Here is a 57,671-nt window from a genome sequence, read left to right as displayed (position 1 = left end):
TAAGTCCAGCATGAGTGCAATCCTTGATTAATACCGCACCAAAGTGCCGCTCTCGGGGTTCTTGCATATGGCATTGACCGTCGGGTCTTCGACCATGTCGAGAACGCTGTGTGCGACTGAAGGTAGTTCATGATTGTCGTAGATATTGAAGAATGCGATGTCGTTGGGCGTCATACTGGACAAGTATATCCAATCGTGACCGGGGCTTCCGACAAGCCCCATGATCTGACCGTTTCGATCCGGATAAATCAGGTCGAGCAGGATCCAATCACTTGGATCGACACTTGAGGGGCGTACAAAGCCAAGTGGCGCCGTTGATCGGATTCTCGATAGGGCGCCAGACATTGATGAAGGCGAAATGCCATCGCTCGAATCCCGCGGTTTTTGGTCCCAACAGGTCGATCAGGCACTGACGCGCGCCGTCTTCGCTATTGTCGCTGTGAACGGTGCGCGCCGGTTTGCGCATCGCTGCGGGGTCGTCCACGCGAACTGTGTGATCGAAAATGATTACCTCTTTGGCGGCCAGGTTGCTCTGCAAAGTTGTGTGAGTTCCGCGTCATGCGTGGTTCTCCCGTTATGTTCGATGCGGCCAGGTAATGTGTCGCTGTTTGCTTGTGGCGAAGATAGCTATTGTTTTTGACGCATAAATGGGCGGTTTTCTTATTCAGAAATCGTGATTTGGATATAATAAATGGATACGCAAGGCCTCCGCCTGTTCGTACTTGCCAGTGAATAGCTGAACATAAGTGCCGCTGGTCTGCAGCTTGGCATGGCACCAGCTGTCGCCAGCTCTAAGCTGACAAAGCTTGAGCATCGTATAGGCGCCGACCTCATTCACCGCTCTAAGCGCAAAGTGTCGTTGTCATCAGAGGGTGAGGACTTTCTGCCTTTCGCTCGCGAGATCATTGCGCAGGAGGACACCGCGCTTGCCGCACTGGGCAAAAGTCAGGCAAAGATCAGCGGGACAATGCGTTTTGCCGCACCCAGCGCCTTTGCGCAGCAATATATATAGTGCCCGCCTTCCTCGATGCATATCCTGAACTTACGCTGGATATGCGACTGTCCGACACTCAGTTCGACCTGATTGAAGGCAGCATTGACCTGGCGCTGCGGAACTCGGTGCCGGAAGACAGCAGCCTCAAGGGCCGCAAGCTGGCAGATGATCGTCGGATCCTATGCGCGTCGCCGACTTATCTTGAAACACACGGCACGCCGAACACACCCAACGATTTGTCAGGTCACAGGCTGATCGCGTTTCAGGACTTGCGGGCTCGGCCGCTTGAGGGTCCCGAAGGCCAAGTCGGGCAGTTTGACCCTGCCAGCGCACGTGGACAGTTAATCATCGATGATGGTCTCAGTCAGAAAATTGCGACCCTCGCGGGGCTTGGTATTTCACTGAATGCGCGCTGGAGCGTCCAATAGGAGTTGTCTGCCGGGCAACTGGTACAGGTGATGCCGGGGTTTGAAGGAACCGAAGGCACGATGCTCTAGCTGGTCTATCCCAAAACCAACGTGATTTCTCCCAAAGTCCGGGCATTCATGGATTTTTTGATCAAGACCGTTGGCCACAAACCTGCGTGGTAGTTCTATAATACTCGTCCTGGCCGAATTCCCCGACCAGCGGTCCAATCGGCAGGAATGCATACAGCAAAAATTCGTGTGTGGCAGGAGTTTCCACCCCGATGACCGCGATATCGTATGCTTCCGTCTTGGCGGTCATACCTGGTCTTTTTACTGGCTTGGATCAATGGCTCGGTCACGTTCCTGCAATGCGCGAATACGCATGCGCTGGGCTGCCTGTATGTGAGCTCGCATTTCCGCCTCGGCCGCTGCGCCGTCTCGCGCCTTCAGAGCCGCCATAACGCGCCGATGCTCGCCGACAGCCGCCTCGGCCCGATCACTGTCCAGCAATTGCGAAGGCCCCAGGATCAGCAGCGCCTTTTGCAGAGACAACATGGATTTCGCCAGAAACCGGTTCTTGGCGGCATCCAACAAAGTGGCATGGAATACCCGGTTGATCCGTATTGCGGCCGGGCCAGTGCCTGCTTCGGCCAGACGATCGTTCAGCACATCCAACTCGTCCAGCTCGACATCTGACGCGGCCCGTGCTGCCAACCGCGCCGCAGTACCTTCCAGCACCGCGCGCATTTCGTAGAGCTCCATGACTTCGGTGTAGTCGAGGCTCCGAACCGTCGCGCCCAGCCTCGGGACATGGGTGACAAGCCCGTCAGTCTCAAGTTGCCGGATTGCTTCCCGGACCGGTGTTCGACTCACGCCCAAACGTTGCGACAAGTCGATTTCTCTCAGGCGGTCCCCCGGCAGCATTTCGCCCTCGCGGATCTCTTCCAGCAACCGTTTATAAGCGGAATTTCCTTGTGGGCCGGGCTGTATTTGATCGTCTTGGATGCTCATCACGCTCACACTTGCATTTGCGTCCAAGTGTATGCAATTGGATACATGGAAAGTCAATGCAGTGGAAACCGATTCTTGTCTGTTCAAAAGATCCAGCTTTCCCCTTCGATGAAGAGGGTTTTTACATTTGCTCTCGCGCTTCTGGGTATGGTGATATTCTGGGCGCTGGACCTCCCGCTGCCATTCCTGTTTGGCCCAATGTTGGCTTGCCTTGTTGCAGCATTGGCCCATGCGCCTCTGGAAGGGTTCGGACAGGTTTCGATTGCGGCGCGAACAATTCTGGGCGTTGCTGTTGGAGCCTCAATTACGCCCAGTCTCTTCGATGAATTGCCGAAGATGGCCGCCTCAATCATGCTGATTCCCTTTTTCATCATCTTGATTGCGCTTGTCGGTGTGCCATTCTTTCGCAAGGTCTGGGGGTTCGACGACAAGACCGCGTTTTACGCAGCCATGCCCGGTGGGTTGCAGGACATGATCATATTTGGCAGCGAGGCAGGCGCCGACCCGCGGACCCTGTCACTGATCCACGGCACGCGCGTTCTGATCATTGTGACGCTGGCGCCCCTGTTTCTGACGGTGTTTTACGATGCCGAACTGACCAATCCCATCGGGCAGCCAACGAGCGAGCTTCCGGTTCACGAATTACTGCTCATGGTGCTGGCGGCCTTTGTCGGATGGAAGGGCGGAGAGAGAATAGGGTTGTTCGGCGCCTCAATCCTTGGCCCAATGATCCTGACAGCCGCGCTGTCGTTGGGTGATTTCATACATTCCCGACCGCCGCGCGAAGCCATTCTGCTGGCGCAATTCTTCCTCGGATGCGCGATTGGTGTGAAATTCGTCGGGGTAACCTGGAGCGAACTTCGCCGCGTGGTTGCGGCGGGTGTAGCTTATGTCCTGGTACTTGCCATTCTGGCTGCGGGATTCACTGTCATTGTCACGACTCTTGGGCTGGGTCGCCCGGTCGAAGCGTTCCTTGCCTTCGCTCCGGGCGGACAGGCTGAAATGACGGTGCTGGCCATCGTTTCCGGTGCTGATCTGGGTTTCGTGATCACTCATCACCTGACACGGATCGTACTGGTGATTATCGGAGCGCCTATCGCGGCCAATCTTATCCTGCGCTGGTCCAATCGTCGGGGTTGATCATGTGGATCTGTGCACCGTCGGAATAAGTATTCAGAGCTCTGTTGGAAATATCACTAAGCAGTTAGGGGTTAGCACCAGTGAGTTGGAACGAGTGAATAGAGAGAGCAGGGTTGCCCCTGCCAGGCGCCGCAATTCCACACTGTTCGCGGTGCCAATTATTTCTGTGGCAAGTCTCGCCGCCAAGGAATTTCGTTGCACGTGAAACTAAGCCGACTTAAAGTTTCGTATGCAACTAGATTCTTTCTTTCCCTACCGTCTCGCCGTCGCGTCCGAGGCGTTCTCACGAAAATTGACAGAGGTATATCAGCGCGAGTTTGGGTTATCCCGCGAGGAGTGGCGACTGCTTTTTCTTCTGGCAAACGCCAAGTGTCTGACATCACTTGAACTGACCCAACGCACGACGCTGGATAAGGTTCAGGTCAGTCGGGCCGCGCAGAAACTTGATGATAAAGGCCTGATAACGCGTGCAATCTCGGAAGAGGATCGCCGGATCAGGGTTTATCATTGTACGCCAGAGGGCCATCGGCAATTCGAAACGCTACTGCCGCAGGTCGAAGCACGTGCGCAGGGAATGCTGAATTCCATGTCCGCCGAAGACCGCGCGGCGCTGGACCGGGGCGTGACGGCATTGCTCAAGGCAGCAACGGAGACCTAGAGATACCCGATCCTGCTCACGTCGGTTCGGCGCAACTCAGTTTCTTTCAAGCGCGGGCAGCAGTTTTCCTGTGCATGCACCGAAACCCACGCGGAATCCCGCTCCGCGGGCGTGGCCACGCAACGTAAGTCGGTCGCCGTCTTCAAGGAAACTGCGGGTCTCCCCAGTCTCAAGCGTCAGCGGTTCCTTCCCACCCCAACTCAATTCCAGAAGACTGCCGCGATTGCCCTTTTCCGGCCCCGAGATTGTGCCGGAACCAAGCAGGTCGCCCACGCGCATCGGGCAGCCGCTGCTTGCATGATGCGTCAGTTGCTGGGCTGCGGAGTAATACATCTCGTTGTAGTTAGTACGTGAGATGGTCGTCTCTGCCTTGTCGTTGGGCGCCAATCCTACTTCGAGGTCTATATCGTACAGCATCGGGCCAGGCTCTTGCAGGTATGGCAGCAATTCCTTTTCACGCTCGGGGGTTGCGGTACGGAACGGCTCCAATGCGGCCTTGGTGACAATCCAGGGGCTGATCGTCGTGGCGGTTGCCTTGGCCTGAAAGGGGCCGAGAGGTTGATATTCCCATGCCTGGATGTCGCGTGCCGACCAGTCGTTCAGAAGCACATAGCCGAAGATCATGTCGTCAGCTTCCTGCACACTGATCGGGCCGTCGGAATGCTGACCGACAATGGCACCCATCTCCAGTTCCAGATCAAACCGTTTGGACGGCGCGAAAACCGGCGCATCCATCTCGGGGCCTTTGAGCTGGCCCCAGGGACGGCGGACGTCGGTACCGCTCACTACGACCGAAGATGCGCGGCCATTGTAACCAATGGGAATGTGCAGCCAGTTCGGCGGCAGGGCGTTTTCCGCGCCGCGAAACATTGTTCCGACGTTGAAGGCGTGGTGGCGGCCGGCGTAGAAATCCGTGTATTCGGAGACGCGGAAGGGCATAGCCATCTCAACCGAGCTCATTGGAACAAGATAGAATTCCAGCTCTTTCTGGCGGGGGGAACCCTCAGCCAGCGCCTTAATCAGAAGCTCTCGGAAGTCAGCCCAAACGTTTGGACCCAGATCCATGAAATCGTTCCAAACCCCGGCGGCGAAGATTGACGGTTTCGGCAAGTCCAGTTTGCCGTCTTCCTCCATCCGCGACACATTGAGGATCATGTCCCCGATTGCTACGCCACAGCGAAGCCCACCATCCGCATTGCGGAACACGCCATAGGGCAGATTGTTGAGAGGAAATTCGGTCTCGGCCGAGTTGGCGCTGTCGATCCAGGAGCGGATAAGATCAGTCATGGCGATTCCTTCAGGAGGCGTCGGGCTGGTTTTCAGGGCGGGCGGCATCGAAGGCTGGCAGGGTTAATGCGCGCTCTTCAATCTCAAGAAGCCGGGCGAATGGGGTCATGTCGACGCCCCAGCGATGAGCATTATAGAGCTGTGCGACCAGGCAGATATCGGCTAGGTCCGGCCTGTCGCCAAAGCTGAATGCGGCACCATCTGGCAAAAGCGCTTGGTAGGCGTGGAACCCTTCTGTCATCCAATGCCGGAACCACTCGATCCCGTCCTCGGCCGTAAGGCCGTAGCGGGACTTCAGATGAGTGGCGACCTTAAGATTGTTAATCGGGTGAATGTCCAACGCGATGGTTTGGGCGGCGGCCTGTACACGAGCGCGCTTCAACGGGTGATCCGGCAGTAAGGCAGGTTCGGGAATAGTGACATCAAGATAGTCGATGATTGCAAGCGATTGAGTGAGCACGCTTCCATCATCCAGGACTAAAGCCGGGACGCCCTTGCCGGGATTCAGCGCAACGTAGTCAGGCGCACGCTGCTCGCCGGTAACCAGATTGACTGGAACCGTTTCGTAGGAAACACCTTTGAGATTCAGAGCGATCCGGACCCGATAGGAGGTCGTCGAGCGCCAATAGCCGTATAGTTTCATATTTCTTTAGATTTCCGAACAACCGCATCATGACCGTTTGATGGACGGCCCCCACACCGGAATACCATCCGGTGCGGGAAAACTCATCAGCCGTTCTTGTTGAGTTCCTTGGCATGCAGCCAATCAGCATGTTTCGGAGCCTTTTTGGTCTTCGACCACTCATCCAGCATAAGCCATTTTACTTCGTCCATACGCTCCAGCATCGCTTCTTCTTCCGGATCCGGGCACGCCAGTTCTATACGATGGCCAGAAGGGTCGAAGAAATAGATGGAATGGAAAATCGAATGGTCGGTCACGCCAAGCACGTCCACGCCATTAGCTTCCAGATGGTCTTTGAACTGAAGCAGCGTTTCACGGTCCTTCACCTTGAAGGCGATGTGCTGCACCCAGATCGGGGTATTGGGGTCCCGACCCATTTCCGGCTTCGTGGGCAGCTCGAAGAAGGCGAGCACATTGCCATTCCCGGCGTCCAAAAACAGATGCATATAGGGGTCTGGCTCATGCGTCGAGGGGACATGATCCTCGGCAATGGCCAGGATGAAGTCCATATTCAGCATTTTACCATACCATTCGACCGTCTCTTTTGCGTCCTTGCAGCGGTAAGCGACGTGATGGATCTTCTCGATTTTCATCGGTTTCTCCTTTCCGAGGGTGCAGTTTATTAAGGCCGAGGCGACGAAGGCCCGCCCCGGCCGTTCACATCAGTCCCACCAGCCAGAGCGACAGGGCGGGAACAAGAATTAGAAGGGTCAGCCGCAAAACGTCTGCGATCCAGAAGGGCAGCACACCGCGGAAGATCGTACCGAGGGAAACGTCCTGCAGCACGCCCTTCAGCACAAAGACATTCATGCCCACAGGCGGGGTGATCAGACTGATTTCGGTGGCCACAACGACGACGATGGCAAACCAGATCAGCGCGTTCTCAGGGTCGAGCAGCAATTCATTGGCAAACTCCAGTTCGAACATCAGCGGGTAGAAGACCGGCACCGTCAGCAGAATCATCGACAGGCTTTCCAGCACGCAGCCGAGCACCATGTAAGTCACAATGATGAACAGGATGACGGCCCAGACCGGCAACTCGTTGTCGATGACAAAGCCTGACAGCGCATCCGGCAACCCTGCGTAATTGATGAAGTTGGTGAAAAGTTCAGCGCCTATGATGACAGCAAAGATCATCGCCGTGGCCCGGATGGAATCCAAGGTGGCAGCGTAAAAGCTTCGCCATGTCATCGTCCGGAGCGCCAGGGCAATCAGCACAGCCGCGCCCGCGCCCATTCCGGCTGCCTCGGTTGGTGTGAAGAAGCCGCCATAGATGCCGACCATGATGAAGAGGAACAGACCCAACACACAGAAGACGCCCACCACATCGGCCCGGCTCATCGGTTCGGTGTTCTCTTCCTCGGGCGCCAGAGCGGGATTCAACCGTACCGCAACCATGACCGCGCCGAGATAAAGCAGCACGCCGATAATGCCCGGCACGATCCCCGCGATGAAAAGCTTGGCAATATTGGTCTCGGTCAGCAGACCATAGATGATCAGGATCACTGAAGGAGGGATCAGGATGCCCAGCGTTCCGCCAGCGGCAATCGAGCCTGTTGCCAGCCGGTCGTCATAGCCAAAGCGGCGCATCGAAGGCATAGCCACCTTTGACATCGTGGCCGCCGTGGCCAGCGACGAGCCGCAGACCGCAGAGAAGCCGCCACAGGAAAAGACCGAGGCCATGGCAAGTCCACCGCGCAGTCTGCCGAACAGCCGATCAGCGCCAGCGAACAGTCCGTGCGCCACGCCAGAGCCAGCCAATACATTGCCCATGAAGATGAACAGGGGAATGACTGAGAGGCTGTAGGACAGCGCAGTATCAAAAGCGACCTGACCCGTCATTGCCCAGGCTGGTTCCCAGCCGCGCATGACGGCAAAGCCGAAACCGCCAACTGCCGCCATTGCAAATGCTATGGGCACGCGCAGCAGGATGAGACCCAACAGGATTGCGAAGCCGATCAGAGATTCCATCATGGCGCGCTCTCCAAATGATCTTTGTCAGTCTCGTGCTCGACGGGTGGTTGCAATCCGCGCAGGAAGGCGATGAAGGCTGAAACCATGCAGGAGGCACCGGCCAGGTAGCCAAAGGGTGCCAGCGGAATTTCCAGTGCGTTGGTCACTGCGCCGTCATGGGCTGACTTGGCCGCATGGGTGAACAGCCGCCAGGCGAAAGTGGCCAGAAGGGCCGCAGAGAACAGACCTGCGAACGCGGCCAGAAGGCGTTGTGTTTTCCGTCCAAGCGCCAGATTCAGCAGATCGACCTCGACGTGTTCGCGGCGTTCCGTCGTAAGTGGCAGGGCCAGGAATACAAGGGCAGCCAGCAGAATTTCAGTGAGTTCGAACGCGCCAGAGAGCGGCGCATTGAACAAATAGCGTCCGACCACGTCCACACAGGTGATGAGGACGAGGGCGAACAGGATCAGTGCGGCTCCGACACCCAGCGATCTGTCGAGCAGCAGCCCGATATCCAGCCCCTCTTCAGGGGGCTGGTCGGGGAACCGATGGCGAAGCCGCTCCATGGATCAGAAGTCCACGCCAGCCTGCTTGCGCAGTTCTACCAGAGCGGACACGCCGTCATAGCCGTCCGCCGAGATTGCTTCGGACCACGCCGTCTCAGCGTCTGTTGCCTGGGACTTGATCGCATCAACCACTTCGGCAGGCGCTTCGTAGATTTCGATTCCGGCTTTTTCTGCCGCTGCGTTGCCTTTCTCGTCGGCACCGATCCAGGCTTCGCCCACCAATGCGGCAAAGGCTTCACCGGAAATCGCCTCGATGGCGGCCTGATCCTCTTCAGAGATCTCGTTCCATTTCGCCTCGTTCATGACCATGAACCAGGTGGTGTTGTAGATACCGCCGGGCACTTTCATTGTGTACTTGACGTCTCCGGTCAGCTTGAAGGCGGCAAGGGCGTCAAAGGGGAAGGTCACACCGTCGATCACGCCGCGCGAAAGCTTCTCATAGACCTCACCCGAAGACATGAAGAGCGTCGTAGAGCCGAGGCCAGACATCAGGTCCGAGATATAGCCGCCGGGAACTCGAATCTTCAGACCGGCGAAATCATCCGTCGTCTCGATCTTGCGGACATTGTTGTGCAGCATTCCGGGGCCGTGTACGAAAAGTCCCAGAAGCTTGGTGCCCTCATGCTCCTTCTGTGCCTCCAACGGGCCGGAATAAACGTTCCAGAATGCCTTGGAACCAGCGACGGCGTCGTCACCGATGAAAGAGAACTGGCCAATCCGCGAGCGGGTGAACCGGTCATCAGTGGTAAATGAGTGCAGGCCGTAAGTGATGTCGGCAATTCCGTCGGCGGCCATGTCGTAATGCGCGGGGGGCGGGCCCATCGGTTTTGCCAGCACACGCACGGTCACGCGGCCATCGGTAACTTCCTCCACCTGCTTGGCCCAGGGCTTGATTGCCCCGACCACGATCGGGTGGCGCGGCGGCAGCCAGCTTGAAAGAGCCAGCTTGGTTTCGGCCACGGCGGTCGAGGCAATGGACATGGCAGCAGTCGCAATGCCAGCAAGCAGCAGGGCGTTGCCCTTCAGTTTGAGTTTCATGGTATCCTCCCAGGGATTACGTGATGTCTGCGGCCCTGAGCGCCTGGCTCAGGACGTCGCGGTCGCCGATATGGTTGGCCAGGATCAGGATCAGCCGCGCGTTGATGGCATCGCTCTCGGCCTTGTTTCGACCTTCATGGGTGGCCAGCAGATCGGCATAGAAATCGTCGGTACCGTCGATATTCGGGGTCAGGATCAGGTCACTCATTGGCATACCTCCTTGCCGGTAGCGCGGCGCAAGGCCGTGCGCATCAAGGGTTCGTTGAATTCCGCCCGGCGGGCCGCAACATGCTGATCCGGGCGAATAAGGTAGACCGCCGAACTTGCGTCGCCGAGATAGCGTTTCCTGAGTTGACCGGTCGGGTCGTCGCGGGTCGAAAGCGCCAGCCTGCGCACAGTGATCCCGTCCTCTTCCAGAACTTCGGGCGCTTCCGTGTCGATTGTCAGGAGGATGAACTCATCACCGAGTTTCGACAGCAGGAAGTCTTCGCCCAGCGGCGCATCGGGGCAGGGGGCGCCGGGTCTTGTTCTCTCGGGGCCTCCCGCCAATGCATCGGCCGAATTGAGCCCTGAGCCATCGTACACACACGGCACCGACAGCCTGCCCGAATTCACCATCGGCCTTGCGAAATCATACGTTCCGCTCAGGCTGAGCACCGCATCGCGAAAGATACGGCTGATCTCTGATTTGGGTGTGATGAAATCGGTGGAGCGTGTGGAGTTCAGGATATTCTCATCCGCGCCATGGATGCGTTCGACATCGTAGGTGTCGAGGAGGCTTTCCGGGGCTTTACCCTGAAGCACCAGCCCCAGTTTCCAGCCCAGATTGTCCACATCCTGCATCCCGGAATTGGCGCCGCGCGCCCCAAAGGGGGACACCTGGTGCGCCGCATCACCGGCAAAAAACACCCGACCGGAGCGGAAGCTGTCCATCCGCTTGCACTGGAATGTATAGATCGAGGACCAGACCATCTCATAGTCCACGTCGCCCAGCATCGCATCCAACCGGCGACGGATGTTTTCCTCTTTCAATTCTTCTTCGCGGTCCACATCCCAGCCAATCTGGAAATCTATCCGCCAGACATCGTCGGGTTGCTTGTGCAAAAGGGCCGAGGCGCCCGAGCCGTGTGTCGGCTCGAACCAGAACCAGCGTTCAGTGGGGAAATTCAGATCGCCCTTCAATTTGATATCGGCGATCAGGAAGCTGTCCTGGAAAACCCGGCCGCTGAAATCGAGGCCGAGCATCCGGCGCAGCGGCGAATTGGCCCCGTCACAACCGATCAGCCAGTCGGCTTCGAGCGTGTAAGGTCCGTCCGGCGTCATCACAGTCAGAACGACGTGATCGTCGCGCACTTCGACCGTGTCCACCCGGTTCTTGCCGCGCAATTGAATCGGAGCGCCCTCGTCCTGCAATTCGCGCAGGCGATCGATCATGTATTGCTCGAAATATGGCTGCTGGAGATTGATGAAGGCGGGATATTTGTGTCCGTTTTCCGGCAACAGGTTGAACTCGAACACCTTGTCGTCGCGATGGAATACCTTGCCGAGGTTCCACACAACACCCTTGTCGAGCATCGGCTCGCCGCAGCCATAACGGTCAGCCACTTCCAGGCAGCGTTTTGCAAAACAGATCGCCCTGCTGCCCATGCCGATGCCTTCATGGTCGTCAAGCACAACCACCGGAATACCCTGGCGACCAAGGTCCAGCGCCGTGGCTACTCCGATCGGCCCGCCGCCCATGACCACGACCGGGTGACGCACCGGCGCGTCAAGATCCTGATCGGGCGATTTCTCGTATGGATAGCTCTTGTAGGCGAGCGTGTAACGGTCATCAAACATTGGATAATCCCCTCCCTTCAGGCGTTCAGCCCTGCAATTGTTCCCACATTTCCAGATCCCGCTGAGCCGTCCAGATACGTGGCGTGTCGATACCGCGGGCCTCGTCATAGGCGCGCGCTACATTGAACGGCAGGCAGTGTTCGTAGATCGCGTAATCCGCGAATTTCGGGTCGCAGGCAGCCCGCACAGCGTCCCAGGCTTCTTTCAGAGAGCCGCCGCTAGCCGCTACCTTCGCCGCCGGGCGATACGTACTCTCGACAAAATCACGGGTGGACTCGATTGCCGCCTCGACCATGTTTTTGCCGACCAGCGCATCACCGCGTCCAGGCGCAATGGCATCAACATCGAAAGCGGCGATGTTGTTGAGCGTACCGCCCCAATCGTTGAAGTGACCATCGCCGCAATAGCAAGCCGAGTGATATTCAACGATGTCGCCGGTAAACATGACGTTCTGGTCGGGCACGTGAATGACGATATCGCCAGCCGTATGGGCGCGGCCTAGATGCATCAGATCGACCCGTCGGTTACCGAGATAGACGCTCATGCGGTCTTTGAAGGTCGTAGTGGGCCAAGTCAGGCCGGGAATACTTTCATGCCCTTCGAAGAGACGCGGGAAGCGCTGGAACTCGCTGTCCCAATCTTCCTGACCACGCTCAACAACCTGCGCCCGGGTTGTTTCGGACATGAGAATTTGATCCGCGCCATAAGCCGAAGCGCCAAGAACACGAACTGCGTGATAGTGGGTCAACGCAAGGTGTGTGATCGGTTTGTCAGTCACTTCGCGGACCTTCTCGATCACCTTGCCGGCCAGCCGCGGCGTTGCCTGCGCTTCGACGATCATTACGCAGTCATCGCCGATGATCACGCCTGAATTGGGATCTCCTTCAGCAGTGAAAGCCCAAAGTCCTTCACCCACTTCGGTGAAGCTTATTGTTTTCTCACCCAAATCCCCCTGAGATGCGAATGCCTTGGCCATTGTGTTCTCCCGAAGTCTGCTATCGGCGCGACTCATGTCGTTACAATTGCAACGACTATCGTTACATATGAAACTAATGTCAATACCGTTTCATTTGCAACAATCGAAAAGAAATTGTCCCACCACCAAATCGAACCGACTTCTTTGGGCCCAGTGCCAGTAGGGCATCTCGACAATCGTTCTTGTGGACCCAGGGGAAATCGTACCCTACCAATCAGCTTGAGGCATCGAAATGGTGCAGACCAAATTACGCCTGGTACCAGGGCAAGGAGGCTTTGATGGATTTGGACTTAGTCGAGTTAAGTCGAATTAGGCAGGATTTCCACCATGCGCCCGAGTTGGGTTTCCAAGAGATGAAAACCAAAGCGAAAGTCGCCGGTTTGCTGCGAGAGTACGGGCTCGAAGTGCATGAGGGCGTAGGGGTGGTCGGCGTCCTCAGGGCAGGGCAAGGCAACCGCGCAATAGGGCTGCGCGCCGATATGGATGCGCTGCCAATTCATGAAGCCAGCGAACATGATTACATATCGCAAAACCCCGGCGTGATGCATGCCTGTGGCCATGACGGGCATATGACCATGCTTTTGGGCGCGGCAAAGACTCTGGCCGCTGATCCCGACTTCAGCGGTACAGTGGTGTTTCTGTTCCAGCCAAATGAAGAGCTTGGCCTGGGCGCAAAGGCGATGCTGGATGAGAAGGTGCTGGAGCGCTTTCCAATCGAAGAAGTCTACGCCATTCATAATCTACCCGGCGCACCCGTGGGGCAGATATCCACGCGGACGGGGCTGATCTGTTCCTCTGAAAGCCTGTTTGAAATCACGATCAAGGGACAGGGCGGGCATGCCTCGATGCCTCAGGCAGGCCGAGATGCCATCACGATCGGATCGGAAATGGTACTGGCACTTCAAACGATTGTTGCGCGGAAGCTCGCCCCTGGTGCGGGGGCCGTTGTCTCTGTGACCGAGTTTCTGACGGATGGGCAGCGCAATGTGTTGCCCGGAACGGCGACGCTCAAAGGCGACGCGCGGGCACGCAGCCCAGAGGATCGGGATAAGATCGAAGTGTTCATGCGTCAAATCGCTCGTGGCATTGCGTCCGCTCATGGCGTGAGTGTCGAAGTGGACTTTAAGACTGAGTTCATCGAGACAATCAACGCGCCCGTTCCGACCGAGGCCGCCATCCGTGTGGCGCAGGAAGCCGGGCTCGATACGATCCCCGATAGAACTCCCATGAGTTTTTCAGAGGACTTCGCTCATTTCAGCGCGGCAGTACCGGGGTGCTTCATTCTGCTGGGAAATGGCGAGACGGGTCCGCATGGCCAGCCACTGCACGCAAACGACTATGACTTCAACGATGCGCTAATTCCGATCGGTGCCGATTTTTGGGCCAAACTGGTGCGGGACAGGTTGCCATTGCCGGATGAAGGTTAGGAATTTTTCGCAGCGGTACCACTTCTCGGTTTCCGTAAAAAGAGTGAGCTGGTTCTTATACGACATGGTCAATTTCCACCGTTAATTGTTGGCCATGCCCTCTGGATTGGCGGGATGAAAGATGGAGCGCAGACCTCGAGACTGACCGAAGTCTGGGAACATCTGGTTCGCCGCGCTTAATCGGCTGCCAGCTCAGTGATTTCCCGGTCGAACGGCAGAGCATCGCCGATATCCGGCCCATCCAGTTCACGCGCATAGGTCGCCTAGGCGATCGAGCCCGGTGCGTTTGTATCCGCTCAGAAGAGGACTTCAAACTGATCGAAGGTCAGGCCGACAAGCTGGGCGCGGCTGTTGGTGCCTCGCGCGCCGCCGTCGACTCGGGCTATGAGCCGATCGACTGGCAGGTGGGCCAGACCGGTAAGGTCGTCGCCCCGGACCTGTACGTCGCCGTCGGCATCTCGGGTGCGATCCAGCACCTCGCGGGCATGAAGGACTCGAAAGTCATCGTGGCGATCAACAAACACGAAGAAGCGCCGATCTTCCAGGTTGCGGATTTCGGTCTGGTTGCGGACTTGTTCAACGCAGTGCCGGAACTGACCGAGAAACTGGGCTGATCGTAAGATCAGGATTTTTCGACGTAAATTGAAAAGGCCCGCCATCCGGCGGGCCTTTTTCAGGTCAGATTACGAATGGCAGGAAAAAGCGCATCCGCAATCGCCGTGTGCGCCGCAGGGCCAATCATGTGCTCCGCCATCGGTTGTTGAACTGGCATCTGCAATCTTGAGCCCGGGTCAAGCCTTCATCTTAAGGCCGCATTCTGATCAATATTTCGTCGCCTAGTTGCCCGCTCCTCATAGTAGATTGGACCCCCATGAAGGAACGGGAAACAAATTGTGATTGGAAAAGAAGCAATTACGCACCAAATTTGTGGTACACTATAAGTAAGCGGCAGATCCGGATCGAAGGAGTATCTGAAACAAGAGGAATCTAGAAATGGAGATTTTCGAGCAGTTTGCAGAAGAGTATGGGCGTACCAAGCTCATCGAAATGACGTTACAAGATTATCTGCTGGGGTGTCGCGAAGACCCCACGATGAGGGCCACGGCCGCCGAGAGGATGGTTGCTGCAATTGGCGAACCAGAACTTGTCGACACCAGTCAGGACTCGCGGTTAAGTCGCATATTTCTCAACAGAACAATCAAGCGTTATAAGCCCTTCCAAGACATATACGGTGTCGAGGAAACCATTGAACGTATCGTTGGCTTCTTCCGCCACGCGAGCCAGGGGCTCGAAGAGCGAAAGCAGATTCTCTACCTCTTGGGTCCTGTCGGCGGCGGCAAGTCGACGCTTGCTGAAATCCTCAAAAACCTGATGGAGCAACAACCGATCTATGTGTTGAAGGCCGGAGACGAGATCAGTCCGATCTTTGAATCGCCGCTGGGACTGTTTGACCGGGTACAGATGGGTGACCTGCTTGAGAAGAAGTACAATATCCCCAAACGTCTGCTGAACGGATTGATCTCACCATGGGCTGTTAAGCGGCTCGAGGAGTTTGACGGCGACATCTCCAAATTCTCGGTCGTCAAGCTATATCCTTCGAAACTCCGTCAGATTTGCGTCGCCAAAACCGAACCTGGTGACGAGAACAATCAGGATATTTCCTCGCTGGTCGGTAAGCTGGACATCCGTAAGCTGGAAGAATTCAGCCAGAACGATCCCGACGCCTATGCCTATTCCGGCGCCCTGAACCGCACAACGCAGGGGTTGATGGAATTTGTTGAGATGTTCAAGGCGCCAATCAAGGTATTGCACCCCTTGTTGACGGCGACGCAGGAAGGTTCCTATGCCGGCACTGAGAATATCGGTGCGTTCCCCTTCCAGGGTGTGATTGTGGCTCATTCCAACGAAGCGGAATGGCAGCAATTCAAGAACAACAAGAACAACGAGGCATTTCTGGACCGGATCAGCCTTGTCAAGGTGCCGTACTGCCTGCGGGCGTCGGATGAAATCCGTATCTACGAGAAGCTGCTGGAGGAAAGCAGTTTGGGCGAATCCCCGTGCGCACCGGAAACTCTTTCCCTTCTGGGGCAGTTCAGCGTGCTGACGCGATTAAAGGAACATGAAAACTCGCCCATCTACTCCAAGCTTCGTGTCTATGATGGCGAGACGCTGAAGGATACTGATCCTAAGGCCCGGTCGGTTCAGGAATACCGTGATGCGGCCGGTGTGGATGAAGGGATGACGGGCACCTCGACCCGCTTCGCCTTTAAAGTACTGTCGGAAACCTTCAATCACGACACTGATGAGGTCGGCGCCGATCCGGTGCATCTGCTTTATGTTCTGGAACAGTCGGTAAAGCGCGAGCAGTTCCCCGAAGATGTCGAAAGCAGATATCTGTCGTTCATGAAGGATGATCTGGCATCACGTTACGCGGAGTTCATCGGCAACGAGATTCAGAAGGCCTATCTTGAATCATATTCTGACTACGGCCAGAACCTTTTCGATCGATACATCGCCTTCGCGGACGCCTGGATCGAGGATCAGGATTTCAAGGACCCTGATACCGGCCAGATCCTTAACCGCAGCGTTCTAGAACAGGAACTGGAAAAGATCGAGAAACCAGCCGGGATTTCCAACCCCAAGGACTTTAGAAACGAGGTCGTCAAGTTTGTGCTCCGCGCAAGGGCCAACAATCAGGGCCACAACCCCGATTGGCGCAAATACGAAAAACTGAGAAGGGTTATCGAAAAGCGCATGTTCGGCCAAATCCAGGACCTCCTGCCTGTTATCAGTTTCGGTGCCAAACGTGACAAGGAAACCGAAGCCAAGCACAACGAGTTTATCGATCGGATGATTGAACGTGGGTACACGCGCCGACAGGTCAGGCGCCTCGTAGAGTGGTACATGCGGGTCAACAAGGCAGGGTGAGGAGTCCATCACAGATGGCCCATTTCATCGACCGAAGGCTGAACCCTAAAGACAAAAGTCTCGGAAATCGCAGGCGGTTTATACGCCGTGTCCGCAACGCTGTAAAAAAGGCGGTGGATGAAAGCGTTCGCCGCCGAAAAATTGCCGATGTCGACCAGCAGGAAAACATATCCGTGCCGGCAGACGGGATTGGAGAGCCGCATTTCCAGCACGCCTCTCAAGGCGGCTACAGACGCAATGTCTTGACTGGCAACAAGAAATTCCGCGTGGGCGACCAGATCAAGAAACCGCCGTCCGGCCAGAGTGGTCAGGCCGGTAAGGAGGGGGCAGCCGACGGGGAAGGAGAGGATGAGTTTCTGTTCGTTCTGTCACGGGACGAGTTTCTCACCCTGTTTTTCGAAGATCTCGAACTGCCTGATATGATCAAACGCAGCCTGAAGGAGATTACGGTCACCAAGCCGCAGCGCATGGGTTACACCGCCTCTGGCACACCCGCAAATCTCAGTGTTTCGCGCACGATGCGTAACGCTTTCGGCCGCCGGCTTGCGATGCGGCGGCCATCACCTGCCGAAATCCAAAAGCTCGAACAAAAGGTGGAAGAGCTCAAAGATTTAAAAAAGCCCAATGCAGCTCAGAAGGCAGAGTTGCGTACGCTGCGCGCTGAGCTCGACAAAGTCCTGCGCCGTCGCCTGCACATTCCGTATATCGACCCGCTGGATGTGAGGTACAAGTTTTTCGAGATGCGTCCCGAGCCCGCCGCCAATGCGGTGATGTTCTGTCTGATGGACGTCTCAGCCTCGATGGGCGTGCGAGAAAAAGATCTTGCCAAACAGTTCTTCGTGCTCCTGCATCTTTTCCTGAAACAACGCTATGACAAGATCGAGCTTGTTTTCATCCGTCACACACAGGTCGCGAAAGAGGTCGATGAAGAGACCTTTTTTCACTCGCGCCAGACAGGCGGAACGGTTGTTAGCAGCGCGCTCAAAGAGATGAAGAAGATTGTTGAGGCACGCTATCCACCTTCGCTTTGGAACATCTATGCCGCCCAAGCTTCGGACGGCGAGAATTTCAGCGGGGATTCAAGCCTGTGTGCCGAGCTTTTGACCGACGACCTGATGAAGCGCTGCCAGTATTTCGCCTATACCGAGATCGTTGACGAGAAAGAAGCCAACCTGATGAACAGCGAGGACAACGGCATGGAGTTGTGGCGCGCTTATCGGCATGTGGCTGAAGCATGGCCAAACTTCGCGATGAAGCGGATTTCGGGGCGCGCCGACATCTACCCTGTTCTGCGCGAGCTTTTCGCGCGCAAGTCAAGCGGTGTTCGCGATGGCTGATCGTGCAACAGCCGAGGCGCCGCTTTTTGAGGGTGCGGAATGGGACTTCGAGGCTGTTCAGCGCTGCTATGATGCAATTGAACGGGTTGCCATCGATGAACTGGAACTCGACGTCTACACCAATCAGATCGAGATCATATCGTATCAGCAAATGCTGGATGCCTATTCCTCGACAGGCATGCCGCTCATGTACCAGCACTGGTCATTCGGCAAGCGGTTCGTCCGCGAAGAACAGATTTACAGCAAGGGTGCACAGGGTCTCGCTTATGAGATCGTCATCAACTCCGATCCTTGCATCAGTTATTGCCTGGAAGATAACACAATGGCCCTTCAGGCGCTGGTGATTGCTCACGCGGCGTTTGGGCACAATCATTTCTTCAAGAACAATCACTTGTTCCGCCAGTGGAGCGATGCGCAGGGAATACTCGACTACCTCGACTATGCGCGCAGCTTCATTGCCCAGTGCGAAGAGCAGCATGGCGCGCAGGATGTCGAACAAGTGTTGGATGCGGCCCATGCGCTCATGCCGTCGAGCGTTTTCCGCCATCGCCGACCACCTCACACGTCGCTTGCGGACGAGCGCGCGCGCCAACGTGAACGACGCATCGAGGAAGAGCGTGCGGTGCATTACTTATGGGATGCCTTTGATCACCCTGCGCCGTCGTCGAAACCGGATGAAGAGGCGCGCAAGCGTAAGCGCGAGATGGGGCTGCCAGAGGAAAACCTGCTATATTTTGTCGAACGTCACAGCCCAATCCTGGAATCATGGCAACGCGAAGTGCTACGCATAGTGCGTAACATTGCACAGTATTTTTACCCTCAGCGTCAGACCAAGGTGATGAACGAAGGGTGCGCCTGCTTTGTTCACTATTACATCACCAACGCGCTGCACCATGCAGGTCTGCTGACAGATGGTGCCATGCTTGAGATTTTGCACAATCATACCAACGTTCTGACGCAACCGGGCTTTGACTCTCCACACGCAAGAGGGATCAATCCTTATGCGCTTGGCTTCGCGATGATGCAGGATATCAGGCGTGTTTGCACCGATCCGACGGACGAGGACCGCGAGTGGTTTCCTGACATCGCAGGCAGTCGCGTGTGGCGCGACGTGTTAAAGGATGCCTGGGCCAATTACCGCGACGAAAGCTTCGTCCAGCAGTTTCTCAGCCCCACCGTTATGCGGCAGTTCCGCATGTTCACGCTAGCCGATGACGACGGGAAGCCGTTCTACACGGTCGACGCAATTCACGACGAACGTGGGTACCACGAAGTGCGCGACACGCTGGCGCGGAGCTTCGACGTTGCGGAATTCGATCCTGACATCCAAATCGTCGATGTGGATTTATTGGGGAACCGATGCCTCAAGCTGCATCACACCGAACACAATGGCATATCGCTGGATGCGAAGACCCGAGACGAGACCTTAAAGCACTTGCGCAAGCTTTGGGGCTTTGAGGTGGAGTTCGACAATTGAATTGGTCGAAAGAAAAAACTTCCGGAATCGAAGGCGCAGGTAAATGCATCCTCCGGCCGCTAGCTCGGTATTAACCCAGGTAATCCCGCAAACTGGGAGGCGGATTGTCAAACAGTTGCGAGGTCGCCGCAGGAGGAAGCACCACCTCATCCGCCACAAGGACGGTCTGATCGGCAATACGGCGGGCGTCCTGTGGATCGTGACTGACCATCAGCAAAGTCGTCCCCGTTTCGGCCACCAAATCGGCAACGAGATCAAGCATTTCAGCCTTTAGCGCCGGCCCCAGGGCGGCAAAAGGCTCGTCCAACAGCAAAAGCTCGCGTCGTTGCACCAGTACTCTGGCCAATGCAACGCGGCTTTGTTGACCGCCCGACAGCTCCGAGGGCTTTCTGTTGCCCAGACCGCGCAGCGCAACCCGGGCCAGCGCAGTTTGTACTTGGGATAGCTCCTCTTCCGACAGGTGCCCGTTTGGGCGCAATCCCAACGCGACATTCTGCTCGGCCGTCAAATGTGGGAAAAGGTTTCCATCCTGAAAAAGCATCGCTAACGGGCGTTTGCCGGGATGAAGGTTGGAAATTCGCTTACCATTCCAGAGAATTTGCCCCTGTTTGAGGTCGCGAAACCCGGCGATTGCTTCAAGCAGGGTGGATTTTCCTGCCCCGGACGGTCCGACGATGGCAACACTGGCCCCGGGTTCAATACAGACATCGGCGCGCAGTGCAAAATTACCGTTTTCTATTACGCAGCCATCAAGCTTCAGCATGCCAGCGCCCTCCGCGATCCAAAAGCCAGAACACGCTCATCGATAGCAACAGCAACAACAGCGCACCGCCTGCGGCGGCTTGCATCTGGTACGCGCCCATCAGGCGATAAATCTGCAGTGGCAAGGTTGCTATTTGCGGATCCGCGAACAAAGCGATAACGCCAAGATCTCCCATAGATAACGCCGCTCCAAGCCCGGCAGCAAAGCAGATTTGCGGATGCATGCGGGGAAGCAGAACGCGGATAAAAAAGGTTTTCCTACCCATATCCAATGACAGCGCAAGACGTCCGTTCCGTGTAACCACATCGCGCGCTGCTGGGACAAGAATGCGCAACGCAAAGGGCAGGGCCATGACAGCGTTCACTAACGCGGTCACAGGCAGCGCCAGCGCCGTTGGGTTTGCCAGCGGGCGGATTAAAATGAACAACCCTGTGCCGATGACCAAAGGTGATGCCGCCAGTCCCAGAATTCCGCTGAGTTCCACAATCCCGTACCGCCCCGTCGCGACAGCGGTTGCCATGGGCAGCGCAAGCATCAGCAGGATCGCGGTACTGGCAGCTGCCACAATGACCGAGGTCAGAGCGGCGCGAAATACTATTGCCGGCATTTCAAAGAGCCCCGCAAAACCCGAAATCACTACCGATGCCAGGGGTAGAAGCAGGAATGTCGCCGCTGCAATGATCCAGAAAGCGTCAATTGCGGGCGCCCCGCCGTCCCAGCGGCGTAGGGCTCGGTCCAGACCCGCCCCAAATCCGTCGCCGCGCGAAAACCTCAGGGCCGCCAGCGCGGCGACTGCGGTCAGGGTCAGTTGCAGCGCGGACAGCAATGCGGCGCGGCCGAGGTCAAAGTCGTAGGTGAAGGCCTGATAGATCGCCAGTTCTATCGTTGTTGCACGTGGCCCCCCGCCCAAGGTCAGGGCAACTGCAAAGCTTGTCAGGCAAATAGCGAAGATCACGGCCAGGACGCCCGGCAGTATTCGCTTCAACATGGGCAGTTCGATCAAGCGGAACATTGCAATGCCATTACAGCCCAGCTGCGCAGCCAGTCGAAATCTCTCTGCGGGTATTTCCTGCCACGCCTGCAGGATAAGGCGTGTTGCCAAGGGTAGGTTAAAGAACACGTGGGCCAGAACGACCCCATGCAACCCGTAGATGCGAATGGGGGGCAGACCAAAATAGCCCAGAATGTCTGAAATCCATCCCGCGCGGCCGAATACTTGCAAAAGCCCAAGGATCGCGACGATGACCGGAAGGATAAAGGGTGCACCTAGTAACGCAATCAGGGCGCGCCGCCCCCTGAACCGTCGCCGTGCAAGCGCCCGCGCAACCGGAACTGCTAATCCCGCGCTGAACACCGCGGACAATATGGCCTGCGTAAGCGTAAAGCGCAGGGCGGCCCAGTCGGCTGGACCGAACCCGCCTGCTGTTTCAGCGCGCAGGGCAACTGCGGCGAGTGTGCCCAGTATCAGCGCGGCGACCAGAGCAGCCGCGCCGATACCCGGCCTTGGGCTTACTGGCTGAGCGCGCCCAGCCATTCCGAAAGCGCCTGTTCCCGCACGGCGGCGGCTTCGTCGGCTCCAAAGAGCAGGGATTTCTCTGGTACGATCAGGGTGTCGAATCCTTCGGGCAGACCAGAGCTCGGAGTTACAGCGGGATACATCCAGTTCGTCGTCGGAATGATCTGCTGGAATGCGTCAGAAACCATGAATTCCAGAAACTGATCAGCCAGCTCGGGCTGATCGGTTCCGGCCAGCTTTGCCGCAACTTCGACCTGCATATAGTGACCTTCGTCAAAGGCCGCCGCTGCTTTGCTGGCGTCCTCCTCAGCGATCAGGTGGTAGGCCGGAGAGGTCGTGTAGCTGAGAACCATATCCGCTTCACCTTCAAGGAACAGCCCGTAAGCCTCGGACCAGCCTTTGGTCACGGTCACGATATTGTCGGCAAGCCCCGCCCAGATTTCTTGTGCTTCTTCTCCATAGGCCGCTTTTACCCACAAGAGCAGGCCAAGACCCGGAGTGGATGAGCGTGGGTCTTGTATGATGACCTTGGTGTCGCCGTCTGCCAGTTCACGGAAATTGGCAGGTGCCGGGGTGTCAGCGTTATGAACAAATGCGAAGTAGCCCCAGTCGTACGGCGTAAAGACGTCATCAGCCCACTCAATCGGCAGTGCGTAGTCAGCAGTAACCGAGCTGGGCGCAAACAGGCCGGTGTCCTTGGCTGCCGTGATCAGATTGGTATCCAGCCCCAGCACGACATCAGCGTCGGAACTTTCTCCTTCAAGCCGAATGCGCGATAGAAGGGCGGCGCCGTCCTCGACGCCGACCAGATTCAGGTCGCAGTTGCACACCGCTTCGAACGCCTCTTCGACCTGCGGGCCCGGGCCCCAGTCCGAGACAAAGCTGTCATAGGTGTAAACGGTCAACTGTGGCTTGTCGTCGGCGATAGCCGATGTTGCACTCAGTAATCCCGCAGCAATCATCAGATGTTTCATGTCATCCTCCATTGCGGCGAGAGGGCAAGGATGGATGAAACCGTTACCTTTCCCTCCGCCGGTTCTAGCCGGTTCAGGTTCTACGGGTTCGCCAATGGCATCTCAGCGCGGCAAGCCACGCACCCCGAGGTGAAGTCGTGACTAGGGGGGAACGAACAAAAAGACAACCAATTTTCCGCGCACTCAGGCCGTGAGGCAGGAATTTGTCGCCCGGAAGATCATGAAAACGTGCTGACCGACGATGTTTGACGCCAAACCCGAGCCACCACAGCCACGTGAAAACAACCGGGAATGGCACATGAGCCTAGCAGTTGGTTGACCGAGTAAGACCCCAGACCGCCACCGAAGGTAGCAAATAAGATGACCAGGGCATGTTTGGTGCCCCGGTCACTAGTGCTTTGTTCGGGCAGGAATTTCCTTATCCCAATATTGCAAATCCTACGGTGCGAGCCACTTGAATGGTTCCGCCGGAACAAATTGTGCGGAAACATCGCCCGCCAGGATCGGATGATCCTTCAATTCCAGCTTTTGCGGCTGGCTGCCCTCGGCAAGGTCCAGCGCGTGGATATCGACCCAGTAAACATTTGGACTGATTGCGGACTCGAAATAAAATCTGCCGCTGTCATGATCCGCCACCGAGCGCCAGACGGTTGTCGCCAGATTAGGGGCATCGGGGTCGGTAATACCTAATGGGACCGAAACATTTCGGATGATCGAAAATGCCGCTGCGGTCGCCATGCGAGGGTCTTCGAACTCGGGAACGCTTCCAAGATAGAATGAAGCCCGTGTAAACCGATCCGCCGCACGATTTGTTCCTGGCAGCATGGACAGGCCGCCGACCTGATCCCAATAGGCCGTCAGCGCGAGTTGTTCGTCATAAATCGGCGAGTTGGTCATGACGCGGTATTCTTCGCCATGATGGACGATGAGTTCACCGTCTACGTACTCGAAAATCGCCGAGTCTCCATTCTTGTCGGACAGCGACAGGTGCAGGCCGGCATCATGACCGTTGGGAAGTTTGGGGGCCACCATGTCGAATGGCTTTGCCGACAACCCCTCGACCGCCTCGGCCACCGTGGCATAGTTGTCCAGCGCATATTGCGCCCAGGCCCCAACCGAAAGTTTCGGCTTGCCGGTCATTTCGCCATAGTCGGCCTCTGCCAGATACAGCAGGTTCGCCACGAGCCCGGCTTCGTTCATGCCATCGACGGTGCCGATGTCATAGCCGGACAGGGTAATCGATCCGTATTTGGAAACCCATTCAATTGAGCCTTCACCCAAGCCACCATCTCGTTCCATCCCTTTGGGAAACGCCCAGAAATCGGACCCGATATCTTCGAACCAGTCCATACTTCTGGCTGTAAGGTACCCTTCGGTTCCGGTTTTGTAGAGAAGCCGGGTGCAGGCATCAGCGGACACCGTCATTGCCCCAACAGCAAGGATTCCACCGACCCCCGCAACGATATTTCGAATTGGTTTTTTCATTTTGAAACTCCGTGAGACTAGTTTCCAGCAATCTGGCTGTTCCGCCGCCTTTCGTGTGTCGTACTGAACGATACAACGACAGCGCGTTCCAGGTTTTGACATGAATCATCGAGCCGACGGTCGCTCTGCGCAACGGCAGGCCCGGGATGCGCTATCCGATGACCTGATGGCCACGACCCAGCATGCAGTTCACCAGGGCTTGCCGCCTGACCAGATCATCCTCGTATTGTCCTTTGACCGAGCCGAGAACGCCACCGGCGATGGCTCCGCCCATTGCATCATAGCGATCCCCAATCATGGCGCCGGTTACTGCCCCGTCGATCGCACCGAAGGCGGTCTCCATGCCTCTCTTGCCCGAATGGTAATTCACAGCCAATGCTCTGCATTCGGCCTCGTCAGACAGGAAATTTGCGTTTCTGGTACCGTCAACGGCCAGCGGCTTCTGCATGGGGTATTGAGTGCATGCACCAAGGCCAAGCAGCGCAATACACATGAGCTTTTTCATGTTCGGATTCCTCTCAATGTAAGGGCGACGATCCGGGCGTGCACGCGTTGGAAAGGTCGTTTGTTGGACAGTGCTTACATAGGAAGCCGTGGGGTCGCGAAAAATATGGGGCCCACCAGGTGACGCAGCGTAAAAGTCGAAATGCCGGGGCGAACGGTTCACTTCGTGTCCGCGACTGCGACGCCTTTCCAGTCCGAAGGTGGCGGGCTATCCCGGAAAGCCGCGGCGCGCTTTTTCATGACAACCGATGCCGGGTCAGCACCCCGCGCATTCTCGGCGGCCTCGAAAGCTGTGATCGCGTCGTCAAATTGTCTGTTTCTGTAAAGCCTGAGGCCTTCTTCATAGGCAACGATCCATTCCCGTGGCCCTTCGAAGCCTTCGCTCAGCGCAATCAGTTCGTAGATGATGAGCCCACCTGTTCGGCCGAAAACCGCGAGTGTGTCCAACTCCCTAACAACGATAGTATCGCCCGCAGCGCGTCGCGTTTCAGGGCCGATCAGGATTGAGGTGCCATATTCCTTGTTGGCTCCTTCCAGCCGGCTGGCAACATTTACCACGTCACCGATTGCCGTGTAGTTTAAGCGTTGTTCCGAGCCGATATTGCCGACCAGCGCCTCGCCACTGTTCAACCCTATCCGGATTCGCAGAGGTTGGCCGGTATCGTCCCTGATGCCCGGATCTGACACGGCAGCGACCAGATCCAACGCTGAGCGGCAGGCGTTTTCGGCGTGTCGGGGATCCAGGCGAGGCGCACCCCAGAACGCCATGACGGCGTCTCCCATAAATTTGTCGATTGTGCCATCATGACGCGCGATCGCGGACGACGCCGCAGCGAAAAAAGGCTCCATCATCTGAACGATTTTCGGCCCAAGCTTCTCGGACATGCCGGTGAAGCCCCAAACATCGCAAAACAGAACGGAAATCTGCTTAATTTCCCCACCGGGCTGCGTTTTGATACCTTCGGCAACCAGCATCCGGACAAGATCCGTGGGCACATATTTGCGAAAGGCAGAAAGGCCCGCGGCCATGTTCTCTGTCGCCGTTGAGAGGTTTTCGAGTTCCGAGAGCCTAGATGGCCGACGTGCAATCTCTTCAACATCAAATCGTTCGACTTTGCTCAGGTCTTCGACGATGCGCGACAAAGGTGTGGCGACCACCCTTCGCACCAACCAGATCGCCAACCCGGTGGCGGCAATGACGACACCAATCAGCACGTAAAGCAAGTTTGTCAGGGTTTTGTCGATCCCCGACAGGAACGCCGATTCCGGTATGACGGTGGCAACCCGCCAGCCGTAAAACCCCAACGGAGTCAGGGCCACCACATAAGGTACACCATCACTGATAATTCTGGTTGTCGCGTTCCCAGCCGAACGTGCGGAAGAACTGGCCAGCAGCTTTTCCCCGGATGCTTTTGCGACCTCATAAAGATCGCCTTCTCCCATCCGGGCGGGTGTCACCTCATCAGCGTTGGGGTCCGGTACCGCGATGACTTTGCCTTCCGCATCAAGGATAAAGGCGGCACCAAACTCGCCAGGTCGCAGGGACCCAAGAAAACGCGACAACCGATCAGTTTCGATGACGACAGATAAGACACCCTGCCGCCTGCGATTTACGTCGATGGGTCCGGCAAAGGCGTAGACCGTCTTATTGCTGCCGGGTAAATCGCGGGCTTCGATCCAATCCGGCGTGTCTCGTTCAATGAAATTCCCGTACCAAGCTTGTTCTCGTGGGTCGTAGATCGTGGGAGTAAATGTGCGCTCTTCGAACTGAATGTCGCCGGGAAGGAAAATATACCGATCCCTGCGCAGCATCCGGTCCTGGATGTTTTCGTCTATTTCTATCATCTCAAGCCCGCTGTCGCCCAGACGGTGCGCTGCAAAAAAGTTGCCGTTCGGCCAGCCAAAGGTGATCCAGGAAATATTGGGTTGCGCCTGCAATTGAGAGAGAAATACGAATTCCCGTTTGTCAGCTTGTCGCGTCGCAATGACATTCTGGATGAAAATCGTTCTGACGGCCGCCCATGCGGCCTCGGCAGATCTAAGTGTCAGCCCAACCTCGATGCGTACGGTGTTGGCAATCTGACTGTTGATCTCGGCCGCAAGCATGCGGCTGTTCTCTCGTGCTGTTGTCCACCACAGCGAATGGACAACGAATGTCGATACGCCGATCGACAGGGCTACGAGCATTGATACGACGATCCCTACGCTGACGCGCATTTTAGCTCCAATACGGCGGTAGGTGCTGGAAGCAACAGCCTAGACGGCCATTGAGCCAAATGTAACCTGTTTGTGCCAGTCTATTGATTTCACAAATTTGTTAGGCACCTGACAACGGCCATACTGGCGTGCCGTGGTGTGACAGGCCCAAGATCAACTGGAAAATACACATTTGCCTTCCGAAAGACGTTTCACGTCGTTTGGGCAAGAAACGCATTCCGGCACTAAAATAGGATGATTGCATGCCGGAATGCAGCGGTGTTGGTGGTAGAGAAAACCACGGGAGGGAACTTATTTTTTATTGTGGAAGATGAACCCGATGAAGTTCAGCAAGAGCTGCGCCGCCAGAATCTGGGTGCTTTCCGACGGGTCATACGCGGGTGCAACTTCGACCAGGTCGATACCGACCACGTCGCCACGTTTGCTCAGCCCCTGCAGGATTTCCAGCACATCATAGTACTGGAAGCCGCCATGACTGGGCGTTCCGGTCCCCGGCGCGATTGAGGGGCAGAACGCATCAATGTCGATGGTGACATAGTAGCGGCTGCCTTCAGGGATGCGGTCCAAAACACCTTGGGTGCCTAGTTTGCGAACCTGCCGCACCGACAGGATGTCGGAACCCCGTGCCCGCGCGTCGTCATACCCTTCTTTCGCGGTCGAAGAGACATTCCGGATACCCAGCTGGGTCATGCCCGAAACATAATCTTTCTCGATGGCGCGGCGCATCGGGTTGCCGTGGCCTACAGTGACGCCATGGCGCTCATCCACAAAGTCCAGATGCGCGTCGATCTGGATGACATGGATCGGGCCATTCTTTTCACAATCTTCGGCATAGGCGTTGATGCAGGGGATATTGACCGAATGATCTCCACCAATGGTGACCGGAATTGCGCCTGCATCCAGAATCTTTTTCACACCATATTCGATGTTGGCGTGGCTTTCCTCGGTCTTGGTGTGAATGATGTCGGCATCACCTAAATCGACGATACGCACATCGCTGCCCAGATAGGTGGCGTCATCCTCGTGATCATAGGCACCGGCGTGACCAAAGCTGAACAGGGTCGACGCCTCGCGCACTGACCGTGGCCCAAACCGCGCGCCCGAACGGAATTGGCAGCCGAAATCGAATGGCGCGCCGAGGATTGCGACATCCGCGTCAATCTCGTCCCAGTCCTCGACATAGGGTTTCTTGCCAAAGGTCGAGATGCCGACGAAAGGCAGATTCAGACGACCGGCTTCATATCCATGTCCCGACATTATTGTCTCCGTTTCTTGTAGTTTAGCGATAAGCCAGTTCCGGCAGGAACAGTGCGATTTGGGGGAAGGCTACCAGCAAGCCCGTCACAATCAACAGAATGATCAGGAACGGGGGCACTCCGCGTACCACCTCGACAAAGGGGCGGCGGAAGACGGCGATGGCGGTGAACAGGTTGCAGCCGAAGGGCGGCGTGGCGGCACCGATTGCGACCTGTAAAGTGATCAGAACACCAACCAGTACCGGGTCAAGCCCGCTGGCCTTGATCATAGGCGCAAAGATCGGAACCAGGATCAGGATCACCACGATCGAGTCCACGAACATGCAGCCTACAAAGAAGGCCACGTTGATCGCAAGCAGCACCATCAGCGGGCTGGCCTGTTCCAGCCCCAGCGCGGCGATGATAGTCTGAGGCACCTGTGCAAAACTGAGCGTCCAACTGAACGCCGCACCTGCCGCGATCAGGATGAACACAACCGAAGTGATGGCCCCGGTAGACAGAGCTATGTCGAACAGATCGCCTATTTTGATCGAGCGGAAAATCACAACTTCCAGCACAACAGCGTATAGCACGCAGATCGCGGCAGCCTCAGTGGGTGAAAACACCCCGCCATAGATGCCGCCGACGATGATGGCGGGGAAGCCCATCGGCCACAGCGCCTTGCGCAGGGCGGTAAATCGCTGTCCCCATCCCTCGCGCGGCAGCACGGGGATGTCATGCCGATAGGCGTAGACCATACAATATGCCGAGAACAGCACCACGATCAGCAGCCCCGGCAGGATACCCGCGATAAACAGCTGCGAGATTGAGGTGCCGGACACCACACCATAAATGATCATGCCGATTGATGGCGGGATCAGATAGGCGAGGTCAGCGGCGTTCACGATCAGGCCGATCGAAAAGCTGTCGCTGTAGCCCGATTTCAGCATACGGGGCCGCATCGCTCCACCGATGGCAACCACAGTGGCCTGAGTCGAGCCACAGACTGCGCCGAACAGCGCACAGGCGGAGGTGACGGAAATAGCCAGCCCACCCTTGATATGCCCCATGAAGCTCATCACCAGATCAATCAGCCGGTTGGCGGAATGACCGCGAGTGATGATGTCGGCGGCCAGAATGAACATCGGCACAGCGATCAGAGCGGCCGGTTTCACACCTCCGATCATCTGCTGGATCAGAATCTGCATGTTCATGTCAGGGAAATAGACCAGGAACCCCAGCACCGCTGCCGAGATCAGCGGCATTTTCATCGGGAACCCTGCCAGCAACAGGACGATCATGACGGCCAGCATCAACTCGGTCATTTGTCTGCCTCCGTGGCTTCTTCGTAGCGTTGAATTGCAGCAGCGGTTTCGGGGTCTTCATAGCTGTCGACTTCGAGGTAGGAGACGTAGACCTCTTCCTCGGCGAAGTTCAGATTGCGGATCGCTGTCAGCAGATATTGGAAAGACGCAAGGGTCAGGCCGACCACCACCCAGACATAGGTCAGGTAAAGCGGCAGTTGCAGTGCCGGGGTGATCCGCCCGCGTGAGGCAACTTTCTGAACATATTCCAGCGCGTACCAGGCCAGAACTGCCATCACCACGGCAGTGGTTGCTGCAATCACGACCATCAGGCCCTTGCGCATCTTGATCGGCAGCGCGTCATAGATTGCCGACATGCGAATGTGGATGCCTTTCCGGGTTGCGTAGCCCAGCCCCATGAAGGTGACGATGACGATCAGGAACTCGTTCAGTTCTTCGGAGAAATAGATGGACTGATTAAACACATACCGGCCGAAGACATTGGCGATCGTGTTCACGGCCATCAGAATGACCCCCCAGCCCAGGATCCAGACTTCGATCCGTCCGATGACGGCGTCGATCTTTCCCAAAAAGCCGAAGGGAGTGGCGGTACCGCTTTGCATTGTGTCCTCCCTTTGAAAACCCTCACGCGCGGGGCGCGTGAGGTAGTTTTGAGTGAGTGGCTTGAGTAAGGATCAGTTGCCCGACAGTTCCGTCTGCAGTGCGTCCAACAGTTCCTGACCACGATCACCAACCGTCTCGACGTAGGCCGACGACGTGTCGGTGCTGCGGGCGCGGAAGGCGTCACGTTCTTCTTCAGTCAGCACAACCAGACCGATGTCAGGCTTGGCTTCCTTAATGATGTCCAGACGCTGCTGGTTGAAGTCGGTGACAACGCCGTCGATGAACCCTGTCATGTCCGCCATGGTGTCGCGTACCAGTTGTTGCCGGTCCGGGCTGAGGGTTTCGAACCAGTCCGAACCAGCCACGACGGTGGTGACAAGTTCTTGCTCACCGGCCCAGATCAGGTGGCTGGTGACTTCGTAGAACTTCATCTCTTCGATGGTCGGGATCGGATTGACCTGACCGTCAACGGCACCCAGTTGCAGCGCGCCGAAAACTTCGCCGAACGGCAGCGGCGTCGGGCTGGCACCCATGTTCTTGTAGGTTTCCAACAGGATCGGTGACACCATCACGCGCATCTTGAAGTTGTCAAAATCTTCGGGCGTACGGATCTCACGGTTGGTGGTCCAGACCTGTGGACCTTCGGAGTACATAGTCAGAACTTCCAGACCACGCTTGCGAAAATCGTCGTTCAGCGGGCCGTAGATGGTATCCGAACTGCTGAGGATGTCTGAAATCGCCGCCGGATCAGAAGGCAGCAGGTAAGGCAGCAGGAAGACCTGGCTTTCTGGTACCACGGTGCCCAGGTTGCCGATCGAGACGTTGGTGAACTGAATGATGCTGTCAGCGGCCTGTTCGACGGTTTCTGTGGGTGTACCCAATGTGCCCATCGGATAGACGGTCACAGTGACTTCGCCATCTGTGGCTGCTTCGATGCGCGATTTGAACTCTTGCGCATAAGCGTCCATGATCGAGCCTGGAATCTCTTCGATAGCGAATTTCCAGTCTTCAGCCAAAGCCGTTAGCGGCGTCAGGCTGAGCAGGGCCGCAGCGGCGGCATTTCTTACATGACGAGGGGTAAATGTCATACTGGTTTCCTCCCTTGGATCTTTAGTGGTTTAGAGATCACAGGCAGGACAGCACAGAATTTTACACAAAAAAATATCATATTGATTATGTTCACATGAACAATTTTTATGTAATTAATATGGAGAATGCCAAAGGACTGATACCCGTTGAAACTGCTCAGAAATACCCTGTTAGAGACATTCGTGACCGTGGTGGAATGCGGTGGATTTACCGACGCGCAATATGCGTTGGGCATCACCCAGTCCGCGATCAGCGTTCGGATCCGTGACCTTGAGGCGGCGCTTGGCTACAGAGTCTGCGAACGCGGGCGTGGCGGTTTCAGCCTGACCGAACGCGGTGAAATCGCCTATCAGAAGGCGGGCGACATTCTGCGAAGTGTCCGCGATTTTGATGCCGAATTGCTGGAACTCCGTGGCACAACGACGGGCGATCTGAGAATTGGTATTGTCGATGCGGTAAACACGCTTGCCAACCTCAACCTGGCAGGCGCGCTCAAACGTTTTCTGGATCGCCCGAACGAAGTGAAACTGGAAGTCATCGTTGCTTCGCCAACAGAGCTGACGCAACGGCTGATCACCGGCGATCTTCACATCGGAATTGCCCCGTTCAAAAATCAGGTCGCCGATCTGGCGTACACAGAACTATGTGACGAAGAGCATCGCTTGTATTGCGGTCGCGGCCATCCGCTGTTTCGTGCACCGGATAATCAAATCGATCTGGACGTTATCTCCCACTATCAGATTTGCCAGCGCTCCTACGGCATGCTGGTGTCACCAGAGCTTCATAGCACTGAATCAAAGGCGGTTGTGGCAAATATGGAAGCCATGGCCACGATGATTGAAACCGGGCACTACTTGGGCCCATTGCCGGTTCATTTCGTGGAAAGCCGAGCACGGCGCGACAAATTTCGTGAGCTTGCACCAGAGAAGTTGCAATGGAATTCGACTTTTTTTCTCGCGACCCGGTCATCCCGGATACACAGGCGGGCGGTGGAAATTTTCGCCGAGGACGTTATTCATTCATGCAAAACCAGCAACGCCTAAAACATGAAGTTCAGGGCGTAACTGGTGATGAGAAACTGTAACATATAGCCTCGGTATTATCCGGGTTTCAGATATCCGTAAGAACTTCAAATCCTGCAAAAATCAGGGTCTTGCCGTTGATCGGCGCTTCGCTCATGTCTCCCATCTCCGGATCTTGCATGGCTTCTGCAAAGCCGGCCTCTTGTGTCGCCTGATCGGGCCATTCCTGCCAACCCAAGACAACAGTATCGTCCGGCCCCGCCTGAACGGCCAGGGGAAAGGATGTCAGCTCACCGGGGGGTACAGCCCCGCCCCAGGTTTCGACGACCCGCAATGCGCCGTGTTTGCGAAAGACCCACGCCATTTGCGCAGCATGCGCCTGATATTCCGCTTTCTTAGCCGAGGGAACTGCCCCGACATACGCCATGATCCAAGACATTGCTTCGTCCTCCAGTGAGTAAGCGTTTGATTATTTTAGCATACAGTTTTCAGCGGCCTCTACACATGAGACTTTGGCTAAGCGCGATTTCCTGGAAACCGTGAAAGCCGCAAACCGCCGGAGACATCAATAACCGGCAGTAAATGATGTGCGTGTGAAATGTGCGTTCTGCGCCTCGTCCACCAGTGCGACTGCGAAATCTTCCATAGATATTTCTGAGTTGCCATTGCCGTCAATCAATAGCGTGTCAGTGCCGATCCTGTATGAACCTCGGCGCTTTCCAGGCTGAAGCAGGGCAGAAGGGCTGGCATAGGTCCAGTTTGCATTGTCATTGCTTTGGCACAGTTCGGACTGCGCGAAAGAGGCTCTTGCTGTCGGAACAATGCTGTCGGGCAGGAAATCCGGATCTGACAGTACGGTATGAGGGCTTCCATTCGGCAGGCGCAACCGGGCAGCACCGCCGACAATAATGATCCTAATTCCTGCGCAGGCAGCACCATCCAGAACTGATTGTGTCAGCGCGACAACTTCACCTTCGCGTCCAGCCGGCGTCCGAAGAGAGCTGATTGCCAGATCATGGCCCGACATCGCTGCGGCGACTTTTGACGGGTCACTGACATCGGCGATACGGCCATGGACGGACTTGGGCAGCTTCGCGAGACTCGCCTTATCTCTCACTGCCGCCGTAACGTGATGGCCCCGTGAGAGGGCTTCTGTGACAACGCGCGAACCAACGTCACCGGTTGCGCCAAAAACGATGATTTTCATTGAGTTATCCTTTGGTTGGATGTTGGGATTACATGATCCAGAGGGGCAGGGCGGATTGGTCGGTTCGAAAGCTGTCCCAACGAAACGGCGGTTAGAACGACGCCTGCGCCCACGATCTGCCAAACAGTCAGCGCCTCGCCCAACAAGACCCACCCGATCAGAACGGCGGAAAGTGGGCTGAGAAAGCCAAGGGCTGATACGGCCGGGGGTTCAATGCGAGCAATTCCGCGGAACCACAGGATGTAAGTCAATGCCGCCCCGACAATGCACAAGTAGAAAATTCCAGTGAGGTTTCGCGCGTCCAACGTGGGCAATGGAGGCTCCAGCAGAAAAGCAAGCGGAACAAGCAGAATTCCTCCGGCCGTGAGTTGCCAGGCGGTGAACGTCAGCAATGGCACCGGTGGTTTCCACTTGCGGGTCAGCACTATGCCCGCCCCCATCGAGGCGGCGCCGCCGAGCCCGGCAGCTATTCCAACTGGGTCCAGTGCTCCATCATTGCCGAGCACCAGAAAACCGACGCCGACCAATCCCATTGTTGCCGCCAATACCGATGTGACCCCAATCTTAGCCCCCAACAGCACCGACGCGAGGAAAATCACCAAAAGCGGTTGAACTGCCCCAACCGTTGCCGCGACGCCGCCCGGAAGCCGGTAGGCCGCCACAAATAGCAACGTCCAGAACAATGTGAAGTTGAGTGCGCCAAGCACAAAGACACGAGGCCACCAGAGCCCATGAGGCAATTGGCGGGCTATGATGAGCAGCAACAGACCGGCAGGCAGGGCGCGCAACGCGGCCATCGTCACAGGATAACCTTCAGGCAGATACTCCGTCGTCACAAAGTAAGTACTTCCCCAAACCAAGGGCGCAACGGATGTCAGAGCGATGTCGATTTGATGTTTCACGGCCAACCTCGTTTTATCTTGACCTCAAGATATAAACTTAAATCTTGACGTCAAGATAAAATTTAAATACCTGTCTGCCATGGATCATGTCGACCTCATCATCTCTCAGTGGAACAACGCGCGCCCCGACCTTGACGTCGGGCCAATGGAAACCATCGGTCGCCTGTCACGCCTCGCAGTTAAGTTGCGAAGAGGAATGGAGGAGACCTGGAAGGCACATGGTCTGAACGCAGCCAGCTTTGATGTTCTGGCGACGTTGCGAAGATCGGGAAAGCCCGACGGTTTGTCCCCCGGAGAGTTGCTTGAACTGACAATGGTAACCTCCGGCACAATGACCAACCGGGTTGATCAACTGGTCAAATCCGGTTTGGTGGAACGAGTCCAAAACCCGGAAGATGGGCGCGGGTTCCTCATTCGTCTGACTGACAGCGGGTTTTCAACGATCGATGCTGCCGTAACCGATCACGTCCAAACGCAACATCGCCTGATGGGCGGGCTTTCCACCGAGCAGCGGCGTCAGCTTAACCTGCTTTTGAAAGCACTCTCCGGTTCCATAAAAACAGCTGCATAGTTGATGAGAAAAATAACGTTGAGCTGTGCCAAAGCTCGTGGTTTCGCCCGTCCCACGCAGAGACGGTTATTTCGTTCTACCTCGCTGATCTTGGCTTCGGTGTCAGTTCTTGGACTGCCGCACAATAAGGACTCCTGCCAGACAAAGTGCAAAACCGGCCGCCACACGCCAGGTAACAGGTTCCCCAAGTATCAGCCAAGCCAGAGCAATGGCCAATGGTGTGACGAGGTAGAGCAGGGTGGACACGCGGGTCGCGGCGCCCCGTTGAACAAGGGCGACATAAAGGCTGATCGAGATCAGGGAGTTGGCAACCACCAGATAGGCCAGTGACACAATCAGTTCCGGGTGCCACGTGACCTCCATTGTTTCCGTGGCAAAGGCGATGGGCAGCAATACGGCAAAACCGATCACATATTGTACTGCGCCCCCCAGCACCGGGTCGCTGCGCCGTCCGTGCAATTTCTCCAGCAGTGTTGCTGCGATCAGACCAAAAAGGCCGCTGACGGCCAGCAATCCGGCGGTAAAGGGCACAGCGTTAGTTCGGTCAAAGACACTGACCGCAACTCCGGTAAATCCCAGCGCCAGACCGACCCACATCACGGGCCTGCCACGCGCCTCACCGACCAGCGGCGAGAGGGCTGCAACCAGCGCGGGTTGCAAAGCCATAACGATGGCAGTGGTGCCTGCGGCAAGCCCCTGTTTCATCGCCTGATACGCCAGCCCAAAATAGACGCATTGAATAAGGAACCCGCCGCCATTGCGGCCCAGTGAACCGGATCGCGTGGCAAGGCTGGACGGAACGCCGCCAGCAGCGGCAAGAGGCACAAAACTGCAATACCATACCGGATCACCAGCATGGTCATCGGTTCAATATAGGGCAGGCCCAGCTTAGCAAAACTGTAGCCACCCGCCCAGAACAAAACAAAGAGCACCGGCGCGCCCGTCCAGAATACCGAGACCACGCGCGCTGAGGTCATTGATTACACCAGTTTCGCAGGCAACCGCCCGAGCATGTCGAGGCATTGCGCTATCTGAACGACCGAGACGTATTCGTCCGGTTTATGCGCCTGGTCGATTGAGCCGGGACCGCAGAACACGACGCCCATACCCAGCCCTTGGAAGATATCTGCCTCGGTGTCAAAGGGCACTACATCGGCACCATTGGCGCCAGTCTGTTCCATCTCGATGTCACGGGCCTCGTTGTTGTCCATCGGTTCCAACCCGTCGACCTCTCCGATCACTTTGGTCTGAATGCCCGCGTCAGGATGAACCGGCTGCATTGCGGGAATTAGGAAATGGGCGCAGAAACGGTGCAACTCATCCTTGACGTATTCCGCATCAGCCTCTTGTACGGGCCGCATTTCCCATTCCACCCGTGCCTTGCCCAGGGTAACGTTATGGGCCATTCCACCAAAAAACGCGCCCGTGTCGACTGTGGTCCAAGGTGGTTCAAAACGGCTGTTTGCCAAAGCACGGCCCTGCAGATCGGCCTTCAGTTCCAGCAGTTTCGAGACGTAACGCACGGCATATTCCACCGCGTTCACGCAGCGATCGGGACCCGAGACATGCCCCTCCAGACCGGTGAAATGCGAGGTGTATTCATAGCAACCCTTGTGGCCTTCGATGATCCGCATCGAAGTGGGCTCACCGATGATTGCCACTGCGGGCTTGATGCCCTTCTCGCGCAGAGTGGCGGCCAGCGCACGGGCGCCGAAACAGCCGACTTCTTCGTCATAGGTAACAGCAAAATGAACCGGGCGCTGCAGATCAAGCCTTGCGTGTTGCGGTGCCATGGCAACGGCGGCGGCGATAAAACCCTTCATGTCGTGGCTACCGTGTCCGAACCATTTGCCGTCCCGTTCCTCCAACGCAAGGGGTCGGACGACCAGTCCTGATCAGCCATCGGCACCTCATCGGAATGGCCGGACAGCACTATGCCACCGTCGCATTTCGGCCCGAGCGTGGCAAAAAGGTTGGCCTTTGTTCCGGTCTTGTCGGGCCAGATCTCGACCTCTGCCCCGCAGTCGGCCAACCTTTCCGCAAGGTGCTTGATCATGTCCAGATTGCTGTCTGATGAGACCGTGGGGAAGTTGATCAGCTCCTGCAGCGGAGTCTTGGTTTCATCTCGCGCGCCCAAGGTTTAGTCCTTCACAAAGAGCTTGCGTTCGACGTTGCACAGCGCCTCGGCGGGGCCGCTTTCGGTGATGACAATGGTCTCGGTGGTCTCTAGACCCCAGTCATCCAGCCAAAGGCCGGGCATGAAGTGGAAAGTCATGCCGGGCTGCAGGATGGTCTTGTCGGTCGGGCGGATCGAAACGGTGCGTTCACCCCAATCGGGCGGATAGCTGAGGCCGATCGGGTAACCACAGCGCCCGCCACGGTCGATGCCTACTTTGGCCAGTTCCTCATTCAGCGCATTGGCAATGTCACAGGCCCGATTGCCGGCGCGGGCCGCTTCGAGACCGGCCTCGAGGCCGGCGGTCAAGGCTTGGGAGGCGTCGAGCATGTCCTGCGGTGGCTGGCCAAGGAATACGGACCGGCACAACGGTGCATGATACCGGCGATAACATCCTGACAGTTCGAAAAAAGTGATTTCGCCCGACTTCATTTCGTTGCCATTCCAGGTCAGATGAGGCGCAGTGGCATCGATACCTGAAGGGGTCAGTGGCACGATGGCCGGATAATCGCCCCAGTCATCATCAACGCCGGTAATGCCCGCGTGAAAAATATCAGCCACCAATTCGTTCTTGAGTAGGCCTGGTTTGGCCTTTTCCAGCCCGACACGGACGATCTTTTCCGAGATTTTGGCAGCTTTGCGGATGAATTCCATCTCTTCACCGGACTTCACCCCGCGCTGCCAGTTCACCAGTGCGGTGGCATCCACCAGCGTCGCGTTGGGCAGCTCCGCACAAAGGACTGCGTGAGCCTTGGCGGAATAATAGTAGTTCTCCATCTCGACACCGATGCGGGCCTTTTCAAACCCCAACGCCTTGAGATGCCCGGCGAGATCCTCCATCGGGTGGCAAGTGGTGGACTGGATATAATGATCGGCATAATCAAGCACCTTGTCGTCCTTCATCCACACGGTCCGACGCGCACCGTTGGCATCCTGAACGCGCCCCCACCACAAAGGATCGCCCTCCATGCCCAGAATGACACCCTGATGTACATAGAAGGACCACCCGTCATACCCCGTCAGCCAGGCTTGGTTGGACGGGTCCGTGGCAAACAGAACGTCGATACCGGCGACATCCATGGCTTGACGGGTCTTGGTAATCCGACGGTCGTATTCCGCTTTGCTGAAAGGAGCATGTTCAATAGGCATGAGAATTCGCGACCTTGTCTCAGGGGCTTCTGCAGCCACCCTATTTGTGCTCAACGGTCCGTCAAACAAAAAAAGTCTCATGCAAATCCCCGCAGCCTGACCCTAGGCCTTCGGCCAGAACTCGATAAACCTCCATGACAAAAATTGAAGCTGGCATCCACGCAGGGCACAAGGTGTAAAGGCGATTCCAGCAGAAGGACTTATTTGGTTTGTTTCGCGATTAATAATTTTGACACGGCAGGGAGAAGTCTGGCGTCGAAATGGTGACGAAGTTCCGGTCAACCATACCGCGTCGATTGAAAAATCGGGTGCTCCAAGCTTAAGGGCTGGCACGTTGAGCAAACTACTCCCTTTACAAAAAGGTTCCATGGCGCTGCCCTAGGCACATAAATAGGTAAAGACTCATAGCCAATAGATCACGATTGCCGACAGGAACACCTTCGGGCATCGGCCGTATCGGGTTGCCACCCGCGGCCAGTCATGGAGCCTTCCAAACATGAACTTGATGCGGCTGCGCCGTTTGTAATGGCGTTTGTCGTATTACACGGGTGTCATGCGCTGCTTCCGACCGGGGATGCAGGCGCGTATCCCTTTGTCTTTCAACGGGTCTCGAAGCCAATTGGCGTCACAACCTCGATCTCGAGGGTGAACGGCCTCGTCTGACTGGTCCAAGTTGATTGTTAGTGCATCATCGGCCTTTGATCCATCGGGATGGTGGTTTCAGGAGCGGTCGGACGGTAGCCCAAAGCGCTGTGGGGCCGCTTTGTGTTGTAGTACTTCCTCCATTCTTCGATGGTTATCCGCGCTTCACGCAAGCTGTAAAAGATCTCGCCGTTTAGAAGTTCATCCCTCATCCGCGCGTTGAAGTTTTCGCAATACCCATTCACCCAAGGCGACCCTGGTTCGATGTAGGCCGTCTTCGCGCCGACGGTGGCAATCCAATCTCTGGCGGCCTGGGCGACGAATTCGGGGCCATTGTCTGAACGAATGGAACTGGGTGCGCCACGAAGTATGAACAGATCCGTCAAAGCATCGATCGCGCCGGTCGAGTTCAGCTTCCGCTTGACCCTAATTGCCAGACATTCCCTGCTACGTTCATCAATGATGTTCAACGTCCGAAACGCATTGCCATCTTCGGTCGGCAATGAACAAAGTCATAGCTCCACACATGGTTCCGATGCTCCGGCCGCCGCTGAACACATGATCCGTCATTCAGCCAATACCGTCCCTTCTTCGCTTGCTTCATTGGCACTTTCAGCCCCTCTCGCCGCCACAGGCGTTCAACCCGTCCGTCGCTGACAGACCACCCCGCTTCCCGAAGCAGTGCGGCGATCCCGCGATAGCCATATCGACCGTACTGTCGGGTCACCTCGATCATATCGGCGACCAATCTGTCCTCGTCCGAACGACCTTGCGGGATGCGCCGTTGGGTGACTCGGTGCGGTCCCAACACGCGGCAGGCACGCCGCTCAGATACCTTGAACTGGGCGCGAACCTGGTCGATGCAGCCCGGCGGCGAGCGGGGCTCAGAAGTTTCCCTTTGCGGCCTCCGTCAGGATCAATTTGTCCAACGTCGGATCGGAAACCGCACGCCTCAGCCGCTCGTCCTCCTTCTGAAGTCGCTTCAGTTCCTTCAACTGATCTACGCTCATTCCGCCGTATTTCTTTCGCCAACGGTAATAAGTCTGTTCAACAACGCCGATCTGTCTGATCGCATCCAAGCGGGACATACCTTGCCCCATCAGCACCTCAACCTGTCGTAACTTAGAGACAATCTCTTCGGGCTTCGGTCGCTAGTTTGCCATTCTTGGTCCTCCGTTTCCTAAACATAGGCGTGGACCAATTCAGTTGCGGAGGTTCAGGGTGCACCAGGAGGCCCAAACAGAAATGAAGCCTGAGAGCCATCCTCTCCCATCGTTAGGGTCATAGATGCCAGCAACATTTCGATTGCTTCAATGTGGATCTTGCTGGGCGACATTCGAGACTTCGCAAGCTAGTGACATCTGACAACTAAATTCAGCACCGATAGACCGCCAGAGGTAACTTTAGTTGGTGGAAAGGTAAGTTAACTGGTCAAAAGGCAAAATATCTCTGCACTTGACAGTTTGATTTATTTGGTCGGAGTGAGAGGATTCGAACCTCCGACCCCTGCCTCCCGAAGACAAGGAACAGAGGCCCAGTATAATTTGTTTTCCTCTTTTTCCAGAAACTGTTCACGGACATGGGCCGGACAAGGCTCGAACTGTTTGAGTATTGGTCAAAACTCCTCTTTGGGTTTCGAGGTCCGCGTAGCATTCAGTACCAATTCCTGCTGCGCGTGACGGTAATTCACAAGCAATAACCGTGTAGTGCTCGTATCAAGCCGATCGCCAAACACTGGCCGAGTTCGCCCATCGGCTACGTTCTTGGCCGTCTCAGTTGCGGTGGGCGAGATTTGTGAGCGCTGAAGCTATGTCACTGCGCGTCGGCTCAGAGCCTAAGGTGCCATTTCTGCGCGGCCTGAGAATGGATGCATCCCCAAATCTACCTACAACGCGACGATTCTTACGGATTTCCGCTGCGCACATGGGTCGAGCCGGTTCCACTTCCCACCGTTTTTACAGTCTCAGTCAAGACGGAACCCGATCTTCATGCCGACCTGAAAGTGGGCAACCTTGCCGTCCGTGACATGCCCGCGGATCTCGCCGATTTCGAACCAGCCAATGTGGTCGATGGTTTTGGATGCCTTAGCAATGGCCCCACTCACTGCATCTTCAATGCTTTCCGTGGAACTCCCCACCACATCAACAGTCTTATAAATTGCATCACTCATGACTTGCCTCCTCATTTTGCGCGCAACTCGGCGATCTAACCACGGAAACTCAGCGCATCGCCGATATCTGGAACACCCAGTTCACGCGCGTTGCGGCGGCCTCCATAGTGGCTCAAGTATTGAACCCCGGGCGATCGCAACTCCAATCAATTTAGCGGACTTTTTTTTCCCATGTCAGCCTGATCGACGTCGTGAGCCCTTAGGCCGCCACCAACGGCGTTGCCTCATTAACTTTAGGTCCACAAGGAAATCCTGATGTACGAATTTTAAGATGCTCGGGTGGCGGCATTTCAGGCGTCAATAGTTTCGAGACGGTGATATGGGATTGTTAAGGGCGGAGCGACGATGTGCGGGAACGCAAAAACAATTCCGAATGGCCGAGTGGGTAGCCACGAAACGCTGTATGCGAGTAGTCGGTCGGGTTGTACCTCGACAAGTTGTCGCGAACCCCCAAAATTGGCCGCCCAATGGGCTTCAGGCACCTGTTACGGTCCATTCTAACTTTTACAATATACACGAAACTCGGAAATAATAGTGATCCTGCGGCCATAAACAGAGTTGGCCGGCCTGTAAAATGGGCGTATTTTGTTGAAAAACTCTTCCTTGATCGGTGCATGAACTGCTGATTCAATTCTTCCAATGGGTGGGAGGATTGAGCGATGTTGGGACCGAGGCAGGAAGCGCAATCGTCGCTGTTCTATGAGTTCTCATTGGAGAACCACGTTCCCCAAGATCACTTGCTTCGGTCGATTGATCGCTTTGTCGATTTGAGCAGCATTCGAGTGCATCTCGCGGATTTCTACAGCCACACTGGTCGTCCATCGGTCGATCCTGAGCTGCTGATCCGTATGCTGCTGGTCGGTTATTGCTTCGGCATCCGCTCTGAGCGACGGCTGTGCGAAGAGGTGCATCTGAACCTGGCATATCGATGGTTCTGCCGCCTCGATCTGACCGACCGTATCCCGGATCATTCCACGTTTTCCAAGAACCGACACGGGCGTTTCCGGGAGAGTGAGCTTCTGCGTCATCTGTTTGAAACAACTGTCGCGCGGTGCATCGAAGAAGGTCTGGTCAGCGGTCAGCGCATGGCAATCGATGCCAGCTTGATCGAAGCCGATGCAAACAAACAAAACTCAACGCCAAAGGAAGAATGGGATGCATCAACCATCGATCCAGAAGATGCGCCGCGCGCGGTCCGCGAATATCTCGACACTCTGGATGAGGCGGCTTTCGGAGCTGCGAGCGAGGTGCAGCCCAAGTTCACCTCGCATTCTGACCCTGCCAGCCAATGGACCGCGGCCCGCAAAGGTCCTGCTTTCTTCAGCTATTCCGACAACTACCTGATCGACACCGACCATGGGGTGATAGTCGATGTGGAAGGCACCAGATCAATCCGGCAGGCAGAGGTCGGATCGACCAAGACGATGCTGGACCGCGTGAAAGCGAAGTTCGATCTAAACCCGGAGCGTCTGATCGCGGACACCGCCTATGGCACCGGGCCGCTCTTGGGCTGGCTTGTCGACCGCAACATCGCCCCGCACATTCCGGTCTTCGACAAGTCCGGGCGCAACGATGGCACCTGGACGCGGGCGGATTTCGAGTGGGATGCAGAAAACGATCAGTACATTTGCCCTGAGGGCCAGGAACTCAAGCAGTTCCGCCGCAACTATTCTGACCCAAACCGAGGGCCAACTGGCAAGGGCACGGCCCGCTACCGCGCCCTGAAAGACGTTTGCCAGGCCTGTCCATCAAAAGCCAAATGCTGCCCTAATGCCGATGCGCGCAAAATCACCCGCGAAGAGCACGAAGACGCTCGCCAGGTCGCCCGCGAGATCGCCAAAACCCGCCAATACGACATCTCGATGAAACTCAGAAAGAAGGTCGAGATGCTCTTTGCCCACCTCAAACGCATCCTCGGTCTGGGACGGCTCCGATTACGCGGACCATGTGGTGCCAATGACGAATTCCTCCTCGCCGCCACCGCCCAAAACCTCCGCAAATTGGCCAAGAAATTTCCTGCACCGCAGCAAACGCGCAAAGCCTGATCAGAAAGGCGCTCGCGCTCTGTTCAGCGCATCACTTTCTGCGTCAGCAACACGTTGTTTTTCAACAGAATGGGCGGAAAGCAGTCCTTCGCTGCAAGTGCATTATTTGCGTGAGTGAGGACTATAAGTGGACGTCACAGTTTCAATTATCGGCAAGTGCAATTTGTATCCGCGACCAATTACGCTTCACGGCGCGAAATCAGTGTGGCTTTGAATCCTGAGCGGTATAATCAGCTATCGCTACCCGGCTGCCATGGTGCCAGATCCCGGTCAGCCAAGAGGCGAAGGCTTCGGCAAAGTGTGTGTCGCGGCCTAAGTCACCATAAAACTGGCTTTGTTCGATCCACAATACTGGATTAGCTTGGGACGCCAGCGCGGTTTTTTTCAAGTCGTCCCATTGGGGGTCGTTTGGGGCGATTTCGGAGCCATCTTCACGAACGCCTGCACACATCCGGCACCAGAAAGCTTCAGCCAGCGCGAGCCCGCTAATCGATGAGCCAGACGAAAGTGCGTCGCGCAGCGACGGTAGCAGGAACCCCGGGTGCCGTGCGGATCCGTCAAACGCGACCCGCCGTGTTGAGTCGAGAATGGCAGTATTCGCAAAACGCCCCGCAACTAACTCATGGTATCCCTTTGGTGTTGTTCCCGGGACAGCTTTGACATGCGGTAGAATCTCTTCTGCCTGCACCTTTCCAAAAAACGCAACGATGTCTGGGTCCTGCATGCAATCCGATATCGTCGGGACGTTCAGAATTTCCCCAACATTTGCAAGCAATTGGTGACCACCGTTCAATATGCGTAGTTTCATCGTCTCATAAGTGTGCACGTCGTCGGTCAGCGTTACCCCGACCTGTTCAAGAGGCGGTCGTCCAGCGCAGAAATCATCCTCGATCACCCATTGGCGAAAGTTTTCATGCGAGACCGGCGCACGGTCGTCGATCCCAAGCGCACGGCACTGCGATATCACCTGCTCGGTCGTGGCGGGCACGATGCAATCCACCATAGAGTTTGGAAACGCGCCGTTCAGGTCGATCCAGTTGGCCAGATCAGGATCGGACATGCGAGCCAATCCAACAACGCAATTTCGAAGTATCGCGCCATTGCCCTGAAGATTGTCGCAGCTGAGTGCGGTGAAGGGTTTCAGACCGTCGGCTCGGCGCTGCCCGAGCGCGGCAACGATGGCTCCAAATGCTGTGCGGGGCTGGTCGGGGTTTCCAGCATCGTGGCGAATATCTTCGTGATCTGTGTTGAATGCACCAGTGTTGGCGTCCAGAAAATACCCGCCTTCGGTCACAGTCAGAGACACAATCCGAATTGCCGGGTCCGTCATCTTTCGGATCAGTGCCGCGTTGCCCTCCTCAATTGGCAGATAGTCGATCATCGGACCAATCACTTCGGCGGACAGCCCCTTCGGGTCCAATTTGATCAACGTTGTTAAACAGTTTTGTCTCAGCAGTTTTTCACGCATCTCGGTGTCATAGCTGCGCAAACCGGCCCCAATGATCGCCCAATCATTGGCCTGACCCTGCTGCATCAGCTGGTGGATAAACCACGCCTGATGCGCGCGGTGAAAATTGCCCAACCCGATATGAACGATCCCCGGTTTCAGGTCCGAGAGCTCATAGTCCATACTCCTGACAGTCGCAGGCAGGTCCGTTAAGTTGTCACGTCGTAGCCGTATCGGAAGTTTTTCGTTCGCCAGAGGGTCCATCAGCTCAACCAGTTTCCGCCGTCGACATTGTACGTTTGTGCGACGATGTATTTGGCTTCGTCAGATGCCAGGAATACAGCCATCCCGGTCAGATCTTCGGCACGCCCCATGCGGCCGTAAGGAACAGCTGCGGCTACTTCGCGTTTCTTCTGGCCGCGAGGTTTGCCTTCGTGTTTTGCGAAGAACGCATCGACACCGTCCCAATGATCACCGTCGACTACGCCCGGGGCGATAGCATTTACGTTGATTCCGCTTGAAATCAGATTCAGCCCTGCCGACTGTGTCAAAGAAATGATCGCCGCTTTGCTGGCGCAGTAGACGGCGACAAGAGGCTCGCCCCTTCGCCCGGCCTGCGACGCCATATTGATGATCCTGCCTTTGATCCCGTGTTCGATCATGTGTCGTGCGACGGCTTGCATCGTGAACAGAGCGCCAGCAACATTGATGTCAAAGACCCGGTTGTAGTCGGCGCGCTCGATCTCAACGATTGGGGCAGCGGTGAAGATGGCAGCGTTGTTGATCAGAATATCGATGGGCCCGAAATGTGCAGTTGTCTGCGCGACCGCCTCATCGATACTTTGTTGGTTGGTAACATCCATCTCGATGGCCAATGCAGCCTCACCGATTTCAGCCGCTGCGTCCCGCGCCATTTGGCTGTCTATGTCGGCAATGGCGACACGCGCGCCTTCCTCAACATAGGCTTTGGCAAAGGCCAGTCCGATGCCGCGCGCGGCCCCCGTGATCAGGGCGGTTTTGCCTGCCAGACGTGTCATTCGATCCGCAAGCCTTTCTCGTCAAACCGGTGGATCACGTCGGCACGTGGTGTCAGATGGATGCGGTCGCCGTGACGGAAGGCGACCTCGCCATCTGCGCGTACTGTGATCGTTTCGGCCAGACCGGTTTCGTGGACGTGGAAGAAGGTGTCAGACCCAAGGTGTTCGGATACGCTCACCTTACCCGACCACGTGCCTTCGCTGTCTGACACAGCTATATGTTCAGGGCGGATTCCGATAGTATGGGCTCCGTGTTTTGAAGCCTCTTCGCCTTCGATAAAGTTCATCTTTGGCGAGCCTATGAAGCCTGCGACAAACAAGTTTTGAGGGGTGCGGTAGAGTTCCAACGGACTGCCAACCTGTTCGATAACACCTGCCTGAAGTACGACAATCTTGTCGGCCATGGTCATCGCTTCGACTTGATCGTGCGTAACGTAGATCATCGTGGTCGCCAGACGCTCATGCAGTTCGCTGATTTCCAGCCGCATGCCGACGCGCAACGCAGCATCCAGATTAGAGAGCGGTTCGTCGAACAGGAAAGCTGCAGGTTCTCTTACAATAGCGCGCCCAATGGCGACCCGCTGGCGCTGACCACCAGACAATTGACCGGGGCGGCGGTCGAGGTAATCAGTCAGGTTCAGGACACTGGCCGCGCCTTCGACGCGTTTGTCGATTTCAGCTTGATCCAGTTTCGCCATGCGCAGTGGGAAGGCGATGTTCTTACGCACTGTCATATGCGGATAGAGAGCATAAGACTGGAACACCATAGCCAGACCGCGCTTGGCGGGGGGCACGTCGGTAGCGTCTGCCCCATCGATGTCGATGGAACCGGATGTGATATCCTCCAGCCCTGCGATCAGGCGCAGCAGCGTGGACTTGCCACAACCCGAGGGGCCGACGAAGACGGTGAATTCTCCATCCTGAATGGTCAGGTCCAACGGAGGAATGACCTGCACGTCGCCGAAGCTTTTGGTCACGGACTTGAGTTGTATGCGTCCCATGAGGAGTGCTCCTTATTTCACAGCGCCGAAGGTCAGGCCGCGGACAAGTTGTTTCTGGCTGAACCAGCCGAGGATCAGGATTGGTGCAATCGCCATGGTCGAAGCCGCACTTAGCTTGGCAAAGAACAGGCCCTCGGGGCTTGAATAACTGGCGATGAATGCGGTGAGCGGGGCCGCGTCAACAGCGGTCAGATTTAGTGTCCAGAACGCCTCGTTCCATGCCAGAATGAAATTCAGCAGAACCGTCGAGGCGATTCCGGGCACGGCCATGGGTGTCAGGATGTGGAGGATTTCCTCTTTCAGCGTTGCCCCGTCCATCCGCGCGGCTTCCAGAATCTCGCCGGGGATTTCGCGGAAGTAGGTGTAGAGCATCCAGACGATGATCGGCAGATTGATCAGCATCAGCACGACGACCAGTCCTCCACGCGTGTCCAGCAGCCCAAGCCGAATGAACAGCAGGTAAATCGGATAGAGTACGCCCACGGCAGGCAACATCTTGGTGGACAGCATCCAAAGAAGGATGTCCTTCGTTCGTTTGGACGGAACAAATGCCATTGCCCAAGCGGCGGGCACCGCGATGATTACACCCAGAACGGTCGAACCGCCCGCGATGATGACCGAGTTCCACAGGAACCGCATGTAGTCCGAGCGTTCCTGCACGATGGCATAGTTTTCCAGCGTCCAGTTGAAGTTCAGAAACAAAGGCGGGCTGGCAATCGCTTGCGCCTCGGTCTTGAAGCTGGTCAGGATCGTCCAAAGGATCGGGAAAAAGATCAGCAGACCAACGGCCCAGGCAAGGGCGGTGTTCAGCGATTTACGACGGGGTGTGACTGCGCGGGCCATGGTTCTTACCTCCTCACGCGTCCAGGTTTTTGCCGACGATGCGCATCAGGAAGATGGCAACGATGTTGGCAAGGATGATTGCGTACACGCCACCTGCAGATCCGAGGCCGACATTCTGGCTTTCCAGCACGCGCTGAAAGATCAGGTAGGTGAGTGTGCGGGTTCCGAATGCGCCGCCGGTGGTTACGAAGATCTCGGCAAAGATGGACAGCAGAAAGATCGTCTGGATCAGAATGACAATCGTGATCGCGCGGCTCAGATGCGGCAGGATGATGTGATAAAAGCGTTTCAGCGGCGGCGCACCATCCATTTCGGCCGCTTCCAGCTGTTCGCTGTCCAGCGACTGAATCGCGGTCAGCAGGATCAACGTCGCAAAGGGCAGCCATTGCCATGACACGATCATGATGATCGAGGTCATCGAGGCCTCGGACAGCCACGAGATAGGCTCGGCCCCAAAAAAGCGCCACAGATGGGCCAGCAAGCCGTTCACGGGGTCCATGAACATGTTTTTCCAGACCAGAGCTGACACGGTGGGCATCACAAAGAAGGGCGCAATCACCAGAATGCGGACAACGCCTTGTCCCCACATCGGCTGGTCCAAAAGCATCGCCAGGAGAATTCCCAGAACTACGGTGATCACCAGCACGCCTCCGACGATCACCAGCGTTGCCTGCACTGCGGGCCAGAACGAACTGGAGGAGACAAAGCGGATATAGTTGTCGAGCCCGACCCAGCCCAAATCACCACCGCGCAGAGGCAAGTATTTCTTGAAGGAAAAATACAGCGTCATCGTTAGTGGTACGAGCATCCAACCAAGCAGCAGGATCACTGCAGGTGCCATCATCAGTCGAGCAACCGATCTGGAATGTTGAGTAGCCATAACGCAAACCCTCTCTGTTCAGGCGTAACCCAGCCTGCGAGAATAAACCGAGTTGTGGAAGGTTTGAGCGGGGGGCAGACCTCTGCCCACCCGCCGGGGAGGATGCCTCAGTAACCTGCGGCTTCCATTTCTTCAGCGGTGAATGTTTGTGCTTTTTCAAGTGCTTCTTCCACCGTTTGCTGCCCGGCGTAAACCGCCGAGAACTCCTGGCTGACCTGTGTGGCGATGCCTGCAAATTCCGGAATGGCCGCGAACTGGATGCCGACGTAAGGCACCGGTTGCACCGTCGGATCGTTCGGATCAGCCGACAGGATCGAATCCAGCGTCATCTTGGCGAACGGAACCTTCTGATACTCGGGATTTTCATACAGAGAGGTGCGCGCACCCGGCGGGACGTTGGCCCAGCCTTCGTTTTCGGCCACCAGCTCGATATAGTCTTTGGACGTTGCCCATTCGATGAATTGCTTTGCGGCGGCCTCCTGTTGTGTTCCGGCCGGAATGGCCAGCGCCCAAGCCCAGAGCCAGTTGGATCGCTTGTCAATGCCTTCCGAATTCGGAGCCAGTGCGAAGCCGACTTTGTCCGCCACGGTCGAATCGTTGGGATTGGTCACGAAAGATGCCGCAACGGTGGCATCAATCCACATCCCGCACTTGCCCTGCTGGAACAGCGACAGATTTTCGTTGAATCCGTTCGTGGCATAACCCGCAGGTCCGGATTCAGCCATCATCTCCACGAAGAAGGTCAGCGCTTCGTTCCATTCGGGTTGGTCAAACTGGGGCTTCCAGTCTTCATCAAACCAACGTGCGCCGAACGAGTTCCCGGTCACGGTAATGAAAGCACCGCCTTCACCCCAGCCGGCCTTGCCGCGCAGGCAAATACCGTTGATATCATTGTCACGATCCGTCATCGCTGCTGCGGCTTCGCGGATGAACTGCCAGGTTGGAGCTTTCGGCATTTCCAGACCAGCTTTTTCCATCAAGTCTGTGCGATACATGATCATCGAGCTTTCGCCGTAAAACGGTGCCGCATACAGAGTGCCGTCATTGCTCAGCCCGTTGCGCATCGCAGGCAGGATGTCATCCACATCATATTCAGCGGATAACCCCTCCAACGGCACCAGCCAGCCGTTGGCACCCCAGATCGGGGTCTCGTACATGCCGATGGTCATAATGTCGAACTGGCCGCCTTTGGTGGTGATGTCGGTGGTCACACGCTGACGCAGAACGTTTTCTTCCAGCGTCACCCATTCGACGTCGATCCCGGTCGCTTCGGTGAATTTGTCGGTATAGCCCTGCATCCGGATCATGTCGCCGTTGTTCACGGTGGCGATTGTAATGGATTGCGCTTGGGCTGCTGCCGTGGCGACGAATGTCAGCGCAGTCGCCGCACGTAATGCGTTCTTCAGGTACATCCCTGTCCTCCCTGAGCTTGGATGTCGTGCCGAGAGAGTAGATCGGAAATTGTCGCGCCGTCAATAAAAACTTTACGCGCGTTAAAATTGGGAATTTATGCAGAATCCCTTAAAACAAGCCTTGCAGGGAAAAGCGTTTCCGTTCGCGTGTCAAATTTTCCCCCATTTTCAATAAGTTCGAACAAGGTTTCGACGCTGCGCCCGGCAACGTTGTCATAGTCATGCGCAGCGGTTGTCAGGGATGGGCATGTAAACTTTGCGAAAGGATGATCGTCATTCGAGGCCACTCGCAGCGTACAGTTGTCTTTGCGACCGACCCGAATCCCCTGTTCGTAACATGCCGCAAGAAATCCAATCGCCAATCGGTCATTGCTGCACAAGACTGAGTCAGTTCGCAGTTTACGTTCTTCCAGGAGCTTCAGTGCGCCCTTGTGGCCGATTTCTTCAAACGCCCAACCTTTGCCGTCGACCTTGATGATATGAGGCTCAAACCTGAGGCGTTCCATAACTTCAACATAGGCCTTCCTTCGTTTGTTTGCGTTCGGGTTCGCAGGTGTGCGCATCTCGAAGAACGAGGGCGGTTCGCCCGTACGGGTCATGTATTCGACAGTTTGTGAGACAAAGCTGAAATTATCCGATCCAACAAAGGCGGCACCCAAGCCATCAAGGTTACTGTCAAACAAAACAGTCGGCACACTGGCGCAGAACTTCTCGATCGCCGATCTGTCCGAGACGCGCCCCAAAGGTGCCAGCAGAACGCCAGCGGGCTTCATAGATTGCAGACTGTCCAGAATGTCGTTTTCCAGTTTTTGTTCGCCGTGCGAGCTGAACAGGGATGGGCGATAGCCTGCTGCTATACAGCTTTGCTCCAGATATCGCGCGATTTCGGCAAAGAACGGATCGGCAAGATAAGGCACTACGATGCCGATATTCTTGGTCAATTTTCGGTTCTGGTTCACCGCATAGATATTCGGTCGATAGTCAAACCGTTCAAGCGCTTCTTCAATGCGGGCCCGTGTTGTGGGCCGAACACTGTCCGGATCCTGAAAGTACTTGGAAACCGTGGGCCGGGATATCCCGCTGAGGGCCGCAAACTCTTCCATATTCTTTATTTTGGTCATGCCGGTCTGCCTGCGGATCTTCGCCGCCTTGATCTTATCATAGTTTTACATATTCTTTGCGCGCGCTAAAAAATCAATAGCCAGACAGGTGCTACGCGGGGCAAGAGGTTCAAATGTATCTCGGGATCGATATTGGAACGTCAGCGGTCAAACTTGTCTGCGCGGATACTGATCGAATTGTTGCGACGGCTTCAGTAGGGCTCGAAACAACCTCGCCACAACCGGGCTGGTCAGAGCAGCACCCGGGTCATTGGTGGCGCGCAACACGCGCTGCATTGCAGCAGCTTAAGGGGCAGGTCGCATTGTCGGACGTGAAGGCCATCGGGCTGTCCGGACAGATGCATGGCGCCGTTTTGCTGGACCGCGCTCTGCGCCCAGTCCGCCCGGCGATCCTGTGGAATGACAGCCGGGCAACGCGAGAATGCGATAAGCTGTATGCGGCCCAACCGCAGATAGGTCAAATCGCGGGCGTTCTTCCATTGCCGGGCTTTACTGCACCCAAGATTGCTTGGCTAAAACAGCATGAACCAGACAGCTACGCCCGTATTGCCCGTATTCTGTTGCCAAAGGACTATGTCGGCTTTCGCCTGCATGGAGAGTTGACAACCGATACATCCGATGCCGCAGGGACACTGTGGTTGGACCAGGCTGCACGCGAATGGCATGTCAGAGTAGCCGCCGCTACAGATGTTGATTTCGACTGGCTGCCACAGGTGGTCGACGGTCACAGTGTTGTAGGAGCGGTGACTGCGCAAGCCGCGTCCGAGACCGGATTGAAACCCGGCATACCTGTTGTGGCTGGTGGCGGAGACGCGGCCACGGGGGCGGTGTCTCTGGGCGCGACCGAACCGGGGCGTGGGTTCATCTCTCTGGGAACGTCCGGCCAGCTGTTTGCGGCGGATATTGAGTACAAGCCCAACCCTGAATGCTATGTGCATGCTTTTGCGCACACGCTGCCCGGCCGTTGGTATCAAATGGCCGCAATGTTGAACGGCGCAAGGCCCATCTCGTGGATTGGCGGGCAATTCGGGCTGTCCGCTGCTGAAGTTGTTTCGCTTGCTGAATCGGTCAGCGGTGATCGCGTGCCGGTTTTCCTACCCTACCTGACAGGCGAACGCAGCCCACTTGGGGATCCGAAAATTCGAGCATGTTTCTTTGGCCTTGAGGATTCTACAACACGCGCAGAAATCTGCCGTTCCGTGGTTGAAGCTATTGCCTTTTGTTTTGCCGATGCCGCGCAGAGCTTCGGCGACACTATCGGCAGTTTGTCGGAACTGGCCGCCATAGGAGGTGGCAGTCGATCAGATCTGTTGTTGGGCCTGATTGCAACGGTAACCGGGAAACCCATAGTACGCTCAGATGGGGCGGATTCTGGACCGGCCTATGGCGCAGCTCGGCTGGCAGCCTGTGGTACCGGTGCATTGGCCATAACCGATCTTTCGGATCGCCCTTTAACAACGGACAGGTTCGAGCCCGCTGACCCGGCAGCACTGTCCGAGCGATTGACGCGGTTTCGTAGGCTTTATACTGCGGTGAGTACTGTCGACTGATCGCCGTCCGGTCATCTTCTGTAGCCATGTCGCCTTCATTTGTGTCGATCAGGTGTATAGGGGCATCTCTCTAAGGTGAAGGGAAGCATTGGGCCGCCAGCGTAATCATTCAGATTCATAGATTTGCTCTTCAATCAATAGTACAACATCCGCTTCGATGTTAGTGCAGAGTAGGTTTGCCACCTTGGCGAAAAGTCCGCTTTGGGAAAACCGCAAAGCAGCGTTGATGGAACCAATCAACGGCGGCTTTGGGCCCGACTTCGAAGGCAGTTGGTCTGAGTTTGAAGAAGATGCGGCGACGCGTCTGATGACCGCTGGGAGCCCAAACAGCCTGTTTCTGCACATCCGACGAACAGGCGCGAAGCGAGTGACAGCGGCCGTCGTCTGCAATGAGAACAGCCCGCACTGGGTATTACTTTCGTGGATTGCATGTGCCAGAATAGATTTCGGGTCATACACCACAGAACTCCCAAGTGAGCACCACAATTTGGTTTAGGGATCACGAGTTGCCACCAAAGCTCCTGTCGAGAAAGTCCGTAGATTTTCTTACGAACCAATCTAAGGTGTCGGTCGGATTTTCCTTCCTGGTGACAAGAACCAATCGATCATCCGGAAGCGTTGAGTCTGAAATCGGAATCCTGAAAAGCTCTTTTGCGCCTGAACGATTCTTGATCGTATAAAGAACAGTTCCCAAAGAAATAAACCTACCGGAATCTACGAGCGCGTGGATCATTGTGATAGAATCCGTTTTTATCCAGGGCTCGTAATTTTCATACCTTTCTCCCAGTTGTTTTCCTATCTCTTGGTAGACCGGCGCTCTCACAGATGACGCGACCATAGGGTACTCAAGCGCCTCTCCAAGACTTACTGAATCCCGGATTGCCAAAGGATGTTCTTGGGAGGCGAGGATACCAACCTGCAACTGATGTTCCACCTTTGTAGCTACCCCAGGATCATCCTTGGACAAGAACGTGAAGCCAACATCTGCCTCACCCTGAAACACCGCCTCACAAACTTGAGGCGATTGCTTCAACAAGGTGCGAAACCGCACAGCCGTGTTTTCTTCAAGACAATCGGAAAGCAGATTGGGTAAAAATGACGAGGCGATGCTGTCGGTGGCAGCAATATCGATTACTTTTGTGCGCTTTCCGATAGTTGCCTCGAGCTGGATCTGAGTGCGCTCCCAATCTCGCAGTGTGCTGCCGATGTGAGCAAGCAGAATACGCCCCGTATCCGTCGTGCGAACGCCATCCGTACCGCGTTCAAAAATTCGAATGCCAAAATGATACTCTACCTTCTGAAGCTGACGGGTGATGGATGACGACGACACGTTTAACCTGCGCGCTGCTTCACGGATTGATCCATGCCGATTGACGGCATCAATGTATTTCAACGCAATTCCGTGCATTCCTGCCCCATCCGAATAAGGTTTCTGAGCTTGGAGACCCCATTCAGAGTGTATCAGGGGATGCATAAATCGCAACGATACGCTGCGATCTATGTTCTTTTTGCATCAGGTGTCCCGCATTAAGATCGAAATTGGATTTCTTGCGTGGGAGGCATGCAGGAAAGCAAAAACTGACGCTGGCATACAGGAGGAGATGCCATGAATGATTTTGTCGAGGGACGTTTGGAATCTGGCGAAGCTAAATCGCCGAAGGGCTTACTTGAGAGGTACTTCAGGCTAAGCGACAACAATACAACCGTCGGATCAGAGGCGATGGGCGGGTTGGCGAATTTCATGACGCTGGCCTACGTCATCATCGTTCATCCACTTATTCTGTCGAATGCTGGAATGGATCAGGCGGCACTGACCACAACAACGATCATAGCTATGGTCGTGGTGACGGCGGCTTGCGGCCTTTATGCAAAAATGCCCTTTGTGCTTGCTCCTGGCATGGGGGCGAATGGGTTCTTTGCGTTTTCCATAGTTGGCGCAGGATTGGCAACCTGGCAGGGCGCTTTGGCCGTCAACTTCATCTCAGGCGTAATTTTCATCGTAATTACGGCGCTGGGAATTCGGCGGTTCATGGTGAACATAATGCTTGCGGGAATGAAGTTTGCACTGGCTCCGTTGATCGGTTTGTTCCTGTGTTTGCTTGGCCTGATGAACATGGGCATTCTTGAACACGGCCGCCGCTCAATGGTTCTGGGCGACATTCATACGCCTGCTGCAGTTGTCGCTGGTATCGCCTTCATTACGATCTTGTTCTTTCAGGCGCGCAAATCCAAAGGCGCAATCGTATACGGTATTCTGCTTGCTACCGCCGTCGGTGTGCCGCTTGGTGTGACAACCGTTCCAGACAGCTTGATCGGGCTGCCCTCTTCCATTGCACCGATTTCTTTTCAGCTTGATCTGAAAGAAGCCATGAATTTGGCGTTCATTCCACTGATATTTGCTTTCTTCGTATCGGATTTCTTCGGCACCACAGCCACACTTTATGCTGTCGGGGGCAAGATGGGTAAACTCGACGAAAAAGGAGAATTCGAAGAAGCTGACAAGGTATTCATGGTGGACGCAGTTGGGACGACCGCCGGGACACTTATCGGTACGTCCACAATAACTACCTACGCAGAATCAGCCGCTGGCGTTGAAGCAGGCGGACGTACAGGTCTTACCGCCATATTCACGGCACTCATTTTCTCTGTGATGTTGTTGTTTACTCCCATCGCTTTGATGGTGCCAGCAGCTGCGGCGGGTGCTGCTCTGTTCCTGGTTGGCGCCAGTATGCTCACGACGCTTGAAGGCATGAAGTTCGACGATCCAACTGAATTCTTGCCAGCGATCATCTCGGTAATCATGACCGCGTTTACGTTTAACATCGCGACAGGTCTGAGTGTCGGCATCATTCTTGCGGCCGCGATGAAACTGTTTGCTGGCCGTGGTCGAGAGGTGCATTGGTTCCTGTACGTGATGTGCGTTCCCCTAGTTTACTACTTGCTGACCCTTGCGTGATCCGGCGGGCTCAGGACCTCGGCCCGGCGATCCCGGGAGGCGGAACAATTTCCTCCCGGTTTCGCCTCCCGGCTCTGAGCAACAGGCTCCAGAAGACTGTAGCATCGGAAAATCTGAAGTCCGCCGTTCAATCGAAAGTTCGAATGCTCAGGAAGGAGCATATTTCATGGACATGAAGCAATTCATTCAGGAGATGCCGAAGGCAGAACTGCACCTCCATATAGAAGGAACGGTTTCTCCAAAGCGCGTTCTCGAATTGGCTGACCGAAATGGGGTAAACATTGAATTCAAATCGGAAAAGGAGCTTTTGGATGCACAAGACTATGGCACGCCTCCTTTGGAGAATTTCCTGAAATATCATTACATGTGTTCAGACGTTCTTCGAACAGGCCGGGATATTTTTGAAATCACCCAGGACTATTTGGAAAAATGCGTCATAGAAAATACACGGCACGTGGAGCTTTCATTCGATCCCCAAGGCCATTTGGAACGCGGGATTGAGTTTGGCGAGCTGATTGATGCTCTCAACAAAGCACGCAAGGATTCTCCTGTCTCGACACAATTGGTTATGTGCATGAACCGAGACCGTACGCTGGAGAGCGCGCTCGAAATGCTGAAGCTGGCGGAGGACTACAAGGACGATATTGTCGGCTTGGGTTTGGATTCTGTCGAAGAAGGAAATCCGCCGGTTAAGTTTCAGGAATACTATGATCGTGGACGAGAGTTGGGTTTTAAGCTCACTGCTCACTGCGACTGCGATCAGAATAATGCTGTGGAGCACGCTCGCCAGTGCATCCATGATCTTGGCGTACATCGCATTGATCATGGCGTACATGTCATGGACGATCCGCAGCTGATTGAAGACGTTAAGGAACGTGGGATCACGTTGACCATGTGCCCGACCTGGCGCCTGGGGGATCCGGGGCCGCGGCGAATTCCAGCGATCCGCAAGATGCTGGAAATGAACGTTCCAGCATGCCTCAATACAGATGATCCCGAAGAATTTGCCAGCAGATACATGTCAAACATGCTCAGCGTCGTTCAGGAACAGGGAGAATTCTCGGCTGAAGAAATGACCCAGTTCATGAGGAACGCATTCGTTGGATCTTGGATACCAGATGCTCGACGAGGAGCTTACCTGAAGGAATTGAATGCACACCTGAACACATTCAAATACAAGTCCGATACATCTTGAATACTTGAATGAGTGGTCGGAAACTGAACCGAGAACGCATTCATCCTTCGAGAACAGAGATCGCGTGCGCCATTCTAGAGAGAATGCGGTGCCTTTCACCGGGTGCAGCGACTGACTGGTTCCCGCCACTGTGAATTTCATCACAGGCGCGAAGCGAAGAATTCTGACTTTAGTATCGACGCCTTGGAGCAAACCCTCCGACTTCCAGTCGGACCTGCTTCAGCGCGGAGAATCGTGTTGTGACCTTACCCTCTGGAAAATGAGCCGGAGCCGGTCGTGAGGCTCATTTTCCAGAGGGTAAGGTCATGCAATATGACACTGGCAAACACTGCGTTTTCTATCATCGCTACCATATTGTCTGGTCGACCAAGTATCGCTACTAGGTGCTGAGAGATGGGGTGCGCCTGCGGGTGCGCGCCATCATCCGTCAGGTCTGTCGCGAGAACGAGGTCGACATCTTGCGCAGGGTGTTGTCGAGCGACCACGTCCACGTGTTCGTGTCGGTGCCGCCGAAGATCGCCATCTCGGATCTGGTGCGCAAGATGAAGGGGCGTTCGTCTCACAAGGTACAACGGGAATTTGCCGTTCTGCGCAGGCGCTATTGGGGTCGCCGGTTCTGGGGCAGGGGGTATTTCTCAACCACCAACGGAGCCATTACCGAAGACATCGTGCTGCAATACCTCAAAAACCACATCGCCGATCCTACCGACGCCAGTCGGTAGTCGTTCAGTACGTTGCGTAGCGAAAGTTTTGTTTGTTGCGCTGTCCATGAATTCAGTTGACCATTGACTTCGCGCGTGCAGCGAATGGCAGCAATGCGAAAGCTGCGCTGCGGCGTCGAGTAGTGAGGCCAATGGCATCTGTGGGTGGCTCCTGCATTGCAAGAACTTTTTGGTGATGTTTGCGGGTATTTT

General features: G+C 55.9%; 52 protein-coding genes, 5 pseudogenes and 1 riboswitch (1 of these 58 running past the window's edge). Of the genes and pseudogenes, 17 read left to right on the top strand and 40 right to left on the bottom strand.

What is annotated here, in order from left to right; genetic code table 11:
* On the bottom strand, positions 1-12 hold the beginning of the coding sequence (locus tag GOX66_RS14975) for a TIGR03571 family LLM class oxidoreductase (protein ID WP_170763539.1). The gene continues 957 nt to the left of window position 1, outside the view; only the first 12 of its 969 coding nucleotides appear in the window; it begins with the start codon at positions 10-12; its stop codon lies beyond the left edge, outside the window.
* A gap of 117 nt (positions 13-129) precedes the next feature.
* On the opposite strand from GOX66_RS14975, the gene GOX66_RS14970 reads away from it, so the two are divergent.
* The 3 genes from GOX66_RS14970 (at position 130) to GOX66_RS26185 (ending at position 1,422) form a co-directional block, all read left to right on the top strand.
* A complete protein-coding gene (locus GOX66_RS14970; RefSeq protein ID WP_170763538.1) occupies positions 130-288 on the top strand; it encodes a hypothetical protein in 159 nt (52 codons plus the stop codon).
* 481 nt (positions 289-769) lie between these two features.
* Positions 770-1,012, top strand: coding sequence for a hypothetical protein (locus GOX66_RS26190; RefSeq protein ID WP_336509485.1), 243 nt, complete (start codon positions 770-772; stop codon positions 1,010-1,012).
* The gene (locus tag GOX66_RS26185; protein ID WP_336509484.1) at positions 1,012-1,422 is read left to right on the top strand and encodes a substrate binding domain-containing protein; all 411 of its coding nucleotides are present in this window, start codon (positions 1,012-1,014) and stop codon (positions 1,420-1,422) included. Before GOX66_RS26190 ends, GOX66_RS26185 begins: the two co-directional genes overlap by 1 nt.
* A 309-nt stretch (positions 1,423-1,731) precedes the next feature.
* Here the strand turns inward: GOX66_RS26185 and GOX66_RS14960 are convergent, their stop codons facing one another.
* Positions 1,732-2,412 (bottom strand): GntR family transcriptional regulator, encoded by a 681-nt coding sequence (locus tag GOX66_RS14960; RefSeq protein WP_170763537.1) that lies wholly within the window; start codon positions 2,410-2,412, stop codon positions 1,732-1,734.
* 108 nt (positions 2,413-2,520) lie between these two features.
* On the opposite strand from GOX66_RS14960, the gene GOX66_RS14955 reads away from it, so the two are divergent.
* Positions 2,521-3,552: an AbrB family transcriptional regulator gene (locus GOX66_RS14955; RefSeq protein ID WP_170763588.1), complete on the top strand. Its 1,032-nt coding sequence runs from the start codon at positions 2,521-2,523 to the stop codon at positions 3,550-3,552.
* A 292-nt stretch (positions 3,553-3,844) separates the two neighbouring features.
* Positions 3,845-4,210, top strand: a complete 366-nt coding sequence (locus GOX66_RS14950; RefSeq protein ID WP_237212622.1) for a MarR family winged helix-turn-helix transcriptional regulator — start codon at positions 3,845-3,847, stop codon at positions 4,208-4,210.
* Positions 4,211-4,246: 36 nt separating this feature from the next.
* On the opposite strand, the gene fahA is transcribed toward GOX66_RS14950, so the two are convergent.
* The 9 genes from fahA to GOX66_RS14905 form a co-directional block, all read right to left on the bottom strand.
* Complete coding sequence (fahA, locus tag GOX66_RS14945) at positions 4,247-5,497, bottom strand: fumarylacetoacetase (protein ID WP_170763535.1); 1,251 nt, start codon at positions 5,495-5,497, stop codon at positions 4,247-4,249.
* A 10-nt stretch (positions 5,498-5,507) separates the two neighbouring features.
* A complete protein-coding gene (maiA, locus tag GOX66_RS14940) occupies positions 5,508-6,140 on the bottom strand; it encodes a maleylacetoacetate isomerase (protein ID WP_170763534.1) in 633 nt (210 codons plus the stop codon).
* Positions 6,141-6,226: 86 nt separating this feature from the next.
* On the bottom strand, positions 6,227-6,772 hold the full coding sequence (locus tag GOX66_RS14935) for a VOC family protein (protein WP_170763533.1): 546 nt from the start codon (positions 6,770-6,772) through the stop codon (positions 6,227-6,229).
* Positions 6,773-6,836: 64 nt separating this feature from the next.
* Positions 6,837-8,153, bottom strand: a complete 1,317-nt coding sequence (locus GOX66_RS14930) for a TRAP transporter large permease (RefSeq protein WP_170763532.1) — start codon at positions 8,151-8,153, stop codon at positions 6,837-6,839.
* Positions 8,150-8,698 carry a TRAP transporter small permease gene (locus tag GOX66_RS14925; protein ID WP_170763531.1) on the bottom strand — a complete coding sequence of 183 codons (549 nt, stop codon included), beginning with the start codon at positions 8,696-8,698 and terminating at the stop codon, positions 8,150-8,152. Before GOX66_RS14925 ends, GOX66_RS14930 begins: the two co-directional genes overlap by 4 nt.
* Before the next feature lie 3 nt (positions 8,699-8,701).
* Positions 8,702-9,736 carry a TRAP transporter substrate-binding protein gene (locus GOX66_RS14920; RefSeq protein ID WP_170763530.1) on the bottom strand — a complete coding sequence of 345 codons (1,035 nt, stop codon included), beginning with the start codon at positions 9,734-9,736 and terminating at the stop codon, positions 8,702-8,704.
* 16 nt (positions 9,737-9,752) lie between these two features.
* Complete coding sequence (locus GOX66_RS14915; RefSeq protein ID WP_170763529.1) at positions 9,753-9,944, bottom strand: DUF2783 domain-containing protein; 192 nt, start codon at positions 9,942-9,944, stop codon at positions 9,753-9,755.
* Positions 9,941-11,575, bottom strand: a complete 1,635-nt coding sequence (locus tag GOX66_RS14910) for an FAD-dependent oxidoreductase (protein WP_170763528.1) — start codon at positions 11,573-11,575, stop codon at positions 9,941-9,943. The genes GOX66_RS14915 and GOX66_RS14910 overlap by 4 nt, the downstream gene beginning before the upstream one ends.
* A 25-nt stretch (positions 11,576-11,600) precedes the next feature.
* Positions 11,601-12,551 (bottom strand): MBL fold metallo-hydrolase, encoded by a 951-nt coding sequence (locus GOX66_RS14905; protein ID WP_170763527.1) that lies wholly within the window; start codon positions 12,549-12,551, stop codon positions 11,601-11,603.
* A 278-nt stretch (positions 12,552-12,829) separates the two neighbouring features.
* On the opposite strand from GOX66_RS14905, the gene GOX66_RS14900 reads away from it, so the two are divergent.
* The 5 genes and pseudogenes from GOX66_RS14900 to GOX66_RS14880 all read left to right on the top strand — a co-directional run bounded on the left by GOX66_RS14900 (position 12,830) and on the right by GOX66_RS14880 (position 19,720).
* The gene (locus GOX66_RS14900; protein ID WP_170763526.1) at positions 12,830-13,978 is read left to right on the top strand and encodes an amidohydrolase; all 1,149 of its coding nucleotides are present in this window, start codon (positions 12,830-12,832) and stop codon (positions 13,976-13,978) included.
* 290 nt (positions 13,979-14,268) lie between these two features.
* A pseudogene (locus tag GOX66_RS14895) lies at positions 14,269-14,592 on the top strand (FAD-binding protein); the annotation flags it as partial.
* 379 nt (positions 14,593-14,971) lie between these two features.
* The gene (locus tag GOX66_RS14890; protein WP_170763525.1) at positions 14,972-16,906 is read left to right on the top strand and encodes a PrkA family serine protein kinase; all 1,935 of its coding nucleotides are present in this window, start codon (positions 14,972-14,974) and stop codon (positions 16,904-16,906) included.
* A 14-nt stretch (positions 16,907-16,920) separates the two neighbouring features.
* On the top strand, positions 16,921-18,243 hold the full coding sequence (locus GOX66_RS14885; RefSeq protein WP_170763524.1) for a YeaH/YhbH family protein: 1,323 nt from the start codon (positions 16,921-16,923) through the stop codon (positions 18,241-18,243).
* On the top strand, positions 18,236-19,720 hold the full coding sequence (locus GOX66_RS14880) for a SpoVR family protein (RefSeq protein ID WP_170763523.1): 1,485 nt from the start codon (positions 18,236-18,238) through the stop codon (positions 19,718-19,720). Before GOX66_RS14885 ends, GOX66_RS14880 begins: the two co-directional genes overlap by 8 nt.
* A gap of 70 nt (positions 19,721-19,790) precedes the next feature.
* Here the strand turns inward: GOX66_RS14880 and GOX66_RS14875 are convergent, their stop codons facing one another.
* From GOX66_RS14875 to GOX66_RS14830, 10 genes are all read right to left on the bottom strand, one after another.
* On the bottom strand, positions 19,791-20,483 hold the full coding sequence (locus tag GOX66_RS14875) for a thiamine ABC transporter ATP-binding protein (RefSeq protein ID WP_170763522.1): 693 nt from the start codon (positions 20,481-20,483) through the stop codon (positions 19,791-19,793).
* A complete protein-coding gene (locus GOX66_RS14870) occupies positions 20,470-22,017 on the bottom strand; it encodes a thiamine/thiamine pyrophosphate ABC transporter permease ThiP (RefSeq protein WP_170763521.1) in 1,548 nt (515 codons plus the stop codon). The genes GOX66_RS14875 and GOX66_RS14870 overlap by 14 nt, the downstream gene beginning before the upstream one ends.
* Positions 21,993-22,973: a thiamine ABC transporter substrate binding subunit gene (gene thiB, locus GOX66_RS14865; RefSeq protein WP_170763520.1), complete on the bottom strand. Its 981-nt coding sequence runs from the start codon at positions 22,971-22,973 to the stop codon at positions 21,993-21,995. Before thiB ends, GOX66_RS14870 begins: the two co-directional genes overlap by 25 nt.
* A 32-nt stretch (positions 22,974-23,005) precedes the next feature.
* A riboswitch (TPP riboswitch) is annotated at positions 23,006-23,110 on the bottom strand.
* Between the two features lie 301 nt (positions 23,111-23,411).
* The gene (locus GOX66_RS14860; RefSeq protein ID WP_170763519.1) at positions 23,412-24,458 is read right to left on the bottom strand and encodes a linear amide C-N hydrolase; all 1,047 of its coding nucleotides are present in this window, start codon (positions 24,456-24,458) and stop codon (positions 23,412-23,414) included.
* A gap of 151 nt (positions 24,459-24,609) precedes the next feature.
* Positions 24,610-24,963 carry a glycine zipper family protein gene (locus GOX66_RS14855; RefSeq protein WP_170763518.1) on the bottom strand — a complete coding sequence of 118 codons (354 nt, stop codon included), beginning with the start codon at positions 24,961-24,963 and terminating at the stop codon, positions 24,610-24,612.
* 158 nt (positions 24,964-25,121) lie between these two features.
* Positions 25,122-27,179: an adenylate/guanylate cyclase domain-containing protein gene (locus GOX66_RS14850; RefSeq protein ID WP_237212621.1), complete on the bottom strand. Its 2,058-nt coding sequence runs from the start codon at positions 27,177-27,179 to the stop codon at positions 25,122-25,124.
* Positions 27,180-27,470: 291 nt separating this feature from the next.
* Positions 27,471-28,436, bottom strand: coding sequence for an agmatinase (gene speB, locus GOX66_RS14845; RefSeq protein WP_170763517.1), 966 nt, complete (start codon positions 28,434-28,436; stop codon positions 27,471-27,473).
* A gap of 22 nt (positions 28,437-28,458) precedes the next feature.
* Positions 28,459-29,739 carry a TRAP transporter large permease gene (locus GOX66_RS14840; protein WP_170763516.1) on the bottom strand — a complete coding sequence of 427 codons (1,281 nt, stop codon included), beginning with the start codon at positions 29,737-29,739 and terminating at the stop codon, positions 28,459-28,461.
* Entirely contained in the window at positions 29,736-30,341 is a 606-nt protein-coding gene (locus tag GOX66_RS14835; protein WP_170763515.1) for a TRAP transporter small permease, read from the bottom strand. The genes GOX66_RS14840 and GOX66_RS14835 overlap by 4 nt, the downstream gene beginning before the upstream one ends.
* Before the next feature lie 72 nt (positions 30,342-30,413).
* Positions 30,414-31,430, bottom strand: a complete 1,017-nt coding sequence (locus GOX66_RS14830) for a TRAP transporter substrate-binding protein (protein WP_170763514.1) — start codon at positions 31,428-31,430, stop codon at positions 30,414-30,416.
* Positions 31,431-31,577: 147 nt separating this feature from the next.
* On the opposite strand from GOX66_RS14830, the gene GOX66_RS14825 reads away from it, so the two are divergent.
* Positions 31,578-32,474 carry a LysR family transcriptional regulator gene (locus GOX66_RS14825; protein WP_170763513.1) on the top strand — a complete coding sequence of 299 codons (897 nt, stop codon included), beginning with the start codon at positions 31,578-31,580 and terminating at the stop codon, positions 32,472-32,474.
* Positions 32,475-32,541: 67 nt separating this feature from the next.
* On the opposite strand, the gene GOX66_RS14820 is transcribed toward GOX66_RS14825, so the two are convergent.
* From GOX66_RS14820 to GOX66_RS14810, 3 genes are all read right to left on the bottom strand, one after another.
* Positions 32,542-32,892: a DUF1428 domain-containing protein gene (locus GOX66_RS14820; RefSeq protein ID WP_170763512.1), complete on the bottom strand. Its 351-nt coding sequence runs from the start codon at positions 32,890-32,892 to the stop codon at positions 32,542-32,544.
* Between the two features lie 126 nt (positions 32,893-33,018).
* A complete protein-coding gene (locus tag GOX66_RS14815) occupies positions 33,019-33,660 on the bottom strand; it encodes an NAD(P)-dependent oxidoreductase (protein WP_170763511.1) in 642 nt (213 codons plus the stop codon).
* Positions 33,657-34,562: an EamA family transporter gene (locus tag GOX66_RS14810; RefSeq protein WP_170763510.1), complete on the bottom strand. Its 906-nt coding sequence runs from the start codon at positions 34,560-34,562 to the stop codon at positions 33,657-33,659. The genes GOX66_RS14815 and GOX66_RS14810 overlap by 4 nt, the downstream gene beginning before the upstream one ends.
* A 79-nt stretch (positions 34,563-34,641) precedes the next feature.
* Here GOX66_RS14810 and GOX66_RS14805 point away from each other — a divergent pair, with 79 nt between their 5' ends.
* On the top strand, positions 34,642-35,133 hold the full coding sequence (locus GOX66_RS14805) for a MarR family winged helix-turn-helix transcriptional regulator (RefSeq protein ID WP_170763509.1): 492 nt from the start codon (positions 34,642-34,644) through the stop codon (positions 35,131-35,133).
* A 102-nt stretch (positions 35,134-35,235) separates the two neighbouring features.
* Here the strand turns inward: GOX66_RS14805 and GOX66_RS14800 are convergent, their stop codons facing one another.
* The 7 genes and pseudogenes from GOX66_RS14800 to GOX66_RS14770 all read right to left on the bottom strand — a co-directional run bounded on the left by GOX66_RS14800 (position 35,236) and on the right by GOX66_RS14770 (position 41,270).
* A complete protein-coding gene (locus GOX66_RS14800; RefSeq protein WP_170763508.1) occupies positions 35,236-35,838 on the bottom strand; it encodes a DMT family transporter in 603 nt (200 codons plus the stop codon).
* A complete protein-coding gene (locus GOX66_RS14795; RefSeq protein ID WP_170763507.1) occupies positions 35,835-36,110 on the bottom strand; it encodes an EamA family transporter in 276 nt (91 codons plus the stop codon). Before GOX66_RS14795 ends, GOX66_RS14800 begins: the two co-directional genes overlap by 4 nt.
* A gap of 3 nt (positions 36,111-36,113) precedes the next feature.
* Positions 36,114-37,270 (bottom strand): annotated as a pseudogene (gene argE / locus GOX66_RS14790) (acetylornithine deacetylase).
* 3 nt (positions 37,271-37,273) lie between these two features.
* Positions 37,274-38,458, bottom strand: coding sequence for a M24 family metallopeptidase (locus GOX66_RS14785; RefSeq protein WP_170763506.1), 1,185 nt, complete (start codon positions 38,456-38,458; stop codon positions 37,274-37,276).
* A gap of 402 nt (positions 38,459-38,860) precedes the next feature.
* Positions 38,861-39,097, bottom strand: a pseudogene (locus GOX66_RS14780) (transposase); the annotation flags it as partial.
* 41 nt (positions 39,098-39,138) lie between these two features.
* Positions 39,139-40,233, bottom strand: a pseudogene (locus tag GOX66_RS14775) (IS3 family transposase).
* Positions 40,234-41,063: 830 nt separating this feature from the next.
* On the bottom strand, positions 41,064-41,270 hold the full coding sequence (locus GOX66_RS14770; protein WP_170763505.1) for a dodecin: 207 nt from the start codon (positions 41,268-41,270) through the stop codon (positions 41,064-41,066).
* A gap of 659 nt (positions 41,271-41,929) precedes the next feature.
* Here GOX66_RS14770 and GOX66_RS14765 point away from each other — a divergent pair.
* On the top strand, positions 41,930-43,315 hold the full coding sequence (locus GOX66_RS14765; RefSeq protein WP_170763504.1) for an IS1182 family transposase: 1,386 nt from the start codon (positions 41,930-41,932) through the stop codon (positions 43,313-43,315).
* Positions 43,316-43,514: 199 nt separating this feature from the next.
* Here GOX66_RS14765 and GOX66_RS14760 read toward each other — a convergent pair whose 3' ends face one another.
* The 7 genes from GOX66_RS14760 to GOX66_RS14730 all read right to left on the bottom strand — a co-directional run bounded on the left by GOX66_RS14760 (position 43,515) and on the right by GOX66_RS14730 (position 51,074).
* Positions 43,515-45,026, bottom strand: coding sequence for a mannitol dehydrogenase family protein (locus GOX66_RS14760; RefSeq protein WP_170763503.1), 1,512 nt, complete (start codon positions 45,024-45,026; stop codon positions 43,515-43,517).
* Complete coding sequence (locus GOX66_RS14755) at positions 45,026-45,799, bottom strand: L-iditol 2-dehydrogenase (protein ID WP_170763502.1); 774 nt, start codon at positions 45,797-45,799, stop codon at positions 45,026-45,028. The genes GOX66_RS14760 and GOX66_RS14755 overlap by 1 nt, the downstream gene beginning before the upstream one ends.
* Positions 45,796-46,800, bottom strand: a complete 1,005-nt coding sequence (locus GOX66_RS14750; RefSeq protein WP_170763501.1) for an ABC transporter ATP-binding protein — start codon at positions 46,798-46,800, stop codon at positions 45,796-45,798. The genes GOX66_RS14755 and GOX66_RS14750 overlap by 4 nt, the downstream gene beginning before the upstream one ends.
* A 12-nt stretch (positions 46,801-46,812) precedes the next feature.
* Positions 46,813-47,643 carry a carbohydrate ABC transporter permease gene (locus GOX66_RS14745; protein WP_170763500.1) on the bottom strand — a complete coding sequence of 277 codons (831 nt, stop codon included), beginning with the start codon at positions 47,641-47,643 and terminating at the stop codon, positions 46,813-46,815.
* Positions 47,644-47,656: 13 nt separating this feature from the next.
* On the bottom strand, positions 47,657-48,523 hold the full coding sequence (locus GOX66_RS14740) for a carbohydrate ABC transporter permease (RefSeq protein ID WP_170763499.1): 867 nt from the start codon (positions 48,521-48,523) through the stop codon (positions 47,657-47,659).
* Positions 48,524-48,630: 107 nt separating this feature from the next.
* Positions 48,631-49,935 (bottom strand): ABC transporter substrate-binding protein, encoded by a 1,305-nt coding sequence (locus GOX66_RS14735; protein WP_170763498.1) that lies wholly within the window; start codon positions 49,933-49,935, stop codon positions 48,631-48,633.
* 95 nt (positions 49,936-50,030) lie between these two features.
* A complete protein-coding gene (locus GOX66_RS14730) occupies positions 50,031-51,074 on the bottom strand; it encodes a LacI family DNA-binding transcriptional regulator (protein ID WP_336509486.1) in 1,044 nt (347 codons plus the stop codon).
* A 95-nt stretch (positions 51,075-51,169) separates the two neighbouring features.
* Between GOX66_RS14730 and xylB the strand changes: the two genes are divergently transcribed.
* Positions 51,170-52,606, top strand: coding sequence for a xylulokinase (xylB, locus tag GOX66_RS14725; RefSeq protein ID WP_170763496.1), 1,437 nt, complete (start codon positions 51,170-51,172; stop codon positions 52,604-52,606).
* A 105-nt stretch (positions 52,607-52,711) separates the two neighbouring features.
* Here the strand turns inward: xylB and GOX66_RS14720 are convergent, their stop codons facing one another.
* Positions 52,712-53,065 (bottom strand): hypothetical protein, encoded by a 354-nt coding sequence (locus tag GOX66_RS14720; protein WP_170763495.1) that lies wholly within the window; start codon positions 53,063-53,065, stop codon positions 52,712-52,714.
* 40 nt (positions 53,066-53,105) lie between these two features.
* Positions 53,106-54,014, bottom strand: a complete 909-nt coding sequence (locus GOX66_RS14715; protein WP_170763494.1) for a LysR family transcriptional regulator — start codon at positions 54,012-54,014, stop codon at positions 53,106-53,108.
* Positions 54,015-54,212: 198 nt separating this feature from the next.
* Here GOX66_RS14715 and GOX66_RS14710 point away from each other — a divergent pair, with 198 nt between their 5' ends.
* From GOX66_RS14710 to tnpA, 3 genes and pseudogenes are all read left to right on the top strand, one after another.
* Positions 54,213-55,562, top strand: coding sequence for an NCS2 family permease (locus GOX66_RS14710; protein WP_170763493.1), 1,350 nt, complete (start codon positions 54,213-54,215; stop codon positions 55,560-55,562).
* 166 nt (positions 55,563-55,728) lie between these two features.
* A complete protein-coding gene (gene add / locus GOX66_RS14705; RefSeq protein ID WP_170763492.1) occupies positions 55,729-56,757 on the top strand; it encodes an adenosine deaminase in 1,029 nt (342 codons plus the stop codon).
* Positions 56,758-57,062: 305 nt separating this feature from the next.
* Positions 57,063-57,479 (top strand): annotated as a pseudogene (gene tnpA, locus GOX66_RS14700) (IS200/IS605 family transposase).
* The last annotated feature ends 192 nt before the right edge of the window (positions 57,480-57,671 follow it).

This window comes from Ruegeria lacuscaerulensis, assembly GCF_013031245.1.
GTDB lineage: Bacteria > Pseudomonadota > Alphaproteobacteria > Rhodobacterales > Rhodobacteraceae > Ruegeria > Ruegeria lacuscaerulensis_C.
This window is presented reverse-complemented; position numbering and strand designations above follow the sequence as displayed.

Bases quoted from the DNA above. Each gene is read 5' to 3' on its own strand.
- GOX66_RS14970 (WP_170763538.1), top strand. From the start codon at position 130: ATGATTGTCGTAGATATTGAAGAATGCGATGTCGTTGGGCGTCATACT.
- GOX66_RS26190 (WP_336509485.1), top strand. From the start codon at position 770: ATGGCACCAGCTGTCGCCAGCTCTAAGCTGACAAAGCTTGAGCATCGT.
- GOX66_RS14960 (WP_170763537.1), bottom strand. From the start codon at position 2,412: ATGAGCATCCAAGACGATCAAATACAGCCCGGCCCACAAGGAAATTCC.
- GOX66_RS14955 (WP_170763588.1), top strand. From the start codon at position 2,521: ATGAAGAGGGTTTTTACATTTGCTCTCGCGCTTCTGGGTATGGTGATA.
- fahA (WP_170763535.1), bottom strand. From the start codon at position 5,497: ATGACTGATCTTATCCGCTCCTGGATCGACAGCGCCAACTCGGCCGAG.
- maiA (WP_170763534.1), bottom strand. From the start codon at position 6,140: ATGAAACTATACGGCTATTGGCGCTCGACGACCTCCTATCGGGTCCGG.
- GOX66_RS14935 (WP_170763533.1), bottom strand. From the start codon at position 6,772: ATGAAAATCGAGAAGATCCATCACGTCGCTTACCGCTGCAAGGACGCA.
- GOX66_RS14930 (WP_170763532.1), bottom strand. From the start codon at position 8,153: ATGATGGAATCTCTGATCGGCTTCGCAATCCTGTTGGGTCTCATCCTG.
- GOX66_RS14925 (WP_170763531.1), bottom strand. From the start codon at position 8,698: ATGGAGCGGCTTCGCCATCGGTTCCCCGACCAGCCCCCTGAAGAGGGG.
- GOX66_RS14920 (WP_170763530.1), bottom strand. From the start codon at position 9,736: ATGAAACTCAAACTGAAGGGCAACGCCCTGCTGCTTGCTGGCATTGCG.
- GOX66_RS14915 (WP_170763529.1), bottom strand. From the start codon at position 9,944: ATGAGTGACCTGATCCTGACCCCGAATATCGACGGTACCGACGATTTC.
- GOX66_RS14910 (WP_170763528.1), bottom strand. From the start codon at position 11,575: ATGTTTGATGACCGTTACACGCTCGCCTACAAGAGCTATCCATACGAG.
- GOX66_RS14905 (WP_170763527.1), bottom strand. From the start codon at position 12,551: ATGGCCAAGGCATTCGCATCTCAGGGGGATTTGGGTGAGAAAACAATA.
- GOX66_RS14900 (WP_170763526.1), top strand. From the start codon at position 12,830: ATGGATTTGGACTTAGTCGAGTTAAGTCGAATTAGGCAGGATTTCCAC.
- GOX66_RS14890 (WP_170763525.1), top strand. From the start codon at position 14,972: ATGGAGATTTTCGAGCAGTTTGCAGAAGAGTATGGGCGTACCAAGCTC.
- GOX66_RS14885 (WP_170763524.1), top strand. From the start codon at position 16,921: ATGGCCCATTTCATCGACCGAAGGCTGAACCCTAAAGACAAAAGTCTC.
- GOX66_RS14880 (WP_170763523.1), top strand. From the start codon at position 18,236: ATGGCTGATCGTGCAACAGCCGAGGCGCCGCTTTTTGAGGGTGCGGAA.
- GOX66_RS14875 (WP_170763522.1), bottom strand. From the start codon at position 20,483: ATGCTGAAGCTTGATGGCTGCGTAATAGAAAACGGTAATTTTGCACTG.
- GOX66_RS14870 (WP_170763521.1), bottom strand. From the start codon at position 22,017: ATGGCTGGGCGCGCTCAGCCAGTAAGCCCAAGGCCGGGTATCGGCGCG.
- thiB (WP_170763520.1), bottom strand. From the start codon at position 22,973: ATGAAACATCTGATGATTGCTGCGGGATTACTGAGTGCAACATCGGCT.
- GOX66_RS14860 (WP_170763519.1), bottom strand. From the start codon at position 24,458: ATGAAAAAACCAATTCGAAATATCGTTGCGGGGGTCGGTGGAATCCTT.
- GOX66_RS14855 (WP_170763518.1), bottom strand. From the start codon at position 24,963: ATGAAAAAGCTCATGTGTATTGCGCTGCTTGGCCTTGGTGCATGCACT.
- GOX66_RS14850 (WP_237212621.1), bottom strand. From the start codon at position 27,179: ATGCGCGTCAGCGTAGGGATCGTCGTATCAATGCTCGTAGCCCTGTCG.
- speB (WP_170763517.1), bottom strand. From the start codon at position 28,436: ATGTCGGGACATGGATATGAAGCCGGTCGTCTGAATCTGCCTTTCGTC.
- GOX66_RS14840 (WP_170763516.1), bottom strand. From the start codon at position 29,739: ATGACCGAGTTGATGCTGGCCGTCATGATCGTCCTGTTGCTGGCAGGG.
- GOX66_RS14835 (WP_170763515.1), bottom strand. From the start codon at position 30,341: ATGCAAAGCGGTACCGCCACTCCCTTCGGCTTTTTGGGAAAGATCGAC.
- GOX66_RS14830 (WP_170763514.1), bottom strand. From the start codon at position 31,430: ATGACATTTACCCCTCGTCATGTAAGAAATGCCGCCGCTGCGGCCCTG.
- GOX66_RS14820 (WP_170763512.1), bottom strand. From the start codon at position 32,892: ATGTCTTGGATCATGGCGTATGTCGGGGCAGTTCCCTCGGCTAAGAAA.
- GOX66_RS14815 (WP_170763511.1), bottom strand. From the start codon at position 33,660: ATGAAAATCATCGTTTTTGGCGCAACCGGTGACGTTGGTTCGCGCGTT.
- GOX66_RS14805 (WP_170763509.1), top strand. From the start codon at position 34,642: ATGGATCATGTCGACCTCATCATCTCTCAGTGGAACAACGCGCGCCCC.
- GOX66_RS14800 (WP_170763508.1), bottom strand. From the start codon at position 35,838: ATGAAACAGGGGCTTGCCGCAGGCACCACTGCCATCGTTATGGCTTTG.
- GOX66_RS14795 (WP_170763507.1), bottom strand. From the start codon at position 36,110: ATGACCTCAGCGCGCGTGGTCTCGGTATTCTGGACGGGCGCGCCGGTG.
- GOX66_RS14785 (WP_170763506.1), bottom strand. From the start codon at position 38,458: ATGCCTATTGAACATGCTCCTTTCAGCAAAGCGGAATACGACCGTCGG.
- GOX66_RS14770 (WP_170763505.1), bottom strand. From the start codon at position 41,270: ATGAGTGATGCAATTTATAAGACTGTTGATGTGGTGGGGAGTTCCACG.
- GOX66_RS14765 (WP_170763504.1), top strand. From the start codon at position 41,930: ATGTTGGGACCGAGGCAGGAAGCGCAATCGTCGCTGTTCTATGAGTTC.
- GOX66_RS14760 (WP_170763503.1), bottom strand. From the start codon at position 45,026: ATGGACCCTCTGGCGAACGAAAAACTTCCGATACGGCTACGACGTGAC.
- GOX66_RS14755 (WP_170763502.1), bottom strand. From the start codon at position 45,799: ATGACACGTCTGGCAGGCAAAACCGCCCTGATCACGGGGGCCGCGCGC.
- GOX66_RS14750 (WP_170763501.1), bottom strand. From the start codon at position 46,800: ATGGGACGCATACAACTCAAGTCCGTGACCAAAAGCTTCGGCGACGTG.
- GOX66_RS14745 (WP_170763500.1), bottom strand. From the start codon at position 47,643: ATGGCCCGCGCAGTCACACCCCGTCGTAAATCGCTGAACACCGCCCTT.
- GOX66_RS14740 (WP_170763499.1), bottom strand. From the start codon at position 48,523: ATGGCTACTCAACATTCCAGATCGGTTGCTCGACTGATGATGGCACCT.
- GOX66_RS14735 (WP_170763498.1), bottom strand. From the start codon at position 49,935: ATGTACCTGAAGAACGCATTACGTGCGGCGACTGCGCTGACATTCGTC.
- xylB (WP_170763496.1), top strand. From the start codon at position 51,170: ATGTATCTCGGGATCGATATTGGAACGTCAGCGGTCAAACTTGTCTGC.
- GOX66_RS14715 (WP_170763494.1), bottom strand. From the start codon at position 54,014: ATGCACGGAATTGCGTTGAAATACATTGATGCCGTCAATCGGCATGGA.
- GOX66_RS14710 (WP_170763493.1), top strand. From the start codon at position 54,213: ATGAATGATTTTGTCGAGGGACGTTTGGAATCTGGCGAAGCTAAATCG.
- add (WP_170763492.1), top strand. From the start codon at position 55,729: ATGGACATGAAGCAATTCATTCAGGAGATGCCGAAGGCAGAACTGCAC.